Raw genomic sequence first — 43,107 nt, 5'->3', positions numbered from 1 at the left:
ACACCCAGCAAAAACATACCTACAACAGGACATAACAATCAGCTCTTCAACTACTTGCCACAGGACGCCAGTAACGAAGCGGCCGCCCTCGCCGTGGAGCAAGCCAAGCCGAAGCCGCCCGTACTGCTGGCAGACCCTGAATACGATATACGCGGCGTGGCCTGGAACCCGCTGTGCGACGCCGCCACGCCGCTGATCGGCCTGGTCATCCGCCTGCGCCGTCTGGACCACCACGATGACGTACCGGCGCTGTACCAAAGCGTCAGCAACCAGATCATCGCGATCATGGAAGAAGTCCGCCAGCTCGACTACGACGCCAGCATGCTCAAGGCCTACTCCTACAGCCTGTGCCTGTTGGTGGACGAAGTGGTCATGCGCACCACCTGGGGCAGGCTCTCTACCTGGAGCGCCCGCTCATTGCTCAGCCAATTCCACAGCGAGACCCAAGGCGGCGAAAAATTTTTCACCATCATGAACAACATGATTCCCGAAGCCGCCAAGTACCAGCATGTGCTGGAGTTCATGTACCAGTGCCTGATCTCCGGCCTCAAAGGCAAATATGGCGCCCATAGCAAGGGCGATGACGAAATACACAAAATCATCGACCAGTTGCATGGTCTGCTGCGCCCTCTTCGCGGCGAAACACCCAAGCGCCTTACCGACCCACTGACCAACGTCGCGCCGCGCAACTACCGGATCAAACGCGCCTGGCCATTGTGGACGCCGTGGGCCATGGCTGCCGTAGTACTGACGGTCGCCTACACAGTCTACTCAATTCGCTTGAACACCATCACCCAGCAAGTATTGGCGTCTCTGGAGAGGATCCTCAGCCTCTAGCCGTTTTCCAGAGCACTCGTCCAGTTGTCGTATCAGCGCCAACATGTACCTATCACCATCATAGGTGGAGTCAAAACGCCCAACCCCCTAGAATCGCGCCCACGCTACACGCCACGATTCCAGGAGCCAACTTCATGCTGATGGTGATTTCCCCCGCCAAAACCCTCGACTTCGAGTCCAAGCCGGTCACTGCGCGCTTCACCCAGCCGCAGTACCTGGACCACTCCCAGGAACTGATCGAGCAACTGCGCGAACTGAGCCCGGCGCAAATCAGTGAGTTGATGCACGTCTCCGACAAGATCGGTGGCCTCAACGCCGCGCGCTTCGGCAGCTGGACGCCGGCTTTCACTCCAGACAACGCCAAGCAGGCGCTGCTGGCGTTCAAGGGCGATGTGTATACCGGCCTGAATGCCGAGACGTTCAGCGATGCCGATTTCAGCTACGCCCAGGATCACCTGCGCATGCTCTCGGGGCTCTACGGCCTGCTGCGCCCGTTGGATTTGATGATGCCGTACCGCCTGGAGATGGGCACCAAGCTGGCCAATGCCCGTGGCAAGGACCTCTATGCTTTCTGGGGTACGCGCATCAGCGAGTGGTTGAATGAAGCACTGGCCGAGCAAGGCGACGATGTGCTGCTCAACCTGGCGTCCAATGAGTATTTTTCGGCGGTCAAGCGCACGGCGTTGAAGGCGCGGATCATCAATACCGAGTTCAAGGACCTGAAGAACGGCCAGTACAAGATCATCAGCTTCTACGCCAAAAAAGCCCGGGGCATGATGAGCCGGTTTGTGATTGAAGAACGCATCAACGACCCAGCACAGCTCAAGCAGTTCGATGTGCAGGGTTACCGCTTCAATGCGGAGCAGTCCAAGCCGGACAACCTGGTGTTTTTGCGCGATCACGCACCGGAATAAGGCCTGTCCAGCCACCAACATCAACTGTGGGAGCTGGCTTGCCTGCGATAGCGGTGGGTCAGCCGACTCATGTGTTTCTGCTAGAGCGCTATCGCAGGCAAGCCAGCTCCCACATTTTTGTCTGCATTTCAGCCTCGGAACCGTCATTTATTTGGCGCCAAAAAATATCCTGACACATCCCTAACATTTTCTTCACTCGACACTCGTCGGTTTTTTTCGTAGTGGCACCACTTTTTTTTAACGGTAGTGGCACAAAACTATCCTCTCGCACCAACTCCCCATAACTACTGGCCTAAATAGCAAGTGCTATCAATATAGTACTAGTGCCATCTTTTCTAATATTTCAAAAAATTTCCGGAAAGGGGATGAGCGGCCCGGAACTTCGTCCTGAAGCACCGCTCATACCACCGGTAACGAAATTCTCTGTTTACGTAAGAGATGACTTACATACCGACCAATGGAAGTAGCCAAGTTGTCATAAAGCACTTTGGCTCGAGGGTCATATCATCAACTGATTGAGTTGAGGGCGGCGATAAGGACTCATTGCCAACCCCCTAAAGGCCAAGGCAGCGCTGACCTAAATGAGCCAGTGTTAACACCCAAGGCGTTGATATCAAAAGGCTTCTTGCCTGTATCAAAGCCCTGCGGCACTGGCGCCGGCCCCTTCCGCCATGGAAAACCGGCTGCATTTCAGGGCAAGCCCCAATAACAAGGCCACGTTGCGCACAACTTGAGTGCAATAGTTAGTCACTCGCTATTTAACATGCCTGCACGCGGTAAGTCGGCGTCTATTCGCCTAACTTTCGCGGCATCAGTGACGCTTGCAAACATGAACTCCGGCCATCTAATGGCATGATTTAAACATAGAGGTAATTGCGATGCGCATCAGCATATTTGGTTTGGGTTACGTTGGCGCCGTGTGTGCCGGTTGCCTGTCTGCCCGTGGCCATGAAGTGGTCGGCGTAGACATCTCCAAGGAAAAGATCGACCTGATCAATGCGGGTAAATCCCCTATCGTTGAACCGGGTCTGGGCGAACTGTTGAGCCAAGGCATCGCAACCGGTCGACTGCGCGGTACCACCAACTTCGCCGAAGCCATCCGCGACACCGACCTGTCGATGATCTGCGTGGGCACGCCGAGCAAGAAAAACGGCGACCTGGAGCTCAATTACATCGAATCGGTATGCCGTGAGATCGGTTTTGTGCTGCGCGACAAGACCACCCGCCACACCATCGTGGTGCGCAGCACCGTACTGCCAGGCACCGTGGCCAACGTGGTGATCCCGATCCTCGAAGACTGCTCCGGCAAGAAAGCCGGCGTTGATTTCGGCGTTGCGGTCAACCCGGAGTTCCTGCGTGAATCCACCGCCATTGCCGACTACGACCTGCCGCCGATGACCGTCATCGGTGAGTTCGACACCGCCTCCGGCGATGTCCTGCAGTCGCTGTACGAAGAACTCGATGCGCCGATCATCCGCAAGGACATCGCCGTCGCCGAAATGATCAAGTACACCTGCAACGTGTGGCACGCCACCAAAGTCACCTTCGCCAACGAGATCGGCAACATCGCCAAGGCTGTCGGCGTCGACGGTCGTGAAGTGATGGAAGTGGTCTGCCAGGACAAGACCCTCAACCTGTCCCAGTACTACATGCGCCCAGGTTTTGCTTTTGGTGGCTCGTGCCTGCCAAAAGACGTGCGCGCCCTCACCTACCGCGCCGGCTCCCTGGACGTGGAAGCACCGCTGCTCAACTCGCTGATGCGCAGCAACGAGTCCCAGGTACAGAACGCCTTCGACATCGTCTCCAGCCACGACAAACGCAAAGTTGCGCTGCTGGGCCTGAGCTTCAAGGCCGGCACCGACGACCTGCGCGAAAGCCCGTTGGTAGAGCTGGCAGAAATGCTGATCGGCAAGGGCTACGACCTGAGCATCTACGACAGCAACGTCGAGTACGCCCGTGTACACGGCGCGAACAAGGACTACATCGAGGGCAAGATCCCCCACGTGTCGTCCCTGCTCAACTCGGATTTCGATGATGTGATCAACAACTCCGACGTGATCATCCTCGGTAACCGTGACGAGAAGTTCCGTGCCCTGGCGCATAACGCTCCGGAAGGCAAACAAGTGGTCGACCTGGTGGGCTTCATGTCCAAGGCCACCAGCGTGAGCGGCCGTACCGAAGGTATTTGCTGGTAACAGCAACGGCAAGTTTCAGGCTGCAAGTGGCTTTATCCCCAGCGCTTGCAGCCTGAAGCCTCCTCACCTTGCGGATGACGCTTATGTCCAAGTTAAAACATGTATTTCTGCAATCGGCCGGCTGGCTGTTCTTTCTCAGCCTGCTGATGGGTCTCGCCCTGCTGTTGCCGGCGAGCACCTTCGATTCGCAATCGAAGAATTTTATTTTCCTGATTGGTGCCGTGGGTATCTGGCGCTACTCGATGGGCGCGACGCATTTCTTTCGCGGCATGCTGTTCCTGTACGTGGTGTACCCGCACCTGCGCCGCAAAGTGCGCAAGCTGGGCAAGGCCGCCGACCCGTCCCATGTGTTCTTGATGGTCACCAGTTTTCGTATCGACGCGCTGACCACCGCCCAGGTCTACAGCTCGGTGATTCGCGAAGCCATCGACTGCGGCTTCCCCACCACCGTGGTGTGCTCGCTGGTGGAAATGTCCGATGAGCTGCTGGTCAAGAGCCTCTGGGAAAAGCTCAACCCGCCGGCTCACGTCAAGCTCGACTTCGTGCGTATCGCCGGTACTGGCAAGCGTGACGGCCTGGCGTTCGGTTTCCGTGCCATCTCCCGCCACTTGCCGGACGACCGCGCCGTGGTTGCCGTGATCGATGGCGACACCGTGCTGGCCGAAGGCGTAGTGCGCAAGACCGTGCCGTGGTTCCAGCTGTTCGGCAATGTCGGTGGCCTGACCACCAACGAATTCTGCGAAGTGCGCGGCGGCTACATCATGAGCGAATGGCACAAACTGCGCTTCGCCCAACGCCACATCAACATGTGCTCCATGGCCCTGTCCAAGCGCGTATTGACCATGACCGGGCGCATGTCGGTGTTCCGTGCCAGCGTAGTGACTGACCCGGGCTTTATCGCCGACGTGGAAAGCGACTCGCTGCAACACTGGCGCCTGGGCCGCTTCAAGTTCCTCACTGGTGATGACAAGTCCAGCTGGTTCAGCCTGATGCGCCTGGGCTACGACACCTTCTACGTGCCGGATGCGGCGATCAACACCGTGGAACACCCGCCGGAAAAGAGCTTTATCAAAGCCAGCCGCAAGCTAATGTTCCGCTGGTACGGCAACAACCTGCGCCAGAACTCCCGTGCCCTGGGCCTGGGCGTGCGTCGCCTCGGCTTGTTCACTAGCGTGGTGCTGTTCGACCAGCGCGTGTCGATGTGGACCTCCCTGCTCGGCCTGACCGTCGCGATGATCGCCACGTTCAAGTACGGCGGCGCGTTCATCCTCGCCTACCTGCTATGGATCGGCATTACCCGCCTGATCCTCACCCTGCTGCTGTCGTGCTCCGGCCACAAGATTGGCCCGGCCTACCCGCTGATTCTCTATTACAACCAGATCATGGGCGCGTTGGTGAAGATCTACGTGTTCTTCCGCCTTGATCAACAGTCCTGGACCCGCCAGGACACCAAACTGACCCGCGATTTGGCCAGCTTTCAACGTTGGTTCAACACCTGGTCGTCTCGGACCATGACCTTCTCCGCCGGCAGCATCTTCGTTGCCGTGTTGCTGATGATGGTCTGACCCTGCCAAGCCTGAATTAACCTAGGAATTACACCCGATGAATAGCCAAGTAAACGCCAACGTTGTCCACGAATCCGAAGCTCAGCGCCAACACGCCCGGGTGAAAATCCCGGCCAAGCTGCGCTTCTTCAACAGCGACCGCACGCCGACTGAGGCGAAGGTTATCGACCTGTCCGCCGGCGGCCTGGCCTTCACCGCCACCCAGCCGCTCACCATCGGCCAAGTGCACAAAGGCCGCCTGCAATTCGTGATCGATAACCTCGGCCTGGCCATGGACGTGGAGCTGCAGATTCGCTCCTACGACCGCCAGACCGGCCGCACCGGTTGCCAGTTCCAGAACCTCGATGCCCAGGATATTTCCACCCTGCGCCACCTGATCACGTCGCACCTGTCCGGCGACATCGTGACCATGGGCGACGTGCTCGCGACCCTGCAACGCGACAACTTCACCAAGGCACGCAAGGTCAAGGACGGCGGCAGCGGCATGACCGCGTTCGGTCGCCTGCGCGCCGTGACCTTCAGCCTGGCGATCTTTTTGGTCGGCCTGGCGGCCTTCGGCTTTGTGGTCAAGTCGCTCTACGGCATGTACTTCGTCAGCCACGCCCAGGCCGGCCTCGTCAGCGTACCGGGCATGAACGTGACCATGCCCCGTGACGGCACCGTGCAAAGCCTGCTCAAGGGTGATTCGGTAGCGGCCAAAGGTGCGCCACTGGCAACCTTCAGCACCAGCATGCTCGATGTGCTCAAGGGCCACTTGGACGAAGACCAGTTGCAACCGGCCAAGGTTGAAGAGCTGTTCGGCAAGCAAATGACCGGCACCCTGACCTCGCCCTGCGATTGCGTGGTGGCCCAGCAATTGGTTGCCGACGGCCAGTACGCCAGCAAAGGCGATGTGATCTTCCAACTGGTACCCCGCGGCAGCGAAGCCAATGTAGAAGCGCGCTTCAGCTATCGCCAGTTCGGTGACGTGCGCCCAGGTACTCAGGTGAACTTCCAGGTCGCCGACGAAGAACAAGTGCGCACCGGCACCATCGTCAGCAGCACCAGCCTGAACAGCGCCGACCTGTCTTCTGACATCCGCGTGCAGATCAAGCCTGACGCACCGCTGGACAGCACCTACGCCGGTCGCCCGGTGGAAGTCACCAGCGACCGTGGCCCATCGCTGAACTGGCTGATCGACAAAGCCATGGCCCACGGTCTGTAAGCGAGGACATGCCTGTGACTCTTCCAAATACACCGTTGACCCATGTGGGAGCCGGGCTTGCCCGCGATGCAGGCGACTCGGTGCATCAGTTGCACCGCAGCGATGCCATCGCAGGCAAGCCAGCTCCCACACAGAGCAGATTTCACTTGGCCTCTGCGTACTGCGCGCTGGCACTGGCCGTGAGCCTGGCCGGTTGCGCCGGCCTGCCCGACCAGCGCCTGGCCAACGAAGCCCTCAAGCGCGGCGACACCGTCACCGCACAGCAGAATTACCAGCAACTGGCGGAACTGGGCTACAGCGAGGCCCAGGTGGGCCTGGCCGATATCCAGGTCGGCACACGCGACCCGGCGCAAATCAAGCAGGCCGAAGCCACCTACCGTGCGGCGGCAGACACCTCGCCCCGCGCCCAGGCACGCCTGGGTCGCCTGTTGGCGGCCAAGCCGGGCGCCACTGAGGCCGAGCACCATGAAGCCGAAAGCCTGCTGAAAAAGGCCTTTGCCAATGGCGAAGGCAATACCTTGATCCCGCTGGCGATGCTGTACCTGCAATACCCGCACAGCTTCCCCAATGTGAATGCCCAACAGCAGATCAGCCAATGGCAGGCGGCGGGTTACCCGGAGGCCGGCCTGGCCCAGGTGCTGCTGTATCGCACCCAAGGTACCTACGACCAGCATCTGGATGATGTGGAGCGCATCTGCAAAGCCGCGCTGAACACCACCGATATCTGCTACGTCGAGCTGGCCACGGTCTATCAGAAAAAACAGCAGCCGGAACAACAGGCCGAACTGCTCAAGCAAATGGAAGCAGGCGTGAGCCGTGGCACCGTCACCGCCCAGCGCGTCGACAGCGTCGCCCGCGTACTCGGCGATGCCACCCTCGGCACCCCGGACGAAAAAACCGCCCAGGCTTTGCTGGAAAAAATCGCTCCCGGCTACCCGGCGTCCTGGGTCAGCCTGGCGCAACTGCTCTACGACTTCCCTGAACTGGGCGATGTCGAGCAGATGATGAAGTACTTGGACAACGGCCGCGCCGCCGACCAGCCACGCGCCGAATTGTTGCTGGGCAAGCTCTACTACGAAGGCAAGTGGGTGCCCGCCGATGCCAAGGCCGCCGAGGCGCATTTCGAGAAAGCCGTGGGCCGTGAAGTGGCCGCCGATTACTACCTCGGCCAGATCTACCGCCGTGGCTACCTGGGCAAGGTTTACCCGCAAAAAGCCCTGGACCACCTGCTGACCGCAGCGCGCAACGGCCAGAACAGCGCCGACTTCGCCATTGCCCAACTGTTTTCCCAAGGCAAGGGCACCAAGCCCGACCCATTGAACGCCTATGTCTTCAGCCAGTTGGCCAAGGCCCAGGACACGCCAGAAGCCAATGACCTGGCCACCCAGCTCGAAGCGCCGCTGACGCCTGCGCAACGCGCCGAAGGCCAACGCCTGGTGCAACAGGAACTGGCCGCCCGCGGCACCCTGGCCCAAAGCACGCTGCAACTGCACGCCCTGCAAGAAGAAGACGGCGAGGAATCCCTATGAAGCTCAACCCATTCGTGAAGGCCGGCATCGGCCTGACCTTCGCCCTGCTGTGGTCGTGCCCGACCCTGGCCGCGCTCACCGAAGCCAAGAACTTCGGCCTGGAAGTCAAAGCCACCGCGCAGTCTGAAGATGACCGCGACCTCGGCACCCAGAAAGGCGGCGACGTCAACGGCATCGGCCTCGACCTGCGCCCCTGGATCTACGGCGAAAGCGGCGCGTGGAGCGCCTACGCCATGGGCCAGGCCGTGGTGTCCAGCGACATCATCGAGACCGACACCCTGCAACAGTCGGCCGATGACACCACCGAGCAGCAGTCGAGCAACGACGACCGCAAGGCCAAGAAAAACTACCTGGCCCTGCGTGAGTTCTGGGTCGGCTACAGCGGCTTCACGCCCTACCCCGGCGAGATCCTCAAGTTCGGCCGCCAGCGCCTGCGCAATGACGACGGCCAATGGCGCGACACCAACATCGAAGCGCTGAACTGGACCTTCGACACCACCTTGCTCAAGGCCAATGTCGGCGCCGCCGAACGCTTCAGCGAATACCGCACCGACCTCAAGGAACTGTCACCGGTCGACAAAGACCGCCAGCACTTCTACGCCGACGCCGCCTACCAGTGGACGCCGGGCCAGTGGATCGGCGTGCGCGGCCACCACACCCATGACGACGGCAAGCTCGACTACGCCGAACCGGGTGTCGCCAGCGACCCGTTGGACAAGCGCGAAAACGGCGACCTGACCTGGCTGGGCATCGAAGCCAACAGCGATGCCTATAACTGGCGCAACACCAACACGGTCAACTACTGGGCCAGCATCACCGGCATGCGCGGCGACCGCGACAAGGTCAACGCCTTGAACGCCGACGGCTCGCGCCCCACCAGCGCCAAGCGCAGCGATGACCTGAGCGGCTGGGCCACCGACATCGGCGTGCGCCTGCGCCTGGACCCGCAGTGGCAAGTCGGCGCGGCCTATTCGCGCGCCAGTGCCGAGTACGAACAGAACGGCCTGCAAAGCAACCGTTCGAACTGGACCGGTACCCAGTCGCGTGTGCATCGCTTCGGTGAAGCCTTTCGCGGCGAGATGAACAACATGCAGTCCATGAGCCTGTTCGGTTCCTGGCAACTGCGCGAGGACTACGACGCCAGCCTGGTGTACCACAAGTTCTGGCGCGTGGACGGCAACAAGCCGGTGGGCAGCAACGGCATCGACGCGGTGCAGAACAACACCGATGACGTCACCGGTGCAATTCTCTCCAGCACCTCCCTGCCCCTTGAAGACGGCAAGAAAGACCTCGGGCAAGAGATGGACCTGGTGGTCACCAAGTACTTCAAGAAAGGCTTGCTGCCTGCGGCGCTGAGCCAGTCGATCGACGAGCCATCGGCGCTGGTGCGTTTGCGTGCCGGCGTGTTCAAGCCCGGCGATGCCTATGGCAGCCAGGTCGACTCCTACATGCACCGCGCGTTTGTCGACGTGGTCTGGAAATTCTGATGGGAGCCTGCGCCATGAATGCTCAAAGCCTACTCGTCGCGGCAATGCTGATGGCCAGCGCCACAGCGTTCGCCGATACGGCGGCCAAGGCGCCGACCATCGCCAAGGAACTGCAACAGGCCAAGACCTATACCATTTCCAGCCCGCCCACCGCGCCGCTGGAAATGGCCAAGCCGGCGCTGCCCGACCTGTCGGGCTACACCGCGCAGGCGATGGAAAAGAAAATCGTCAAGACCAAGGCGGGCAAAATCAGCATCCGCCGCATGATGCAGGAAGACGCGCTCAAGGACTTTATCGGCGGCGATAACAAGATGGCCGAATGGGTGGTGCGCCAGCATGGCATTCCCCAGGCGATCTTCGTCGACGACGGCTACATGAACCTCAAGGACCTGCTGGGCAAAGTGCCCAAGCAGTACTTCAGCGAAACCTCGCCGGGGGTGTTCCTGGCCAAGTTGCCGATCGTGGTGGGCCGTAAAGGTATCCTCGATATCGACAAAAACACCCAGGAGCTGCGCCTGTCCCAGCAAGCCGGTTCGTTTTTGATCAACGACGGCCAGCTGTTCGTGCGCGATACCAAGGTCACCGGCTGGGATGAAAAAGCCAACGGCCCGGCGCTGTTCAAGTCGGCCAAGGAGTTCCGCCCGTTCCTGCTGGCCTGGGGCGGCACCGAGACCTATATCTCCAAAACGAAGATGGCCAGCTTCGGTTACGCCAACAGTAAGTCGTACGGGGTGAGTATTTCCCAGTACACGCCGAACATGGCCAAGGTGCTCAAGCGCCCCGAGCCGACCGGTTGGATCATCGATTCCGAGTTCTCGGACATGTGGTACGGCTTCTACTGCTACGAGACCACAGGCTTTGTGATCAAGGGCAATACCTACAAAGACAACATCGTCTACGGCATTGACCCCCATGACCGTTCCCACGGCCTGATCATCGCGGACAACACCGTCTACGGCACCAAGAAGAAGCACGGCATCATCATTTCCCGGGAGGTGAACGACAGCTTCATCTTCAACAACCGCAGCTATGACAACAAGCTGTCGGGCCTGGTGATCGACCGTAACAGCGTCAACAACCTGATCGCCGACAACGAGATCTACCGCAACCACACCGACGGCATCACCCTCTATGAGAGCGGTGACAACCTGCTGTGGGGCAACAAGGTGATCAGCAACCGTCGCCACGGGATCCGCGTGCGTAACAGCGTGAACATCAAGCTCTACGAAAACACCTCGATGGCCAACGGGCTGACCGGCGTGTACGGCCACATCAAGGACTTGACCGACACCGACCGCGACATCGCCCTCGACCCGTTCGACGCCAAGGTGTCGCTGATCGTGGTGGGCGGGGAACTGGCGGGTAACGGCAGCGGGCCGCTGTCCATCGATTCGCCGTTGAGTATCGAACTGTATCGCGTGTCGATGCTGGCGCCGACCAAATCCAGCGGCATTAGCTTCTCCGGCATCCTGGGTGACCGCCAGGAAGAAATTCTCGACCTGCTGGTACGCCAGCAGAAAGCCGTGCTGATCGACCCCGTCGAACGCCAGACCGAATTGCAGGACTGAGGATGACCCTTATGCACCCACACATGATCAAACTGCTGAGCCTCTCGGGTCTGACCCTCGGCCTGCTGGCGGCCAGCCAGGGCGTACGCGCCGATGAGGTCAAAGCCCCGACCTTCACCGCCGAGCCGTGCTGCAGCCTGTGCCCGGCCGCCCACGACGCGAAGAACTACACCACGCGCTACCAGCAGAACTTCACCACCCTGGTACAAGCCCAGGGCGACTGGCTGTTCCGTACCCAGGAAGACCTGCGCACCGAATTCGACACCACCCCGGCCGGCTACAAGCGCATGCAGCAGCTGCACGATGCGTTCAAGAGCAAGGGCGTGGAACTGGTGGTGGTCTACCAGCCAACCCGTGGCCTGGTGAACCGCAACAAGCTCAACCCTGAGGAAAAGGCCAAGTACGATTTCGACAAGGCCCTGACCAACTACAAGACCATGCTCGGCCGCTTCGCCAAGATGGGTTACGTGGTGCCAGACCTGTCGCCGCTGACCAACGAACAACTGCCGGATGAATTGCCGGCCCACGACTTCTACTTCCGTGGCGACCAGCACTGGACCCCTTACGGCGCCCAGCGCACCGCGAAAATCGTCGCGGCCAAGGTCAAGCAGATGCCGGAATATGCCGAGATTCCCAAGCGTGAGTTCGAGACCAAGCGCTCGGGCCGCATGGGCAAGACCGGCACCCTGCACAACATGGCCGGGCAACTGTGTGGCACCAGCTATGCGATCCAGTACATGGACCAGTTCACCACCGAGCCCAAGGGCGAAGCCGGTGACGGCGACCTGTTCGGCGATTCGGGCAACCCGCAGATCACCCTGGTGGGCACCAGCCACAGTGGCAAGAACTACAACTTCGCAGGTTTTCTGGAAGAAGAAATCGGCGCCGACATCCTCAACGTTGCCTTCCCCGGCGGTGGCCTGGAAGGTTCGATGCTGCAGTACCTGGGCAGCGATGAATTTCAGAAGAGCCCGCCGAAGATCCTGATCTGGGAATTCTCGCCGCTGTACCGCCTCGACCAGGAAACCATCTACCGCCAGATGATGGCGCTGCTGGACAACGGCTGCGAAGGCAAGACCGCGCAAATGTCGGCCAGCACCACGCTCAAACCGGGCAAAAACGAACTGATGGTCAACAGCGCCAACAAAGACCTGCGCAACGCCAACCATCAGGTCGATATCCGCTTCGCCGATCCGTCGGTGAAAACCTTGCAAGCCACCCTCTGGTACATGAACGGGCGCCACGAGGACATCAAGATCGAGAAACCCGAAACATCCGGTACAGACGGGCGTTTCGCCTTTGAACTGCGCACCGATGAAGACTGGGCCTCGCAGAACTTGCTGGCCGTGGAAGTGCAGGGCCCCGAAGCGGGCGCTGCGGCGCAGAAGGTTGAAGCGAAAATTTGCACACGCAACGTATTTCCAAGCGGTGGTCAGCAGACCGCCCAACTCGGAAAGTGAGGTTACCTATGCAAAAGTTATTGCTCCCTGGCCTGCTGGGCCTGGCCATGTTCGCAGGTTCCGTCAATGCGGCGGCGCCACTGCGTCCGCCCCAGGGCTATTTCGCACCGATCGAAGCGTTCAAGACCGGCGACTTCAAGAATGATTGCGACGCCATGCCAACGCCCTACACCGGGCCGTTGCAGTTTCGCAGCAAATACGAAGGCTCCGACAAGGCCCGTTCGACCCTGAATGTGCAGTCGGAAAAAGCCTTTCGCGACAGCACCGCCGACATCACCAAGCTGGAAAAAGACACCAGCAAACGGGTGATGCAGTTCATGCGCGACGGCCGTCCACAGCAGCTCGAATGCACCCTGAACTGGCTGGTGTCATGGGCCAAGGCCGATGCGTTGATGTCCAAGGACTTCAATCACACCGGCAAGTCCATGCGCAAATGGGCGCTGGGCAGCATGGCCTCGGCCTATGTGCGCCTGAAGTTCTCCGAGTCGCAGCCACTGGCCAAGCACCCGCAGGAAGCCCAGCAGATCGAAGCCTGGTTCAACAAGCTGGCCGACCAGGTGGTGAGCGACTGGGACAACCTGCCCCTGGAAAAAACTAACAACCACTCGTACTGGGCCGCCTGGTCGGTGATGGCAACGTCCATCGCTACCAACCGCCGCGACCTGTTTGACTGGGCGGTGAAGGAATACAAGGTCGGCGTGAACCAGGTCGATGACCAGGGTTTCCTGCCGAACGAATTGAAGCGCCAGCAACGCGCCCTGTCGTACCACAACTACGCGCTGCCGCCGCTGTCGATGATCGCCAGCTTTGCCCTGGTCAACGGCGTGGACCTGCGCCAGGAAAACAACAGCGCGCTCAAGCGCCTGGGTGACAAGGTGCTAGCCGGGGTGAAAGACCCGGACATCTTCGAGCAAAAGAACGGCAAAGAGCAGGACATGAAGGACCTCAAGGAAGACATGAAATTTGCCTGGCTTGAGCCCTTCTGCTCCCTCTACACCTGCGCGCCGGATGTGATCGAACGCAAGCATGGCATGCAACCGTTCAAGACCTTCCGCCTGGGCGGTGACCTGACCAAGGTCTACGACCCGGCGCATGAAAAAGGCAACAAAGGCAGCTAGTCGCTGATCGTTCCCACGCTCTGCGTGGGAATGCAGCACGGGACGCTGTGCGTCCCAAAGCGTGGCGCAGAGCGCCACAAGAGGCATTCCCACGCAGAGCGTGGGAACGATCACAACCTCCCCCGACATCGTGGGGGGTTTGGGGGGGCTCTGGCCCTTGACTGTTGGTTAAACATGGAGAGATCGGGATGGTTTTCTCGTCCAATGTGTTCCTGTTTCTGTTCTTGCCGATCTTCCTCGGCTTGTACTATTTGAGCGGGCAACGCTATCGCAATCTGCTGCTGCTGATTGCCAGCTACGTGTTCTACGCCTGGTGGCGAGTGGACTTCCTGGCGCTGTTCGCGGCCGTCACGCTGTGGAACTACTGGATCGGCCTCAAGGTCGGTGCCGCGGGCGTTCGCACCAAGCCGGCGCAGCGCTGGCTATTGCTCGGCGTGGCGGTCGACCTGTGCATCCTCGGCTACTTCAAGTACGCCAACTTCGGCGTCGACAGCATCAACGTGATGATGAAGTCGGCGGGCCTGGAGCCGTTCATCCTCACCCACGTGCTGTTGCCGATCGGGATCTCGTTCTACATCTTCGAGTCCATCAGCTACATCATCGACGTGTACCGTGGTGACACCCCGGCCACCCGCAACCTCATCGACTTCGCAGCGTTCGTGGCGATCTTCCCGCACCTGATCGCCGGTCCCGTGCTGCGCTTTCGCGACCTGGCCGACCAGTTCAACAACCGCACCCACACCCTGGATAAATTTTCCGAGGGCTGCACGCGGTTCATGCAGGGTTTCATCAAGAAGGTCTTTATTGCTGACACCCTCGCGGTGGTGGCCGACCATTGCTTCGCCCTGCAAAACCCCACCACAGGCGATGCCTGGCTCGGCGCGCTGGCCTATACCGCGCAGCTGTACTTCGACTTCTCCGGCTACAGCGACATGGCCATTGGCTTGGGTTTGATGATGGGTTTTCGCTTCATGGAAAACTTCAAGCAGCCCTACATCAGCCAGTCGATCACCGAGTTCTGGCGGCGCTGGCACATCAGCCTGTCCACCTGGCTGCGTGACTACTTGTACATCACCCTGGGCGGCAACCGCAAAGGCACCCTGACCACTTACCGCAACCTGTTCCTGACCATGCTGCTCGGTGGCCTGTGGCACGGCGCGAACATCACCTACATCGTGTGGGGCGCCTGGCACGGCATGTGGCTGGCGATTGAAAAAGCCATCGGGCTGAACACCGCACCGCGCAGTTTCAATGTGCTGCGCTGGGCCTTCACCTTCCTGCTGGTGGTAATGGGCTGGGTGATTTTCCGCGCCGAAAATCTGCACGTTGCCGGGCGTATGTACGGTGCGATGTTCAGCTTTGGCGAGTGGTCGCTGTCGGAACTCAACCGCGCCAATCTCACCGGCCTGCAAGTGGCAACCCTGGTGGTGGCCTATGCAACACTGGCGTTCTTCGGCCTGCGCGACTTCTACACCAACCGCCCGGCCGACAAGGCCAAGCCAGCCGACCCGAGCCTGATCAAGGCCGTACCCGGCGACAACCCTGGCAGCATCCACGAGCCGGGTTTCAGCGTGGGCCGTGACGCTGCCGTGCAACCGGCCTACTGGACCGCTGACTGGCCACGCTACGCCATGCGCGCTGCGGTGCTGCTGCTGTTCGTGGCGTCGATTCTCAAACTGTCGGCGCAGAGTTTCTCGCCGTTCCTTTACTTCCAATTCTGAGGGAGCCGACCATGACCCGTTCATTACGCGTCCTCTACATAAGCCTGTTCCTGGTGCTATTGCTGGCACTTGGCGCCTGGTCGCTGCGCAGCTTCTTTGGCTTCAGCACCAACGCCGATGCCACTGTGCTCAACGGTCGCTGGACCAAAGCCGTCGAGACCCATTACGACGACGAGTTCCCGATCAAGCGCCTGGGCACCAACCTGTGGGCGGCGCTGGACTACAAGCTGTTCAATGAAGGCCGCCCTGGTGTGGTGCTGGGCCGTGATCACTGGTTGTACAGCGACGAGGAGTTCAACCCCGCCGTCAACGAAGACCAGAACCTGCAAGGCAACTACGCGCTGGTCGAAGGCGTACGCCAGAAGCTCAAGGCCCAGGGTATCCAACTGGTGATGGCGATCGTACCGGCCAAGGTGCGCCTGTATCCGGAGCACCTGGGTGAAGTGAAACCGGCCAGCGTGCACGCCAACCTGTACCAGGATTTCCACGCTCGAGTGGCTGCCGACAACATCCCGGCCCCGGACCTGCTTGGCCCGCTGCAACAGGCCAAGCTGAGTGGCAAGCAAGTGTTCCTGCGCACCGACACTCACTGGACACCGGACGGTGCCGAAGTCGCCGCCAAGCAATTGGCCAAGGCGATTGCCGACAAGACCCCACTGAGCGGCGAGCCGCAGCGCTTTGTCACCGAGGCGGAAAAGACCGAGCCGCATAAAGGCGACTTGCGTTTGTTCCTGCCCCTGGACCCGCTGTTCGAAAACCTGATGCCGCCTAAAGAGCCGCTGGAAAAACGCGTCACCCACCTGGTCGAAGAAAAAGGTGACGACGCGCTGTTCAGCGACAGCGAAACCCCGGTGGCCCTGGTGGGCACCAGCTACAGCGCCAACCCCAACTGGAACTTCGTGGGTGCGCTCAAGCAAGCCTTGCACAGCGACGTGGTCAGCTACGCCGAAGACGGCCACGGCCCGATTCTGCCGATGCTCAGCTACCTGAAAAGCGACGACTTCAAGAACAACCCGCCCCAGGTGCTGATCTGGGAATTCCCTGAACGCTATCTGCCCGTTAACAACGAAATCGGTGATGCCGACCCGGCCTGGGTTGCGCAGCTTAAACAAGCCGGTTCGCGCCAACAGAACATGGCAATCAACACATCTGAATCCGAGACGCCCGACCGGGCGCAAAACTGAAAGAGAGGTAACTCACAATGACTTTCACTACTACTCCTCGTCGTCTCGCTAAAACCCTGGCAATCGCTGCGGGCCTGAGCTTCGTATCCCTGTCGGCCTTCGCTGGCGGTGACGCCGCCCTGTACGGCCCGACTGCGCCAAAAGGCTCCAGCTTTGTGCGTATCTACAACGCCAGTAATCAGGAAGTCAGCGCCACCGTTGGCAGCACCAACCTCAGCGACGTTGCGCCACTGGCCAGCAGCGACTTCAGCTTCATGCCCGGCGGTGACTACAGCGCCAAGGTCGGCAGCCAGACCCTGCCGGTCAAGCTCGCCGCCGACCACTACTACACCCTGGTCAACAGCGGCAGCGGCCAGCCGCAGTTGATCGAAGAGCCACCGTTCAAGAACAAGCAAAAATCCTTGGTGCGCGTACAGAACCTCAGCGACAAGGCCCTGACCCTGAAAACCGCCGACGGCAAGACCGATGTGGTCAAGTCGGTGGCTGCCAAGGGCCGTGGCGAGCGTGAGATCAACCCGGTGAAAGTGAGCCTGGCGTTGTATGACGGTGACAAGAAAGTCGGCGATGTGAAGCCGGTTGCGTTGGAACGCGGTGAAGCGGCGGTGCTGTATGTCACCGGCTCAGGTTCAAGCCTGTCGCCAGTGTGGGTGAAACGCCCCGTGTCGACCCGCTAACTATTTCCCTGAGTTGACACGCCCCCTTGTGGGAGCTGGCTTGCCTGCGATGGCGGTCTTGCAGGCGCCATCGCAGGCAAGCCAGCTCCCACACTGAACGGGTTTCAGCTCAGGACCGAGACAAAAACAAGAGTGAAACGACAAACCTTCGTAGCTCTGACCCATATCGATTCAAGGAGAAACACCATGATCCCAGTAATCCTTTCCGGTGGTAGCGGCTCACGTCTTTGGCCGCTTTCCCGTAAACAGTTCCCCAAGCAATTCCTGGCTCTGACCGGCGAGCACACCTTGTTCCAGCAAACCCTGGAGCGCCTGGTGTTCGAAGGCATGGACGCCCCTATCGTGGTCTGCAACAAAGACCACCGTTTCATCGTCAACGAGCAACTGAGCGCACGCAAGCTCGACTGCCAGCGCATCCTGATGGAACCGTTCGGCCGCAACACTGCGCCGGCCGTGGCCCTGACCGCGATGATGCTGGTTAACGAAGGCCGTGACGACTTGATGCTGGTACTGCCCGCCGACCACGTGATCGACGACCAGAAAGCCCTGCAACGCGCACTGGCCCTGGCTACCGTGGCCGCCGAGCGTGGCGAGATGGTGCTGTTCGGCGTGCCAGCCACCCGCCCGGAAACCGGCTACGGCTACATCAAGTCCACCAACGATTCGCTGCTGCCTGAAGGCGTGAGCCGCGTGCAACAGTTCGTGGAAAAGCCCGATGAAAAACGTGCGGTCGAGTTCGTCAAAAGCGGCGGCTACTTCTGGAACAGCGGCATGTTCCTGTTCCGCGCCAGTCGCTTCCTCGAAGAGCTGAAAAAGCACGACCCGGACATCTACGACACCTGCGTGCTGACCCTGGAACGCAGCGAGCAGACCGCCGACACCGTGACCTTCGACGACGCCACCTTCGCCTGCTGCCCGGACAACTCCATCGACTACGCCGTGATGGAAAAAACCCAACGCGCCTGCGTGGTGCCATTGGCTGCTGGTTGGAGCGACGTAGGCTGCTGGGCCTCGCTGTGGGCGGTCAACGATAAAGACGCCAACGGCAACGTGAGCAAAGGCGACGTGGTGATCCAGGACAGCCGCAACTGCATGGTGCACGGCAACGGCAAACTGGTGTCGGTGATCGGCCTGGATAACATCGTGGTGGTGGAAACCAAGGACGCGATGATGATTGCCCACAAGGACAAGGTCCAGGGCGTCAAGCAGATGGTCAACACCCTCAACGAGCAAGGCCGCAGCGAAACCCAGAACCACTGCGAAGTCTATCGCCCGTGGGGTTCCTACGACTCGGTGGACATGGGCGGGCGCTTCCAGGTCAAGCACATCTCGGTCAAGCCGGGCGCGTGCCTGTCGCTGCAGATGCACCACCACCGCGCCGAACACTGGATCGTGGTGAGCGGCACCGCCGAAGTCACCTGTGACGAGAACGTGTTCCTGCTCTGCGAAAACCAGTCCACCTACATCCCGATTGCCTCGGTGCACCGCCTGCGCAACCCGGGCAAGATCCCGCTGGAGATCATCGAAGTGCAATCGGGCAGCTACCTGGGCGAGGACGATATCGAGCGCTTCGAAGATATCTACGGGCGCTCGACACCGGTTGAACGTGGCGTATCGGTGAAAACTATCGCGCAGTAAAACAGTCGTACAAGAAGCCCTCGTCCAGCCCATTGCGTCCCCTATCCGCAGTGGGTTGGGTGGGGGCTTTTTCCTACTTGCTCACCACGCTTTCAAGACGCCTTCAACCAAAATAGTCTGGAAACTTATTCGGCCCCAGATACAGGAAGTTCGACGGCGTCAGCTTGATTTCTTTGTCCATCTTAAGCTCGATAATCGAGCTGCCTGCCGTGACAGGGCCTAACTCCCGCGGGACTTGGTCAGTGCTGAATATCACCTTGTACTCCCCCCTTCCGGCATAGCGTTCGTTGCCCAGAAACAAAAGGGTTTCAACGTTTTCACTGTTGAGCTGCTGGCCTGGAGGGTTAACGTACACACCGCCCTTCGAACCCGCGCGCGTTTCATTACGCGTTAAGTCATTGATGCCCTGGGCCCGGGCTATCGCTTCTGCGCCTTCCTTGCTGGTGTAATGAATGTAAACAGGTTGCCCGTTATGAAAGCCCGAATCCAACACCGACTGCCAATTGTGATGATTGGCCAATACCTGACCAGGGGGTACCACTGCAGGCGAAGGAGGATTACCTTTGCGCCCCGGTTTTTGTTGTGGTGCAAGCCTGACACTCTCCGCATTCGCAGTTTTTTTGCCACCGCCGGCGTTGCCAGCCAATCGCCATTCGCCGTTGCCGGTCGGAACCAGCATCATTACCTGCTTCTGGCTATTGGGGTCGATAACACGCACAGGCTTGCCCGCGCCCTTGTAGTGCCGTTCAACCTGAAAGGTCCTGTCCTTTCCCGTACCATCAGTGAAGCGCACATAGAACTCTTCGCCGACTTGATACGTGCCATCCCCCCTTATCGTACGACCTTCAAGAAAGCCGTCTGGCAGTGCGTGCTCGCTGTAGTCGGGCAACTGACGTCCGGTCCCGGCTCCGTTTGATGCTGCGTTCGTCACCTGGGTAGGGTTGCCCACCTTGGACGATTGCTTGTGCAATATCTGTTGCAGCTCGCGATAGCTACTCTTGAGCAGCGACTTCCCCCCTTTTGCCAACCCCTCGACCAGATCCCCCAGCCCATCGGCAGGGTTCAAGCCGCCGGCCAATGACCGCACGACACTGTCGGAGGCTTTGAACGCTCGCGTTCCGAGTTTTTCGCTCAACTTGCTCAGCGCCCTGCCCGCCTGACCAACCCCTTTGGCGAATGGAACGATGAAACCGAAAATATCCAGTGCAAAGTCCAGAATCGCCGCGCCAGTATTGCCCTTGACTGCGTTTTCGATCGCATTTTTAAAGGGAATCAGTCCGGTCACAAAATCATGTCCCGCCTTGATGCCAGCCTCCTCCTTCTCCACTTCGGTGACGCCCTTCGCCCCGGCCTCCATCGCCTCCCGATCATGGAGCAGGTGGCCGGCTACCACCTCGGCGATCCTATCAAAACGAGGGTTCAGGTCGGTGACGGCATCGGCGTGCTGTCCTGCGCGAGGTTCAGGCATGTTCGGAGCGCTGATCGGAGCTGTCAGCAACCCGTCGCTGTACTGCTCAGGTCGCGCCTGCGTGCCATTTTCATAGGCCGCATAATCGACCCATATACCGATCCCCTTGGCCTGCGTCGTTTCGTAGGTCTCGGCATTCGCGACTCTCGGTGGGGGGTTAGGCAAATGCCTGGGCAAGTCTTCGCGTCGACGAATAACACCTTGCAGAGGGAACACTTCGTAATAAACATGGCGGATGTTTTTAGGGTCTTGATCGCTGCCGTTCTTATCAATTTTGGTTTGCACGCGCATCAACAGCCCGTAACGTGCTTTGGCTGCTCGTGCTTCGTCCGCCGACTCCGTTCCCTGAGCTTCGGCCGTGCTGGATTTACGTAAGGAAAAAAACTCGACCTTGCCCGACGCGATGGTTTGGCGATCTTCCAAAGGAAGCTGCGACAACTGATGCTTGACTGTCGTCGTCAGCCCTTCCTTCATATTTTTGAAGTAACTATCAAATTCGCTCTTGAACTGCTGATTCACATCAGGCAAAGGCTTGACCCTGGGGAAGCGGTTGCCGAGCTGGAAATCGTACCGCTCCCCTCGGGGAATACGGTTCATTTTGCCGGCCATGTAGATCTCTTCAAGCGAGTGCTCCTTGCTCTCGCTGGCATCGATATTGGCAATCTTTATGTTGCGCACATTGAATGAATATCCAGCACCATAGGCCGCTGTCAGATTTTTATTGGCGATGTCCCGGCGAGTCGGCATGGTGGCGGCCAGTTGGTCGTGGGCTTTTTTCAAGGCATTGAGTTGCGCATTAAAAGCCTCGTATACCGCGGCCACATCTTCCGGTGTATACGCGTCATCAGTCTTTTGAACCATCTTGTCCTGGGCAATTGCCCATTGAATCAAGGCATGGGTCTGGGCCTTGGCCTCGATTGCCGCCTGTGTGTCCGTGACAGGGCTATGCTCGGCCAAGCGCATAAACGTTTTGAAATCGGTATGCGTCGCTATACCCGGCGCCCAGAACTCCTGGGCTTGCACAACTGCCGAGAGCCTGGCAAACGTCGTCGACTTGAGCGTCAGGTTGTCGGGTAACCCCTTGACGATAAAGGCAGGCTCAGACCCCGCAAGTAGCAGGCGAGCGGCGGCGGCAGCCATTTCGGCAGGCACTTTGCCCTGTTCTACCAGGTGTTGCTCCAGACGCGACACCACTACCGAAGGATGTACATCCCTGTTGGCTGCCTGATAAAGATCATAGCCGGCCACCACACCACGCTGGTTGCCGGCCAGTGGGTCCAGCTCCAGTACCATGGCCGCCATCGCCCAGTTCGAGGGGTCAGTTGAAAGCGATGCATCGTCGACAGTTAGCGCAGTTTTCAGCGTTTGGCCCAAACCCGTAATCTGCGTACTTCCCATCATGCTGTCGAGGACTTGTGCGGCGCTCTTGCCCTGGAGCGAAGCGCCATGCTGCTCATAAAATGCGCAGAAAATGCCTTTCCCGGGCGACAGCCGCGCCATTTCTGCCTGTGTTATTTCGCTGACCTTCTTGCGTTGCTCACTGTCCAGTGTCGCTGACTCAGACAACAATCCCCAGTGGTTGCCGTGCTCTGCGGGCTCGGGCAAGGGTTCTTTGAGCACTGCAATCAAATTTGCCAGTTGCCCGATGTCTTTCGGAATCAGCAACTGATTTTCCCGCAAGAACCAGGCAACCGAATCTTCATCGCCCGCTTCAATTCCATAGGCGCGCGCGAATGCGGAATACTCATGAACGGAAAACTTTTTCGTTTCCAACAACGTCGTAATATCCAGATTCGACTCCTTGACCAAGGCATCGTGAATTTGCTGCAACGCCCCGACCAAGCGATAGTTGTTCTGGATGTTCCCCGTCAGCTCTTGCCAATAACTGAGGGGCTGCCCGGCGATAAGCGACGCGTCGCCAGTAGCAGGGTTTTCCAATTCAGTACTGCGTCGAAGCCGAGGTAACCCGCGCGCATTCGATGGCGAATAGGGTTGAGTGTCTTCGTGGCCCATTGCCGGTGGTACCACCGGCGCCAAGGGCGTTGTAGGAAGCCGCGGCGGTTGCACGAAGGACGGACTGGAAGCAAGGGTGATCATGGGTTTCTATCTCACGCAAGATGACTGGGACTTGGGCTTGTCGATGTAATCGTTCCGACAGGTTTAAGTGCGTCTTGAGTGTCGATTCATACAAAAAAACGCGATAAAAACTTATTTAGGTTTATGTCAAAAAACGATGCTGCCACTCGATTGTCTTGCTTGCGATGACGTAATCCAGTCCCAACACATCGCTCAAGGTAGCCAATCCCACCTAAGCTTAAGTTAGGATGCTGGTTACTTACTTGAGGTGGCCTCCATGTTCTTCGGCGTTCTCCTGATCATCACCTGGCTGGTCCTGCTGCTGCGCTACCCGGCCAAGGCGCTGCCGGTATCGTTGGCCGCTGCCGTCGGCCTGGGGTTTGTCGCAGTGTGGGTGGTATGGCTGGACAACCGCGAAGCGTCGCAACTGGCACGCCTTGAGCTGCGTATCAGCTATGCCCCGCAAGACTGCCCCGCCGACCGACCGCTCAAACTGACCCTCAACAACGGCAACGACGTACCGCTCACCGAACTGCGCTGGCGCGTCGCCGCCTATGCACCGGGCGATACGGTCAACCTGGCCGACAACGTCTACGCCGCCCCACGCTATCGCGGCCCCGGCGAGTTGCAGGCGGGCGCCACCTGGGAAGACTGCCTGCCCACCCCGCCGCTGCGCCCTGGCTATCGCCCACAAACCCTGGAATTTCGCGCCGAGCACCTGCAAGGCAGTTTCTCGGACTGACAAAGGATGGACCCATGCCCAACGTACTGATCACCGGTTGCTCCAGCGGCATCGGCCGTGCCCTCGCCGATGCGTTCAAAGCCGCAGGCTTTGAGGTATGGGCCAGCGCCCGCCGACCCGATGACGTCGCCGCCCTCGCGGCCGCAGGCTTCAATGCTGTGCAGTTGGACGTCAATGACTGCGCCGCTTTACAACTCCTGGCCGAGCAATTGAGCGAGCTAGATGTACTGGTCAACAACGCTGGCTACGGCGCCATGGGCCCGTTGCTCGACGGCGGTACCGAGGCGATGAAACGCCAATTCGAAACCAATGTGTTTTCCATCGTCGGCGTGACCCAGGCGCTGTTCCCGGCCTTGCGTCGCAGCAAGGGCCTGGTGGTGAATATCGGCAGTGTTTCCGGCGTATTGGTGACGCCGTTCGCCGGCGCCTATTGCGCATCCAAAGCCGCTGTGCATGCGTTGAGCGACGCCCTGCGCATGGAGCTGGCACCGTTTGGCGTGCGCGTGATGGAAGTGCAGCCCGGTGCGATCAATACCAGCTTTGCCAAGAATGCCGGCGCCCAGGCCGAATTGCTGATCCACGAACAGTCGCCATGGTGGCCGTTGCGCGAGGGCATTCGTGCACGTAGCCAAGCATCCCAGGACAAGCCAACCCCAGCCAGTGAATTTGCCGCAGACGTGCTCAAGGCGGTGCAGCAAGGGCAACCACCGCGTCTGCTGCGCTCGGGCAACGGCAGCCGGGCGCTGCCGTTGATGGCGGCGCTGGTGCCCAAGGGGTTGTTGGAGAAGGTGTTGAGGAAGCGTTTTGGCTTGGGCGGTACGCTCTAAGGCTTCATGAAATCAATAAACGCCCGCACCTTCAGCGGTAAATGCCGCGTGTCCGGGTAGATCGCGTAGACCCCTTGCGGGGCAAAGCGATGGTCCGCCAACAGGCGCACCAAGCGTCCCGCGTCCAGATCCTCCTGCACCAGCCACTGCGGCAGAACCGCCACACCGTGGCCGCGCACGGCAAACGCCTGGAGGACCGACGCGCTGTCGGCCACCAACGCGGACGGGCCGGCCCGATAAGGGTGTTCGCGACCTGCCGGGTCGGTGACGCTCAGCTCGGTCAAGCGGCCATGGCCCAGCCTGGGCAGCTGCTCCAACTCAGCCAGAGTTTGAACTGCGGCAAACTGCGGCGCCGCGACGGCAAACACCTCGAACGTCGATAACTGCACGGCGCGATGATTGGAGTCCATCAAGCGCCCCAGCCGTATTGCCACGTCAAAACGCTCGGAGATCAGGTCGGCGTGGGTGGAAGATGTGGATAAGTGGATGTTCAGGTCCGGGTGCAGGCGGCGAAAGGCTTCTACCGCCGGGGCGACCACAGCCAGGGCATATTCCACGGTGGTGGTGATACGCAGGGTGCCTTTGAGTTGGGCATGCTCACTGCGGGCTTCCTCTACCGCCAGGCGGGCCTCTTCAAGCATGCGCGTGCAGCGCAGGTAGAAGCGTTCGCCGGCATCGGTGAGCGCCAACTGACGAGTGTTGCGGGTCAGCAGGGTGACGCCAAGTTCCGCCTCCAGACGCTTGAGGTTGAAGCTGACCACGGCGCGAGTCTGGCCCAGCAGGCCCGCAGCGGCGGTGAGCGAACCGGCCTCGACCACGGCCTTGAAGGTGTCAAAACGGTCCAGGCTGACCATGGTGGACGCCCTCCTTTGTCAAAATATTTTTGACAAACTAGCAGGCAAACCGGCGTATCCCAAACCCTGCGTGCGGCCTACCCTGCCGGCCTCACTCGCAGGATCGCGTTCATGACCTACCGTTCAAAAGTCGCCTGGATCTTTTTATTGGGTTTTGCCCTGGACCTGGTAAACATGTTTGTCGCCACCGTCGCCTACCCGGACATCGCCCGCGAGCTGCACGCCTCGGTCACGCAACTGGCGTGGATCAGCAACGCCTACATGCTCGGGCTGACCCTGATCATTCCCTTGAGTGTGTGGTTGGCGGCGATGATGGGCGAACGCACGCTGATCGCCACCAGCCTGCTGCTGTTCGCCGGTGCCTCAGTGATGGTGGGCCAGGCCGGGTCCATCGAGGCGTTGATTGGCTGGCGCGCAGTGCAAGGGCTTGGCGGCGGCTTGCTGATTCCCGTGGGGCAAGCCATGGCGTACCGTCACTTTCCCGCCGCCGAGCGCAGCCAGTTGACGGCGCGAGTGATGTCGGTGGCGTTGCTGGTGCCGGCGCTATCGCCAGCGTTGGGTGGGGTGATTGTCGACAGTGTTTCATGGCGCTGGATTTTCTACACCAACCTGCCCCTGGCCATGATCACCCTGCTGCTGGCCTTGCTGTGGATAAAGCCCGACGCGCCTGCGAGCGTGCGTCCGCCCTTGGACTTGGGCGCTGTGTTCAAACAAGTCGCCAGCCCGATGCTGCGCGTGGCGATGCTGGTGTACCTGTGTGTCCCCGGCGTGTTTATCGGCACCAGCCTGATCGCCATCCTTTATGTGCGCAGCCTGGGCTATGACGCCACCCAGACCGGCGCGCTGATGCTGCCCTGGGCGCTGGCCTCGGCAGTGGCAATCTACCTGAGCAAGAAACGCTTCAATCGCTACGGCCCCAAACCCTTGCTGCTGGCGGGCATGGCGCTGCAAGGTGCTGGCATCCTGTTGCTCAACGAACCCGCCCTGATCATTGCGGCCTACGCGCTGATGGGCCTGGGCGGCAGCCTGTGCAGCAGCACCGCGCAAACCCTGGCCTTTCTCGACATCCCCGCCGAGCGCATGGGCCATGCCAGCGCCCTGTGGAATATCAACCGCCAAGTGAGCTTCTGCGTCGGCGCCGCCGTGCTCAGCGCAATGCTGTCGGCCTTGGATTCCTTTGCCATAACCCTCACGATGGCGGCAGCCTTGACGCTGTTGCCACTTTTCGCCGTGCTGCGCCTGGATACCTCCAGGGTACGCGCACTGCTTCACCCCTCCAGCGAGCCTGACCATGATTGACTACAGTGATTTTTTTGAAGAAGTGATCCACACCCACGTCGAGATCGAGCAATGGTTTGCTGGGGTTGCGCCTCCCGGGACGTTGGAGAGTTTGCTCGCGCGCTTCTCACCCGAGTTCAGCATGATCGCCCCTGCGACTGGCACACGAGTGAATACGGCGGGTGTCATTGCACTATTCACCCGCCTGGGCGGGATGCGTCCAGGGCTGAAAATCACCCTGAGTGAAATGACCGGTATCGACCGCCACGCACGCGGTGCCACGGTCACGTATCGCGAGCATCAGATTGACGACAGCGGCACCCAGACCGACCGCCGCGCTACCGTGGTATTCGAAAAGCAGGCCAGTGGTGCGCTGTTGTGGCGCCACTTGCACGAGACTTTTGTAGCGCCATGAGATAACCGCCCAGCCGCTTCCTACAAAAAACAGCGAACGGCCTGACATCATTCCAAGGAAGCTATCCCCAGGCTCTTTCACCTCTGCTTAAGCACAGGTGAAAGGATGCCCAGCCATTTCCTGAGAAGCGGTGTGCCGGATGCGCACACCACGACTCGCCAGCGGCTAATCAGTCTGCTGGACCTGCCCAAACTCTATCGAACCATTGACGCTGACCCGGCCATCGTCGGCGCCGGCGTAGTGCATATCGGCAGTGATTATCAGGTGACGGTGCTGCGTGAGTTTGTACCGCTGTGCAGTATCAGACCCAAGCGGGTGATTCTGCGGGAGATAGCGGAGCCAGTGATGACTGCCGATGACTATGCAGAGTTGACGGCGAATTCGCCTCGTGAATCTCAGCTATGGCGGGAAGCATCGGGGCTGGCGACTTCCTGCGCAGGGGCAGTGGTTGGCTTCATCATTGCGAAAACGGGAATCGCGGCAGCGCCATTCAGTGGGGGGACCAGTCTGACCGTGACCTACATTGCTTACAGCGCTACGGCTGCCAGCGCCTTGCAGTGTGCAAATAGTTCCTGGAGAACCACCAACGAATTAATCAACCCCGCAAAGAATGACTATTACGACAGCCTAAGCTGGTACCAAGCAATGACCGTTGTCTTGGATACAATTTCATTGGTCGGCGCAGGTACAACCACGTTCGCTACAGTAAGAACAGTAATGGCCATCAAACGTTCGACCGGGCGTAATCTGACAGACATATTGAGACACATGAGCCGCCAAGAGCGTGCAAAGTTAACAGCCGAAGTTCTACGATTGCAGAACCCTCGCCATCCTCGCGAAATAATTCGCCTCAAACAACTGTCCGGACAATTACCCAAACGCTACACCAACCCCCAATTGCGTTTGGGCATTCTCACTCAAATAAAAGACCAAGTGGGAGCTACTTTGGCCATTGGTAGCAGCACCTTTTTCGGAAACATCAACCACATAATCATCGCCCTGTATGAAGAACTCTCAGAATATGACTTATAGCGTCGATCCCTTCCGTGAATATCGAATTTGGCGCCGTTACGCCTATCGATTCTTACCGTCATTCGGTAGCGCTCTGCTGCTTGGCCTGAACAATATTGCTATAAACATGGCGCTCAGCCTGTCGTACTACGCAAAAGCCAATCATCTACCGACTGAGTTTTCGTTCGGAACCGGTATGGCACTTTGTCTGATTTTTTTTGTAGGCCAAGTGATGTTGTGTGAAGGATTCAGGCATGCGCCTCGAATACTCATACCTATCGCCATCGTGAATATCCTGCTCGCGATAAGCTACCTAGCTAGTCACCCAGCGACACTGCTCAACTTATCCCCTCTGATCACATCCCTGCTCTACATCCTGATCCTAAATTCGAAGAGTCATCGCCGATACACCAGCATGTTGAGGGTAAAGCGTCGGCGCAAAATCAGGGCAAATGCGCCATTCCCTTAGTCCCACTGTTCAGTTTGGCGCCGATTTTACAATCACCGTGCAGGTAATCCCGGCCGCCAACAGCACGCCTTCCGGCACTTCATCAATGTGAATCCGCACCGGCACACGCTGGGCCAACCGCACCCAGTTGAAGGTCGGGTTTACATCGGCGATCAGTTCTCGGCTCTCGGGGTTATCGCGGTCGTAAATGCCGCGCGAGATGCTTTCCACATGGCCCTTCAAGGTCTCGCCGCTCATCAACTGCATATCGGCTGTGTCACCCACCTTCACATGGGGCAGTTTGGTTTCTTCAAAGAAGCCGTAGACCCAGAACGAATTCATATCCACCACAGCCATCTTCGCCTCGCCAATACGCGCATAGTCGCCGCGATGCACATTGAGGTTGGTGACGTAGCCGTCCACCGCCGCCAGCACTCGCGTACGTTTCAAGTTGAGTTCGGCGGCCTCCAGTTGCGCCAGGGCGTGCTGATAATCGGCCAGGGCCGAGTCGGCGATGTTGCTGGCGTCGTCGCGGTTCTCCTTGGAGATCACCAGGGCGTCCAGGTCGGCACGGCGGTGAGCGTTGACCTTGCGCATTTCCCAGGTGGCCTTGCGTGAGGCCACCAACGATTGCGCTTGCTTGACGGCAATGCGGTAGTGCTCGGGGTCGATCTGCATCAGCAGGTCGCCTTTTTTCACCAACTGGTTATCACGTACCGGCACGTCCACCACTTCACCGGTGACGTCAGCCGCCACATTGATAATGTCGGCGCGCACCCGGCCATCGCGGGTCCACGGCGTTTGCATGTAGTGCACCCACAACGTGCGGCCAATCCAGATCGCCAACGCCAGAACCAGCAAGGTGGCGAGCAGGCTGAAGAACTTTTTCATCGGGGCATTCTCAACGGTAGACGCTCAGCGCCAGGGCGCCGAACAGGCAAGCGAACAGGCTCAGGCGCAGCAGCGCCGGGTGCCAGAAAAACCGATACAGGTCGAACCCGGCCAGGAAGCGGTCAACCGCCCAGGCCAGCCCCGCGGCGATCAGGAACATCAGGGTCATGGTCGGCATATAGATGCCGTGGAATGCAATTTCACGAGGCATTCGGGGCTCCTTTGAGGGCGGCCAGAGGCGATTGCGGGTCCAGCAACGAGGTGCGAATAAAGTGCAGGTAGCTCTTCACCCGGCGCAGGGCCGAGGTGTCGAAGTGCGGGGCGAAGGGTTCGTCGGTGGCCTGCACGCGGCTGATCGCATGGTCGACGGCAATCAACCCGCGCTCCAGGTTGCTGGCGCTGGGTTGCAGGAACAGCCGCACCAGCGAGCGCCCCATCACGCGGATCGCCTGGCGCCACGGCTGGGACTCGGCATACGCCGGGTGCACCGGCAAAATCGCCTGCTCCTTGCGCAGCTCGATGATCGCGTGGCCGACCTCCAGCACCACGAACATCCAGCGCAGCAAATCGCGCTGCACCTGCGGCTGGCCGGCCGCGAGGCCATACGCCTGGTGCAGCAGGTCGCGGGTGCGGCTTTCAAAGCTCGACGCCAGGCCCTTGAGCTTGCCGCTGATGGCATACACCACTTGCTCACGCAGGTCTTGTTCCAGGCGGCGCCACAACCAGCGGCTATTGGGCGGCAGAATGATCGCCCCCGCCGCCGCGCACACCAGCATGCCGATGACCATGGCGATGTAGTCGTTGATAAAGGTGTAGGGGTTGTAGACCGTGAGGTTGTCCGGCACCGAACCGGTACTGAAGAAGATCAGCAGGCCTACGCCCACACCGGCATATCGCGGGCGTGAAGACAGAAAGGCACCAAAGATGATCACCGGCGCAAGCATCACGCACAGCAACGGGAAGCCATCGATCCAGGGGAACACGAAGAACATTTCGACAAAGCCGACCAAGGCGCCGATCAAGGTGCCGCAGGCCATCTGGAACGCCATGCGCTTGGGGTTGGGCGTGGCGGCGGACAAGCCCACCGTGGCCGCCGCGATCAGGGTCATGGTGGCGCCGCTGGGCCAGGCCGTGGCCACCCAGTAACTGCCCAGCACAACCAGGATAAACGAGGCCCGTACACCGGCCGCGGCGCAGGCCAACCAGTTGGTTTTTGGTGTGTAGGCTTCGTGCCAATCCTCCCGCGCATGGCGATGCTCGGCCAGGGACGCGTGGGTTTGCGCGTAGTTGTGCAGGTCGTCGACGAAGCGATACAGCAGCTCGTAGGCGGTGTGGAAATCCAACTGCTCGGCGTCCGTCGGGTTGTCCTCCTGAAAGCTCGCCCGCAGGCTGCGCACCTTGGCGGGCAGGCCATCCTTGTAGGCGCTCAGTTGGTTGACCAGGCGCGCGGCATCGGGGCTGGTGAGGGCGCGGCCAGAGAAGCTGTCGAGCACTTCGGCCAGGTCTTGCAGGCCGGGTTTGATCGCTGCCACCACATGGTCGGCCTCATCGGCGCGCAAGCGTTCCAGCAACTGGTGCAAGGCGTTGAAGCGGGTGGTGATGCTCATGAATTCGCTGTTGAGGCGACTGAGCCGCCCATTGCGTCGACGCATGTGCGGGTCTTCGAACACGGTGACGCTGCGCAAGCCTTCCAGGCCCACGGCTTCGGCAATAAAGCGCACGTTGCTGGCCTCGAAGCCTTCGCGCTGGCTGCGCCCGCGCAGGCCGTCCGTCACAAACAGCGCGAACACACCAAAGCGCTGGTACAACGCGTTGCGCATGGCGGCGCTGGAGGTCTGCGGCAGGATGGCGGCGCTGACCAGTGTCGAGCACAGTATCCCCAGGGAAATTTCCAACACCCGCCACACCGCCGCCATGAAGGCGCCGTCCGGGTGGGCCAGGGCCGGCAGGCCGACCATCGCCGCGGTGTAGCCGGCGAGCACAAACCCATAGGCGCGAAAGTTGCGATTGCGTGTGGCGCCAGCGGTGCAAATGCCCACCCAGATCGCCAGCGCACCGAGGAACAGTTCGGTGTTCTGCGCAAACAAGGCGATCAACAGCACCATCACCGCCGAGCCTGCCAAAGTCCCGAGGAAACGGTAGAAACTCTTGGCGAACACCTGGCCGCTCTGGGGCTGCATCACGATAAATACGGTGATCATCGCCGTGCGCGGTTGCGGCAGTTCCAGGCGCATGGCCAGCCACAGCGTCAGGAATGCGGCGACCAGCACTTTGAAGATATACACCCAGGTCACGCCATCGCTGCGTGCCCAGTCGAAGAAACCACGGCGCCACTCAAGGGAATGCAGCCAGCGCAGCGGTGCAGGCAAGGGAGTCATTAAGGCCTACTCAGTGATCAAACACGGCGAGCGCCGCCGGGGTCTTGCTTGGGCGTGTCTTGGCATCGGTGGGCACATCGTCTCCCGCACCGACGCCGCCGCCCAGGGCGGTCACCAATTCCGCATGGGCGCTCAAGCGCGCCGCCTGCACCTGTTGTTCGATCTGCTGCTGGCGAAACAACAAGGTTTGGGCGTTGAGCACGTTGAGGTAGTCAGTGAGGCCACGCTGATAGGCGATCATGGCGATGTCGTAGGTTTTCTGCGCCGAGGCCACTGACTGCGCGGCGAAGGCCGATTGCTTGTCCATGGACTCGCGACGGATCAACTGGTCGCTGATGCCCTTGAGCGCATTGACCAGGGTCTGGTTGTACTGGGCCACCGCGATGTCATAGCCGGCACTGGCTTCACCCAATTGCGCACGCAGACGGCCGCCATCGAAGATCGGCAAGGTAATCGCCGGGCCGACGTTGTAGTTGAATTTCTTGCCGGCCAGAAATTCCAGCATGCCGCCGCCAGTGGCCATGTAGCCGAGGCTGCCGACCAGGTCGACGTTGGGGTAGAACCCGGCGTGGGCTACATCGATGCCCCGTGCCTGGGCCGCAACCTGCCAGCGACTGGCAACCACGTCCGGGCGTTGGCCGAGCAACTGCGCGGGCAGGCTGGAGGGTAATTTCAACGGCGCGGCGAGGGCCAGGGTCGGGCGCTGCAACTGCGCGCCCTCCCCCGGGCCTTTGCCGGCCAACGCCGCCAATTGGTTGCGGCTCAGGGCGATTTCCTCGTCCAGGGCATCCCGTTGGCGATGGGTCTCCGGCAGCGGAGTTTCGGCCTGGCTGACGTCAAAGTGAGTGCCGATCCCGGCGGCCAGGCGTTTGTTGGCCAGGTCCAGGATCTGCTGTTGCTGGGCCAGGGTAGCGGCCGCGATGTCACGGTTGGCGTACTGCAACGACAGCTGGATATAGGCGCGCACTACGTTGTTTTGCAGTTCGAGCTGGGCCAGGCGCGCTTCGGCGGCACTCATGTGCGCCAGGTCGACGGCGCGTTCGGTCGTGTTGCTTTCCCGGCCCCACAGGTCGAGGGCGTAGCTCAGGCCCAGGGACGAATTGTTGTCCCAGGTGTTGGCGCCGCTCAATTCGCCGGGGCCGTAGAACTGATCCTTCGGCCAGTTGTGGCGCTTGAGGGTGGTGTCGCTGTTGATCTGCAGCGACTCGGCCGACTCGGCCACCCCGGCCAGCGCCCGGGCTTGGCGCACACGGGCGGCGGCCACGGCCAGGCTGGGGCTGTTATGGGTGGCGAGCTCGACCCAACGGTTGAGCTGCGGGTCGCCGTAGGCCTGCCACCATTGGGCGGTGGGCCAGTGGGCGTCGCGGGCGGCGCTCTGGATCGCGACATCGGTGGCCAGGGTATTGGCGTTGATCGCCTGGCCTTGGGGGGCGATTCCTCCGGTTCCGATGCAACCGCTGATGACTGACGTTAAAGCCCAAACACTGAGAGTCTTCAGCTCTCTGCTGATGCGACGCGGCACGGCAAGCGAATTCCTGAGAGGGTGTTGCGCAAGAGGTGGCGCAATTCTAGGCGGCGCCAGGGAGGACGATAAGCTGGTATTCCTGTGAATCTTTGTTACCGTTCAGGCGATAATCCGTTGGTAGGGATCACTCAAAGCGTAACTTTCTGTCACAATTTGCTATCTCCCTTGAGAACACTCCATGGACACTTTGCAAAACATGCGCGCCTTCAGTTGTGTGGCCGAAGCCGGCAGCTTCACCGCCGCCGCCGTGCAACTGGACACCACCACGGCCAACGTCTCGCGCGCGGTCTCCAACCTTGAGGCCCACCTGCAAACCCGCTTGCTCAACCGCACCACCCGGCGCATCGCGCTGACCGAAGCCGGCAAACGCTATTTGCTGCGCTGCGAGCAGATCCTCGCCTACGTCGAGGAAGCCGAGGCCGAAGCCAGCGACGCCCACGCGCGCCCGGCCGGGCAGTTGAAAGTGCACACCATGACCGGCATCGGCCAGCATTTCGTCATTGATGCGATTGCCCGCTACCGCCGCACCCATCCCGACGTGACCTTCGACCTGACCCTGGCCAACCGCGTGCCGGACCTGCTCGACGAGGGCTACGACGTGTCCATCGTGCTGGCCAGCGAACTGCCAGACTCAGGTTTCGTGTCCCAGCGCCTGGGCATCACCTATAGCATCGCCTGCGCCTCGCCGGACTACGTCAAGGCCAAGGGCTGCGCGCAACGCCCCCAGGACTTGCTCAACCACGCGTGCCTGCGCCTGGTCAGCCCGGTGGTCCAGCTGGACAAATGGACCTTCAACGGCCCTGAAGGCCAGGAAAGCGTGGCGATCAACAGCTCGCCGTTCCTGGTGAACTCGGCCGACGCAATGAAAACCGCGATCACCAGCGGCATGGGCGTCGGCCTGCTGCCGGTGTACGCCGCCATCGAAGGGCTGCGCAACGGCACACTGGTACGGGTGATGCCGACCTACCGCTCCCAGGAGCTGAACCTGTACGCCATCTACCCCTCGCGCCAATACCTGGATGCGAAGATCAAGACGTGGGTGGAATACCTGCGCGGTTCGTTGCCGGAGATTCTGGCGGCGCACCAGGCGGAGTTGGTGGCATATGAGTTGAGCGGTGGTTTGGGTGGTGCTCGCTTGAGTAATTGAGCCACGTATGCGGTGACTTTTTGAACAGGTCACCGCATGCCTTGATAGGAAGCATCACTTGACGGTAAAGGTCGTCCACTCAGAGGTTTCTTTGTCGTCGATGAAGTAAACACAAAGACCAAGCTCGTTTTTATGCAATTTTTCAATATTTTCCTTGGGCACGGTAACAATGTAAGGCTTCACCTCTTTCACTGTAACGGTCTCGTTATAGTCGCCATCCGACGGTTTATTGCTGAACAGATACAAAGTGAAATTTTGATCCGCCTGCATCGTGTCGTAATCCACCCCAACCTTCAGCCCGGTCGCAGGCACACGATCTACATGCAACTCGCCATTGACGATCAGTTCGATCGTGGGTGCCTTCGGCAAAGCCTCGCCAGACTCGTTGCGTGTTTTACCATCGGCTAACAGCTGCCTGATTCGCTTTATCTCATCGTTGATATTCATAAGGGTGGTCTCCTGTTTAACAAAGGCATTAACAACGGCCTTGAAAAACGAGGATAAGACCTCACGCATTGACCGAATAGCTCGTACCTTTCACAGTTGACAGGTATTCAAACTAGTGAAACAGCAGTTTGAGCGATTAAAACCCTGCAAAACTGTTAGCGGGAATGTTAGCGTGCTTGGCATTCTTCCGTAGTCGATGAGCCCGCCTGCCATGAAAAAGACTGTCCTGGCCTTCAGCCGTATCACCCCACCGATGATCGAACGCCTGCAACAGGATTTCGAGGTAATCGCGCCCAACCCCAAGCTGGGTGACGTCAACGCACAGTTCAACGAAGCCCTGCCCCATGCCCATGGTTTGATCGGCGTGGGCCGCAAGCTGGGCCGCGAGCAGCTTGAAAGCGCGAGCAAGCTGGAGGTGGTGTCCAGCGTGTCGGTAGGCTACGACAACTACGACGTGCCGTACTTCAACGAGCGCGGGATCATGCTCACCAACACCCCCGATGTACTCACCGAAAGCACTGCCGACCTGGCCTTTGCGTTGCTGATGAGCAGCGCACGGCGCGTGGCCGAATTGGATGCCTGGACCAAGGCCGGCCAATGGAAAGCCAGCGTGGGCGCGCCGCTGTTTGGTTGCGATGTGCACGGCAAGACCCTGGGCATTGTCGGCATGGGCAATATTGGCGCAGCCGTGGCCCGGCGTGGGCGCCTGGGCTTCAATATGCCGATCCTTTACAGCGGCAACAGCCGCAAGACCGCGCTGGAGCAAGAACTGGGCGCGCAGTTTTGCAGCCTGGATCAGCTGCTGGCCGAGGCGGATTTCGTTTGCCTGGTGGTGCCGTTGAGCGACAAGACCCGTCACCTGATCAGCACACGGGAGCTGGCGTTGATGAAGCCCAGCGCGATCCTGATCAATATCTCCCGTGGGCCGGTGGTGGATGAACCGGCGCTGGTCGAAGCCCTGCAAACCCAACGCATTCGTGGTGCCGGGCTGGATGTGTATGAAAAGGAACCGCTGGCTGAATCGCCGCTGTTCCAGTTGAGCAATGCCGTGACCCTGCCGCATATTGGTTCGGCCACCGGTGAAACCCGCGAAGCCATGGCCAACCGCGCGTTGGACAACCTGCGCAGCGCGCTGCTGGGTCAACGCCCCCAGGACCTGGTGAACCCGCAGGTCTGGAAGGGCTGATACTGGAATTAATGTGGGAGCTGGCTTGCCTGCGATGACGGCCTACCAGCCGACGCCTATCTACCTGACACCCCACGATCCAACTGTGGGAGCGGGCTTGCTCGCGAAGGCGGGCTGGCAGTCAACACGGTTGGATTGTGTACATATCCATTGCTGCGGTAACGGCCGCTTAGGGTTCCGCTCTGACAGCGGGTCACTTTTGGAAAAGAGCCCGGAATGCCGGCCCAGCCAAAAGTAACCAAAAGGGCTCTTGCCCCACCACTCGGCACCTCGCTTAGGCTCGGTGTGCCCGTAATCCGCCAGCGTGGTTTAACGGGGCGCCTGAGATCAAAAGCAGATCAAGATCAAGAGCGGCTCGCTTCGCATCGTGGTTACCGGTGGCTGCGGCGAACTGCACAGTTGTGTAGATACCTATGGCCATCGCAGGCAAGCCAGCTTGCACATAAACAGTGGCCGACACAAAATCCGGTTAAAGCCCCGGCCAGCCAAGTCGATAACTCTCTATAGATCGTCATCCCTGATCCACAGAAGGTTTTTATGTCCACCACCAAAGCCCGCGCAGACTCACTCTCGCTTCTGCTCTTTACCTTGCGCAGCGGCAAGCTGATGGCCATCAACCTGTTGAAAGTCAGCGAGATCATCCCCTGCCCGCCATTGACCAGGCTGCCGGAGTCTCACCCGCACGTCAAAGGCATCGCCACCTTGCGCGGCGCTTCGTTGTCGGTGATCGACTTGAGCCGCGCCCTGGGTGAAATGCCCTTGCAAGACCCGGACGGCGGCTGCCTGATCGTCACCGATGTCAGCCGTTCCAAGCAGGGCCTGCATGTGCAGGCGGTGAGCAAAATCGTGCATTGCCTGACTACCGATATCCGCCCGCCGCCCTACGGCTCCGGCGGCAATCGGGCGTTTATCACCGGGGTTACCCAGGTGGAAGGTGGCCTGGTGCAGGTGCTGGATATCGAGAAAGTCATCCATGGCATCGCCCCGGCACCGGTTGAAGCGGCGCCGACCGACCTGACCATGGAAGAAGCCGAAGTGCTGGGCAATGCCCGCATCCTGGTGGTGGACGACAGCCAGGTGGCCTTGCAGCAATCGGTACACACCCTGCGCAACCTCGGCCTGACCTGCCACACCGCCCGCAGCGCCAAGGAAGCCATCGACGTGTTGCTGGAGCTGCAAGGCACGGTTGAACAGATCAACGTGGTGGTGTCAGACATCGAAATGTCTGAGATGGACGGCTACGCCCTCACCCGCACCTTGCGCGAAACCCCGGATTTCAAGGACCTCTACGTGCTGTTGCACACCTCGTTGGACAGCGCGATGAACAGCGAAAAAGCACGCCTGGCCGGTGCCGACTCGGTACTCACCAAGTTCTCATCCCCAGAGTTGACCAAGTGCCTGGTCATCGCCGCGCAAACCGTGGCGCAAAAGGGCCTGTAAGCCTTGGCCGAGTATTACCAGCTCCTGCGTCGCGACCTCACCGGCAGCCTGCCCGCCCCGCAGTGGCCAGCGGATACCCGGCTGGATCATTATCGCGATGAACTGGCCCCGGCGATCCATGCCGTGCTGCGCATGACCCAGGACCAGGGCGGCGGCCGTGTCGGCCACCTGGAGGAGTGGCGCCGGCAGTTCGTCACCGATGCCGAGTACGACCCGACGCTGTGCCTGGTGGCCAGTAACCGCGGCGGTATTCTCGCGGTGGCGCAATGCTGGACCAGCGCCTTTATCAAGAACCTGGCCGTCCACCCCTGTGCCCAAGGCCAAGGGCTGGGCCGCGCCTTGCTGCTGCACAGCTTCCAGGTGTTCAAGCAGCGCGGCGAACCCTATGTGGACCTCAAGGTGCTGGAGAGCAACCTGCGCGCCCGCCAACTGTATGAAAGTGCGGGCATGGAGTTTGTGCTGCGCGACATCCTATCCAAGGGCTGACCCTCACTGGCGCATAACTTGCTTCCAGAGCCCCTGAGCGGTCGATAGAGGTAAAAACCCGTCACCCCTCAAGCGTGCCCTCTGACCTTGCCTGGTGACAGATCCACCATGAACACACACTTTTCCTGCGTCGGTTGCGGCAAATGCTGCAGCGACCATCACGTGCCCCTGACCCTCGAAGAAGCCCGCAGCTGGGCGGCGGACGGCGGTAACGTCATCGTTCTGGTCGAGGGCTTTCTCGGCAACGGCCTGGGCCTGCCCTTGCAACAACGGGAACACGCCGAACGCCGTTCAGTGATCGTGCCCAGCGGCACTACCGAGGCATTTGTGGCAATCACCTTTGCCGCCTACAACGCCGGACGCTGCCGGAATCTTGACGAAGACAACCGCTGCCGCATCTACGAACGGCGCCCGCTGGTGTGCCGCATCTACCCGATGGAAATAAACCCGCATATCCCGCTGAACCCAGGCGCCAAAGACTGCCCGCCGGAATCCTGGGAACAAGGCCCGGCGCTGATCGTCGGTGGTGAATTGATGGACGCGCAACTGGCCGAACTGATTCGCCGTTCGCGCCAGGCCGACCGTGATGACGTACAGACCAAGGAAGCCGTATGCGCGTTGCTCGGCATCCGCACGACCGCCCTCAAGGGCGACGGGTTTACCGCGTACTTGCCGGACATGCAGGCGTTTGCCCAGGCGATTGAACTGGCGATTGAACAGCCGGCGGTGGCCAATGAATGGGTGTTTCATGTGTCCGGGATGGACATCGCCGAACAGGTGCTGGATGCCGGGGCACAAATTGCCACAGAAGTGCCGGCCAATTATGCGTTTATCTCGCTGAGAGCGGCTTAGGTCGCTGGGGCCTCATGGCGGCATAGGGAACGACACAACTGTAGTTCGCAGCAACCAACGCTAACCACGATGCGAAGCGAGCCGCTCTTGATCTGCTTTTGATCTCAAGCGCCCCGTTAAACCACGCTGGCCGGAATTCGACAGTGATTTGGGGGGTAAACCGGCAGGGATGCCGGTTTAGCCGCCCCGCGCCATGGATGGCGCGTGGCGGCGGCCCCCCAAATCACTGACGAATTACGGGCACACCGAGCCTGAGCGAGGTGCCGAGTGGTGGGGCAAGAGCCTTTTGCTTACTTTTGGCTGGGCCGGCATTCCGGCTCTTTTCAAAAGTGAGCCGCTGTCAGAGCGGAACCCCAAGTGGCCGTTACCGCAGGAATGGATATGTACACAATCCAACTGTGTCGACTGGGAGGCCGTCATCGCAGGCAAGCCAGCTCCCACATTTGGACTGCGGGGTGTCAGGTAGATAGGCGCCTCACGGGTGCAGAGCGGCACTCACACATTCGCGATCATGAATGGGGCGGCAATACATCGAGCCGATACGGCTGAAGAATGCGCTGGTACTCGCCATTCTGCATCAATTGCTCAAGCGCATGATTAAGCTCATTACGCAACGCCGTATCGGTTTTTCGCACCGCAATCGCCACGCTATTACCCAGCAGGCCCGACGACACAGGCGGCCCCATGTAATCGAAGTCCAGCCCCTGGGGCGTGTCGAGCAGGGCTTCACGGATCTCCACCGCGCCTTGCAGGGTCGCGTCGATATCGCCCGAAACCAGACCCTGCACCAGTTGGTCGTTGAGCCAGAAACTCCTGATGATCACTCCCGCCGGCGCCCACTTCGACAGGGCAAAGGCTTCGCGATTACTGCGCACCAGCACCCCGACACGCTTGCCCCTGAGCGAGCGCCGATCAGGGCGCAGGCCCGAGGTTTTACGCGCCACCAGCCGAGTGGTGATCGGGTAGAGGTCATCGGTAAAACTCACCCGTCGCCGCCGACTGCAGGTGGGCGCCATGCCCATGATCGCGTCGAACTGTCTGGCTTCAAGGGCCGGGAAGTTTTCCATCACGACCTGGTCAACCCAGGTACAGCGCACGTTGAGCTGCTCGCACAGGGCATTGCCCAGTTCGATATTCAGCCCCACCAATTGCCCTTGGGCGTTGCGGCTTTGAAAGGGCGGAAAATGCGCGGCAACGGCGAAACGGATTTCACGCCGAGGTTGAACGTCGGCGGCGACGGCACTCGTCGAGAGCAAGAGAGCAAGCACTGCACAGAGGTGTATCAGGGCCACGGGAATGTCCTTTTCCGGAAAGCTGACTCACCACGTCCCGATGGGCGTCATCGGGACGAAGCAAACGCTGTGCAAGCTTTCAAGAATCGGTCGCGGACCTACAAGCAGAAATGTCCACGGGCGATGTAGGCAACTGCCTATAACGCACGCAACGCTTTAATCTCAGCGTTTACCCATCGAGCGGCGAGTGCCCGGAGGCGCCATGCCTGGCGTCTTGGTATGCCCGTTCTTGGCGCCGCCTTTGTACCAGGGCTGGCTGGCATTCTTGGCACCGGCCAGCTCACCCGGCTTGAAGGGGAACTTGAACGCCGGGATCTCGGCTTTTTCAACGCCGTCGGCGGTAGCCGGATCGACGAGGTCGGCCGCGTCGACAGCGGGTTGGGTTGGGGAAGTCATAAGGGCTCCGGCACAGCTAATAGGTGTAAAAGCGCGAGTATACGGGGCCTGAGCTGCCAGCAGTAACTTCAAGCGACAAGCTCACATGGCCTAGCTGTCACGGCTGTCAGTTTGCCGTCACCGTGCTGACGGCGGAACAGCGCTATAAAGGACGTTCCGAACTCCAACTTGTAGTTTCCGCCGGCGTCCTCCTATGCAGATCAAACGAAACGTGGCCCTGATGCTGGGTGCTCTCCTGATACTGGCCGTTGCAGCCTGGGCGTTAACCCGGCCGGCCAAGACCCGCCTGGCAGCGCCTACCGCCATTCCTGTGCGGGTGGTGAGCGTGACGCAACAGGATGTGCCTCGGTTTGTCAGCGGCATCGGCTCGGTGTTGTCATTGCACAGCGTGGTGATTCGTCCGCAAATCGACGGCATCCTCACCCAACTGTTGGTCAAGGAAGGCCAATCGGTGGAGGCCGGTGACCTGCTGGCTACCATCGATGACCGCTCAATCCGCGCCAGCCTCGACCAGGCCAGGGCGCAACTCGGTGAAAGCCAGGCGCAGTTGCAAGTAGCATTGGTCAACCTCAAGCGCTACAAAGCGCTGAGCATCGACGACGGTGTGTCGAAGCAGACCTACGACCAGCAACAGGCGCTGGTCAACCAGCTCAAGGCCACGGCGCAAGGTAATCAAGCGGCCATCGATGCGGCTCAGGTACAACTTTCCTATACCCAGATTCGCTCCCCGGTCAGCGGCCGAGTGGGCATCCGCAATGTGGACGAAGGTAATTTCCTGCGCATGAGCGATACCCTGGGGCTGTTTACCGTCACCCAGCTCGACCCGATTGCCGTTGAGTTTTCCTTGCCACAGCAGATGCTGCCAACCTTGCAGGGCCTGATCGCCGCCGCCACCCGGGCCACCGTCGACGCCTACCTGGGCGCCGACACCGATGGCCAGACCGGCGACCTGCTCGGCGAAGGCCACCTGAGCCTGATCGACAACCAGATCAGCTCCACCACCGGCACCCTGCGGGCCAAGGCCGAGTTCAGCAACCCGGCGCATAAGCTATGGCCGGGGCAATTGGTGACCATCAAGATCCAGACGGCCCTCGACAAGAACGCCCTGGTGGTACCGCCGACCGTGGTGCAGCGCGGCCTGGACTCACATTTCGTGTACCGCGTAAGCGCTGACAAAGCCGAGGTGGTGCCGGTGCAGGTCGCCTACCAGAACAGCGACATCAATATCATCAAAGGCGTGCAGGCCGGCGATGTGCTGGTCAGCGATGGGCAGTCGCGGCTCAAGGCCGGCGCCCAGGTGACGGTGCTCAAGGAGCCGCCGCAAGTGATCCACACCGCCAACGCCCAGGTGCAACCATGAGCGCCAGCCGGTCGCCCTCGGCCTGGTGCGTTGATCACCCGGTCGCCACCTTGCTGCTGACTTTCGCCCTGGTGCTGCTGGGGATCATTGCCTTCCCGAACCTGGCCGTCGCGCCACTGCCGGAAGCGGAATTCCCGACGATTCAGGTCACCGCGCAACTGCCCGGCGCCAGCCCGGACACCATGGCCTCATCGGTGGCCACGCCTCTTGAGGTGCAATTCAGTGCCATCCCCGGCATGACCCAGATGACCTCCAGCAGCGCGTTGGGCTCCAGCCTCTTGACCCTGCAGTTCACCCTGGAAAAAAGCATCGATACCGCCGCCCAGGAAGTGCAGGCCGCGATCAACACCGCGTCCGGCAAGCTGCCCAGCGACATGCCGAGCTTGCCTACCTGGAGGAAGGTCAACCCGGCGGACAGCCCGGTGCTGATCCTCAGCGTCAGTTCCAGCAGCATGCCCAGCACCGAGCTGAGCGACTACGTGGAAACCCTGCTGGCGCGCCAGATCAGCCAGATCGACGGCGTCGGCCAGATCAACATCACCGGCCAGCAACGCCCGGCGATCCGCGTGCAAGCGGCCCCTGAAAAGCTCGCGGCCATCGGCCTGACCCTCGCCGACATACGCCTGGCCATCCAGCAGTCGAGCCTCAACCTGGCCAAGGGCGCGATCTATGGCGAGAACAGCGTGTCCACCCTGTCGACCAACGATCAGCTGTTTCACCCGGAGGAATACGGCCAACTGATCGTTTCCTACAAGGACGGTGCGCCGGTTCAACTGCGCGATATCGCCAAGGTTATCAACGGCTCGGAAAACGCCTACGTACAAGCCTGGTCCGGCGATACCCCAGGGGTGAACCTGGTGATTTCGCGCCAGCCCGGCGCCAACATCGTCGACACCGTTGACCGCATCCAGGCCGAACTGCCGCGCCTGCAAGGCATGTTGCCGGCCTCGGTGCAGGTCAGCGTGTTGACCGACCGCACCAAGACCATCCGCGCTTCACTGCATGAAGTGGAAATGACCCTGCTGATCGCCATCCTGCTGGTGGTGGCGGTGATGGCGTTGTTCCTGCGCCAACTGTCGGCGACACTGATTGTGTCTGCGGTGCTGGGTGTCTCGCTGGTGGCCAGTTTTGCCCTTATGTACGTGATGGGGTTCAGCCTGAACAACCTGACCCTGGTCGCTATCGTGATCGCCGTGGGCTTCGTGGTGGACGATGCGATTGTGGTGGTGGAGAACATCCATCGGCACCTGGAGGCCGGCCTGGGCAAGCGCGAAGCGGCGATCAAGGGCTCCGGCGAAATTGGCTTTACCGTGGTGTCCATCAGCTTCTCGCTGGTAGCAGCGTTTATTCCGCTGTTGTTCATGGGCGGTGTGGTCGGGCGGTTGTTCAAGGAATTTGCGCTGACGGCCACCGCGACCATTCTGATTTCGGTCGTGGTTTCGCTGACATTGGCACCGACGCTGGCCGCCTTGTTCATGCGCGCCCCTTCCCACC

General features: G+C 60.3%; 35 protein-coding genes. 26 read left to right on the top strand and 9 right to left on the bottom strand.

All coding sequences use genetic code 11. From position 1 onward, the window contains the following. From icmH to GIW04_RS06750, 14 genes are all read left to right on the top strand, one after another. Positions 1–837, top strand: an 837-nt coding sequence (gene icmH / locus GIW04_RS06815; RefSeq protein WP_442962787.1) for a type IVB secretion system protein IcmH/DotU, incomplete at its 5' end; no start/stop codon positions are given. A gap of 134 nt (positions 838–971) precedes the next feature. Further along, on the top strand, positions 972–1,751 hold the full coding sequence (gene yaaA / locus GIW04_RS06810) for a peroxide stress protein YaaA (RefSeq protein ID WP_003188742.1): 780 nt from the start codon (positions 972–974) through the stop codon (positions 1,749–1,751). 878 nt (positions 1,752–2,629) lie between these two features. After that, on the top strand, positions 2,630–3,946 hold the full coding sequence (locus GIW04_RS06805; RefSeq protein WP_003188741.1) for a nucleotide sugar dehydrogenase: 1,317 nt from the start codon (positions 2,630–2,632) through the stop codon (positions 3,944–3,946). 83 nt (positions 3,947–4,029) lie between these two features. Then, entirely contained in the window at positions 4,030–5,511 is a 1,482-nt protein-coding gene (gene alg8, locus GIW04_RS06800; RefSeq protein WP_003188740.1) for a mannuronan synthase, read from the top strand. A gap of 37 nt (positions 5,512–5,548) precedes the next feature. Then, positions 5,549–6,715: an alginate biosynthesis protein Alg44 gene (locus tag GIW04_RS06795; protein WP_057710958.1), complete on the top strand. Its 1,167-nt coding sequence runs from the start codon at positions 5,549–5,551 to the stop codon at positions 6,713–6,715. Between the two features lie 8 nt (positions 6,716–6,723). After that, entirely contained in the window at positions 6,724–8,244 is a 1,521-nt protein-coding gene (gene algK, locus GIW04_RS06790) for an alginate biosynthesis TPR repeat lipoprotein AlgK (RefSeq protein ID WP_232964723.1), read from the top strand. Beyond that, positions 8,241–9,731, top strand: coding sequence for an alginate export family protein (locus GIW04_RS06785; protein ID WP_003188737.1), 1,491 nt, complete (start codon positions 8,241–8,243; stop codon positions 9,729–9,731). Before algK ends, GIW04_RS06785 begins: the two co-directional genes overlap by 4 nt. Then, a complete protein-coding gene (gene algG, locus GIW04_RS06780; RefSeq protein ID WP_032893489.1) occupies positions 9,731–11,299 on the top strand; it encodes a mannuronan 5-epimerase AlgG in 1,569 nt (522 codons plus the stop codon). Before GIW04_RS06785 ends, algG begins: the two co-directional genes overlap by 1 nt. 11 nt (positions 11,300–11,310) lie before the next feature. Continuing rightward, positions 11,311–12,759, top strand: a complete 1,449-nt coding sequence (locus GIW04_RS06775) for an alginate O-acetyltransferase (RefSeq protein ID WP_236269873.1) — start codon at positions 11,311–11,313, stop codon at positions 12,757–12,759. Positions 12,760–12,767: 8 nt separating this feature from the next. Then, positions 12,768–13,877, top strand: coding sequence for a mannuronate-specific alginate lyase (locus GIW04_RS06770; RefSeq protein WP_120248684.1), 1,110 nt, complete (start codon positions 12,768–12,770; stop codon positions 13,875–13,877). Positions 13,878–14,065: 188 nt separating this feature from the next. Then, positions 14,066–15,598 (top strand): MBOAT family O-acyltransferase, encoded by a 1,533-nt coding sequence (locus GIW04_RS06765; protein ID WP_014717002.1) that lies wholly within the window; start codon positions 14,066–14,068, stop codon positions 15,596–15,598. A gap of 11 nt (positions 15,599–15,609) precedes the next feature. After that, positions 15,610–16,782 (top strand): alginate O-acetyltransferase, encoded by a 1,173-nt coding sequence (locus GIW04_RS06760; protein ID WP_120248683.1) that lies wholly within the window; start codon positions 15,610–15,612, stop codon positions 16,780–16,782. 17 nt (positions 16,783–16,799) lie between these two features. After that, positions 16,800–17,456: an alginate O-acetyltransferase AlgF gene (locus tag GIW04_RS06755; RefSeq protein ID WP_034134560.1), complete on the top strand. Its 657-nt coding sequence runs from the start codon at positions 16,800–16,802 to the stop codon at positions 17,454–17,456. 186 nt (positions 17,457–17,642) lie between these two features. Further along, the gene (locus GIW04_RS06750) at positions 17,643–19,094 is read left to right on the top strand and encodes a mannose-1-phosphate guanylyltransferase/mannose-6-phosphate isomerase (protein WP_032893494.1); all 1,452 of its coding nucleotides are present in this window, start codon (positions 17,643–17,645) and stop codon (positions 19,092–19,094) included. A 103-nt stretch (positions 19,095–19,197) separates the two neighbouring features. Here GIW04_RS06750 and GIW04_RS06745 read toward each other — a convergent pair whose 3' ends face one another. After that, the gene (locus GIW04_RS06745; RefSeq protein ID WP_232964778.1) at positions 19,198–22,659 is read right to left on the bottom strand and encodes a hypothetical protein; all 3,462 of its coding nucleotides are present in this window, start codon (positions 22,657–22,659) and stop codon (positions 19,198–19,200) included. A 256-nt stretch (positions 22,660–22,915) separates the two neighbouring features. On the opposite strand from GIW04_RS06745, the gene GIW04_RS06740 reads away from it, so the two are divergent. Next, the gene (locus GIW04_RS06740) at positions 22,916–23,380 is read left to right on the top strand and encodes a hypothetical protein (protein WP_003188721.1); all 465 of its coding nucleotides are present in this window, start codon (positions 22,916–22,918) and stop codon (positions 23,378–23,380) included. A 14-nt stretch (positions 23,381–23,394) separates the two neighbouring features. Further along, a complete protein-coding gene (locus GIW04_RS06735; protein ID WP_120248681.1) occupies positions 23,395–24,207 on the top strand; it encodes an SDR family oxidoreductase in 813 nt (270 codons plus the stop codon). Here GIW04_RS06735 and GIW04_RS06730 read toward each other — a convergent pair. Beyond that, positions 24,204–25,061, bottom strand: a complete 858-nt coding sequence (locus GIW04_RS06730; protein ID WP_120248680.1) for a LysR family transcriptional regulator — start codon at positions 25,059–25,061, stop codon at positions 24,204–24,206. The two genes, GIW04_RS06735 and GIW04_RS06730, sit on opposite strands and share 4 nt — an antisense overlap. A gap of 111 nt (positions 25,062–25,172) precedes the next feature. Between GIW04_RS06730 and GIW04_RS06725 the strand changes: the two genes are divergently transcribed. The 3 genes from GIW04_RS06725 to GIW04_RS06715 all read left to right on the top strand — a co-directional run bounded on the left by GIW04_RS06725 (position 25,173) and on the right by GIW04_RS06715 (position 27,786). Next, positions 25,173–26,360 (top strand): MFS transporter, encoded by a 1,188-nt coding sequence (locus tag GIW04_RS06725; RefSeq protein ID WP_120248679.1) that lies wholly within the window; start codon positions 25,173–25,175, stop codon positions 26,358–26,360. Continuing rightward, positions 26,353–26,754, top strand: a complete 402-nt coding sequence (locus GIW04_RS06720) for a hypothetical protein (protein ID WP_034134554.1) — start codon at positions 26,353–26,355, stop codon at positions 26,752–26,754. The genes GIW04_RS06725 and GIW04_RS06720 overlap by 8 nt, the downstream gene beginning before the upstream one ends. Positions 26,755–26,859: 105 nt before the next feature. Then, positions 26,860–27,786 (top strand): NAD synthetase, encoded by a 927-nt coding sequence (locus GIW04_RS06715; protein ID WP_120248678.1) that lies wholly within the window; start codon positions 26,860–26,862, stop codon positions 27,784–27,786. A gap of 457 nt (positions 27,787–28,243) precedes the next feature. Here GIW04_RS06715 and GIW04_RS06710 read toward each other — a convergent pair whose 3' ends face one another. Genes GIW04_RS06710 through GIW04_RS06695 form a run of 4 tightly spaced genes read right to left on the bottom strand, consistent with a single transcriptional unit; the run spans position 28,244 to position 33,004 of the window. Then, positions 28,244–29,104, bottom strand: a complete 861-nt coding sequence (locus tag GIW04_RS06710; protein ID WP_034134553.1) for an efflux RND transporter periplasmic adaptor subunit — start codon at positions 29,102–29,104, stop codon at positions 28,244–28,246. 10 nt (positions 29,105–29,114) lie between these two features. Beyond that, positions 29,115–29,315 carry a DUF1656 domain-containing protein gene (locus tag GIW04_RS06705; protein ID WP_003188711.1) on the bottom strand — a complete coding sequence of 67 codons (201 nt, stop codon included), beginning with the start codon at positions 29,313–29,315 and terminating at the stop codon, positions 29,115–29,117. Then, positions 29,305–31,482 carry an FUSC family protein gene (locus GIW04_RS06700; RefSeq protein WP_120248677.1) on the bottom strand — a complete coding sequence of 726 codons (2,178 nt, stop codon included), beginning with the start codon at positions 31,480–31,482 and terminating at the stop codon, positions 29,305–29,307. The genes GIW04_RS06705 and GIW04_RS06700 overlap by 11 nt, the downstream gene beginning before the upstream one ends. 10 nt (positions 31,483–31,492) lie before the next feature. Further along, positions 31,493–33,004, bottom strand: a complete 1,512-nt coding sequence (locus GIW04_RS06695) for an efflux transporter outer membrane subunit (RefSeq protein ID WP_120248676.1) — start codon at positions 33,002–33,004, stop codon at positions 31,493–31,495. A gap of 181 nt (positions 33,005–33,185) precedes the next feature. Here GIW04_RS06695 and GIW04_RS06690 point away from each other — a divergent pair, with 181 nt between their 5' ends. After that, a complete protein-coding gene (locus GIW04_RS06690) occupies positions 33,186–34,154 on the top strand; it encodes a LysR family transcriptional regulator (protein ID WP_034134550.1) in 969 nt (322 codons plus the stop codon). Positions 34,155–34,208: 54 nt separating this feature from the next. On the opposite strand, the gene GIW04_RS06685 is transcribed toward GIW04_RS06690, so the two are convergent. After that, positions 34,209–34,601 carry a hypothetical protein gene (locus tag GIW04_RS06685; RefSeq protein WP_147412277.1) on the bottom strand — a complete coding sequence of 131 codons (393 nt, stop codon included), beginning with the start codon at positions 34,599–34,601 and terminating at the stop codon, positions 34,209–34,211. A 211-nt stretch (positions 34,602–34,812) separates the two neighbouring features. Here GIW04_RS06685 and GIW04_RS06680 point away from each other — a divergent pair, with 211 nt between their 5' ends. The 4 genes from GIW04_RS06680 (at position 34,813) to GIW04_RS06665 (ending at position 38,565) form a co-directional block, all read left to right on the top strand. Beyond that, on the top strand, positions 34,813–35,787 hold the full coding sequence (locus GIW04_RS06680) for a 2-hydroxyacid dehydrogenase (protein WP_034134548.1): 975 nt from the start codon (positions 34,813–34,815) through the stop codon (positions 35,785–35,787). A 537-nt stretch (positions 35,788–36,324) separates the two neighbouring features. Continuing rightward, a complete protein-coding gene (locus GIW04_RS06675; protein WP_003188703.1) occupies positions 36,325–37,227 on the top strand; it encodes a chemotaxis protein CheV in 903 nt (300 codons plus the stop codon). A 3-nt stretch (positions 37,228–37,230) separates the two neighbouring features. Continuing rightward, complete coding sequence (locus GIW04_RS06670) at positions 37,231–37,713, top strand: GNAT family N-acetyltransferase (RefSeq protein WP_003188701.1); 483 nt, start codon at positions 37,231–37,233, stop codon at positions 37,711–37,713. Positions 37,714–37,821: 108 nt separating this feature from the next. After that, the gene (locus tag GIW04_RS06665) at positions 37,822–38,565 is read left to right on the top strand and encodes a YkgJ family cysteine cluster protein (RefSeq protein ID WP_003188699.1); all 744 of its coding nucleotides are present in this window, start codon (positions 37,822–37,824) and stop codon (positions 38,563–38,565) included. A gap of 509 nt (positions 38,566–39,074) precedes the next feature. On the opposite strand, the gene GIW04_RS06660 is transcribed toward GIW04_RS06665, so the two are convergent. Both GIW04_RS06660 and GIW04_RS06655 read right to left on the bottom strand, forming a co-directional pair. Further along, positions 39,075–39,857 (bottom strand): transporter substrate-binding domain-containing protein, encoded by a 783-nt coding sequence (locus tag GIW04_RS06660; RefSeq protein WP_003188697.1) that lies wholly within the window; start codon positions 39,855–39,857, stop codon positions 39,075–39,077. Positions 39,858–40,019: 162 nt separating this feature from the next. After that, entirely contained in the window at positions 40,020–40,253 is a 234-nt protein-coding gene (locus tag GIW04_RS06655; RefSeq protein WP_003188695.1) for a hypothetical protein, read from the bottom strand. 193 nt (positions 40,254–40,446) lie between these two features. Here GIW04_RS06655 and GIW04_RS06650 point away from each other — a divergent pair, with 193 nt between their 5' ends. Further along, positions 40,447–41,613 (top strand): efflux RND transporter periplasmic adaptor subunit, encoded by a 1,167-nt coding sequence (locus GIW04_RS06650; protein ID WP_120248674.1) that lies wholly within the window; start codon positions 40,447–40,449, stop codon positions 41,611–41,613. Further along, positions 41,610–43,107, top strand: a 1,498-nt coding sequence (locus GIW04_RS06645; protein WP_236478949.1) for an efflux RND transporter permease subunit, incomplete at its 3' end; no start/stop codon positions are given. The genes GIW04_RS06650 and GIW04_RS06645, both read left to right, overlap by 4 nt.

The organism is Pseudomonas sp. PA-4-8C (assembly GCF_021606625.1).
Classification (GTDB): domain Bacteria; phylum Pseudomonadota; class Gammaproteobacteria; order Pseudomonadales; family Pseudomonadaceae; genus Aquipseudomonas; species Aquipseudomonas lactis.
Note: the sequence above shows the minus strand (reverse complement) of the source record. Positions and strands in the feature narration are given on the sequence as shown.

Excerpts from the sequence above, each read along its gene's own strand:
- GIW04_RS06795 (WP_057710958.1), top strand. The coding sequence starts at position 5,549 with ATGAATAGCCAAGTAAACGCCAACGTTGTCCACGAATCCGAAGCTCAG.
- GIW04_RS06760 (WP_120248683.1), top strand. The coding sequence starts at position 15,610 with ATGACCCGTTCATTACGCGTCCTCTACATAAGCCTGTTCCTGGTGCTA.
- GIW04_RS06675 (WP_003188703.1), top strand. The coding sequence starts at position 36,325 with ATGTCCACCACCAAAGCCCGCGCAGACTCACTCTCGCTTCTGCTCTTT.
- GIW04_RS06770 (WP_120248684.1), top strand. The coding sequence starts at position 12,768 with ATGCAAAAGTTATTGCTCCCTGGCCTGCTGGGCCTGGCCATGTTCGCA.
- GIW04_RS06705 (WP_003188711.1), bottom strand. The coding sequence starts at position 29,315 with ATGCCTCGTGAAATTGCATTCCACGGCATCTATATGCCGACCATGACC.
- GIW04_RS06655 (WP_003188695.1), bottom strand. The coding sequence starts at position 40,253 with ATGACTTCCCCAACCCAACCCGCTGTCGACGCGGCCGACCTCGTCGAT.
- GIW04_RS06745 (WP_232964778.1), bottom strand. The coding sequence starts at position 22,659 with ATGATCACCCTTGCTTCCAGTCCGTCCTTCGTGCAACCGCCGCGGCTT.
- GIW04_RS06735 (WP_120248681.1), top strand. The coding sequence starts at position 23,395 with ATGCCCAACGTACTGATCACCGGTTGCTCCAGCGGCATCGGCCGTGCC.
- GIW04_RS06700 (WP_120248677.1), bottom strand. The coding sequence starts at position 31,482 with ATGACTCCCTTGCCTGCACCGCTGCGCTGGCTGCATTCCCTTGAGTGG.
- GIW04_RS06710 (WP_034134553.1), bottom strand. The coding sequence starts at position 29,104 with ATGAAAAAGTTCTTCAGCCTGCTCGCCACCTTGCTGGTTCTGGCGTTG.
- algK (WP_232964723.1), top strand. The coding sequence starts at position 6,724 with ATGCCTGTGACTCTTCCAAATACACCGTTGACCCATGTGGGAGCCGGG.
- yaaA (WP_003188742.1), top strand. The coding sequence starts at position 972 with ATGCTGATGGTGATTTCCCCCGCCAAAACCCTCGACTTCGAGTCCAAG.
- GIW04_RS06650 (WP_120248674.1), top strand. The coding sequence starts at position 40,447 with ATGCAGATCAAACGAAACGTGGCCCTGATGCTGGGTGCTCTCCTGATA.
- GIW04_RS06740 (WP_003188721.1), top strand. The coding sequence starts at position 22,916 with ATGTTCTTCGGCGTTCTCCTGATCATCACCTGGCTGGTCCTGCTGCTG.
- GIW04_RS06730 (WP_120248680.1), bottom strand. The coding sequence starts at position 25,061 with ATGGTCAGCCTGGACCGTTTTGACACCTTCAAGGCCGTGGTCGAGGCC.
- GIW04_RS06765 (WP_014717002.1), top strand. The coding sequence starts at position 14,066 with ATGGTTTTCTCGTCCAATGTGTTCCTGTTTCTGTTCTTGCCGATCTTC.
- GIW04_RS06720 (WP_034134554.1), top strand. The coding sequence starts at position 26,353 with ATGATTGACTACAGTGATTTTTTTGAAGAAGTGATCCACACCCACGTC.
- GIW04_RS06690 (WP_034134550.1), top strand. The coding sequence starts at position 33,186 with ATGGACACTTTGCAAAACATGCGCGCCTTCAGTTGTGTGGCCGAAGCC.
- GIW04_RS06805 (WP_003188741.1), top strand. The coding sequence starts at position 2,630 with ATGCGCATCAGCATATTTGGTTTGGGTTACGTTGGCGCCGTGTGTGCC.
- GIW04_RS06680 (WP_034134548.1), top strand. The coding sequence starts at position 34,813 with ATGAAAAAGACTGTCCTGGCCTTCAGCCGTATCACCCCACCGATGATC.
- GIW04_RS06685 (WP_147412277.1), bottom strand. The coding sequence starts at position 34,601 with ATGAATATCAACGATGAGATAAAGCGAATCAGGCAGCTGTTAGCCGAT.
- GIW04_RS06755 (WP_034134560.1), top strand. The coding sequence starts at position 16,800 with ATGACTTTCACTACTACTCCTCGTCGTCTCGCTAAAACCCTGGCAATC.
- GIW04_RS06715 (WP_120248678.1), top strand. The coding sequence starts at position 26,860 with ATGCCCAGCCATTTCCTGAGAAGCGGTGTGCCGGATGCGCACACCACG.
- alg8 (WP_003188740.1), top strand. The coding sequence starts at position 4,030 with ATGTCCAAGTTAAAACATGTATTTCTGCAATCGGCCGGCTGGCTGTTC.
- GIW04_RS06665 (WP_003188699.1), top strand. The coding sequence starts at position 37,822 with ATGAACACACACTTTTCCTGCGTCGGTTGCGGCAAATGCTGCAGCGAC.
- GIW04_RS06750 (WP_032893494.1), top strand. The coding sequence starts at position 17,643 with ATGATCCCAGTAATCCTTTCCGGTGGTAGCGGCTCACGTCTTTGGCCG.
- GIW04_RS06725 (WP_120248679.1), top strand. The coding sequence starts at position 25,173 with ATGACCTACCGTTCAAAAGTCGCCTGGATCTTTTTATTGGGTTTTGCC.
- algG (WP_032893489.1), top strand. The coding sequence starts at position 9,731 with ATGGGAGCCTGCGCCATGAATGCTCAAAGCCTACTCGTCGCGGCAATG.
- GIW04_RS06775 (WP_236269873.1), top strand. The coding sequence starts at position 11,311 with ATGCACCCACACATGATCAAACTGCTGAGCCTCTCGGGTCTGACCCTC.
- GIW04_RS06785 (WP_003188737.1), top strand. The coding sequence starts at position 8,241 with ATGAAGCTCAACCCATTCGTGAAGGCCGGCATCGGCCTGACCTTCGCC.